General features: G+C 51.6%; 58 protein-coding genes (1 of these 58 running past the window's edge). 34 read left to right on the top strand and 24 right to left on the bottom strand.

Going from position 1 to position 55934, the window contains the following annotated elements; all coding sequences use genetic code 11:
* The 4 genes from sbcC to RNAN_RS14790 form a co-directional block, all read right to left on the bottom strand.
* Positions 1-520, bottom strand: partial view of an exonuclease subunit SbcC gene (sbcC, locus tag RNAN_RS14805; protein ID WP_008223243.1) — the start only. 2471 nt of this gene lie to the left of the window's left edge; the window shows 520 of its 2991 coding nt (coding positions 1-520); the start codon lies at positions 518-520; the stop codon falls past the left edge of the window.
* Positions 517-1734 (bottom strand): exonuclease subunit SbcD, encoded by a 1218-nt coding sequence (gene sbcD / locus RNAN_RS14800; protein ID WP_008223242.1) that lies wholly within the window; start codon positions 1732-1734, stop codon positions 517-519. The genes sbcC and sbcD overlap by 4 nt, the downstream gene beginning before the upstream one ends.
* Positions 1735-1844: 110 nt before the next feature.
* Positions 1845-2384 (bottom strand): BON domain-containing protein, encoded by a 540-nt coding sequence (locus tag RNAN_RS14795; RefSeq protein ID WP_008223240.1) that lies wholly within the window; start codon positions 2382-2384, stop codon positions 1845-1847.
* 102 nt (positions 2385-2486) lie between these two features.
* Positions 2487-2981, bottom strand: coding sequence for a hypothetical protein (locus tag RNAN_RS14790; protein ID WP_008223238.1), 495 nt, complete (start codon positions 2979-2981; stop codon positions 2487-2489).
* Positions 2982-3174: 193 nt separating this feature from the next.
* On the opposite strand from RNAN_RS14790, the gene RNAN_RS14785 reads away from it, so the two are divergent.
* Positions 3175-4515 (top strand): sigma-54 interaction domain-containing protein, encoded by a 1341-nt coding sequence (locus RNAN_RS14785; protein WP_008223237.1) that lies wholly within the window; start codon positions 3175-3177, stop codon positions 4513-4515.
* Between the two features lie 37 nt (positions 4516-4552).
* Here RNAN_RS14785 and hslO read toward each other — a convergent pair whose 3' ends face one another.
* Positions 4553-5401, bottom strand: coding sequence for an Hsp33 family molecular chaperone HslO (gene hslO / locus RNAN_RS14780; RefSeq protein ID WP_008223235.1), 849 nt, complete (start codon positions 5399-5401; stop codon positions 4553-4555).
* A gap of 9 nt (positions 5402-5410) precedes the next feature.
* Complete coding sequence (gene hslR / locus RNAN_RS14775; protein ID WP_040552268.1) at positions 5411-5824, bottom strand: ribosome-associated heat shock protein Hsp15; 414 nt, start codon at positions 5822-5824, stop codon at positions 5411-5413.
* A 167-nt stretch (positions 5825-5991) separates the two neighbouring features.
* Between hslR and gspC the strand changes: the two genes are divergently transcribed.
* From gspC to RNAN_RS14715, 12 genes are read left to right on the top strand one after another with little or no spacing between them, the layout of a single operon-like run.
* Positions 5992-6945: a type II secretion system protein GspC gene (gene gspC, locus RNAN_RS14770; RefSeq protein ID WP_008223231.1), complete on the top strand. Its 954-nt coding sequence runs from the start codon at positions 5992-5994 to the stop codon at positions 6943-6945.
* A 27-nt stretch (positions 6946-6972) separates the two neighbouring features.
* Positions 6973-9093, top strand: coding sequence for a type II secretion system secretin GspD (gspD, locus tag RNAN_RS14765; protein ID WP_008223229.1), 2121 nt, complete (start codon positions 6973-6975; stop codon positions 9091-9093).
* Positions 9093-10601 carry a type II secretion system ATPase GspE gene (gene gspE, locus RNAN_RS14760; protein ID WP_008223227.1) on the top strand — a complete coding sequence of 503 codons (1509 nt, stop codon included), beginning with the start codon at positions 9093-9095 and terminating at the stop codon, positions 10599-10601. Before gspD ends, gspE begins: the two co-directional genes overlap by 1 nt.
* Positions 10601-11824, top strand: a complete 1224-nt coding sequence (gene gspF, locus RNAN_RS14755) for a type II secretion system inner membrane protein GspF (RefSeq protein ID WP_008223225.1) — start codon at positions 10601-10603, stop codon at positions 11822-11824. Before gspE ends, gspF begins: the two co-directional genes overlap by 1 nt.
* A gap of 1 nt (position 11825) precedes the next feature.
* Positions 11826-12278, top strand: a complete 453-nt coding sequence (gspG, locus tag RNAN_RS14750) for a type II secretion system major pseudopilin GspG (RefSeq protein WP_008223223.1) — start codon at positions 11826-11828, stop codon at positions 12276-12278.
* Positions 12278-12871: a type II secretion system minor pseudopilin GspH gene (gene gspH / locus RNAN_RS14745; RefSeq protein WP_008223222.1), complete on the top strand. Its 594-nt coding sequence runs from the start codon at positions 12278-12280 to the stop codon at positions 12869-12871. Before gspG ends, gspH begins: the two co-directional genes overlap by 1 nt.
* Entirely contained in the window at positions 12868-13236 is a 369-nt protein-coding gene (gene gspI / locus RNAN_RS14740; protein WP_008223221.1) for a type II secretion system minor pseudopilin GspI, read from the top strand. The genes gspH and gspI overlap by 4 nt, the downstream gene beginning before the upstream one ends.
* The gene (gspJ, locus tag RNAN_RS14735) at positions 13229-13852 is read left to right on the top strand and encodes a type II secretion system minor pseudopilin GspJ (protein ID WP_008223219.1); all 624 of its coding nucleotides are present in this window, start codon (positions 13229-13231) and stop codon (positions 13850-13852) included. The genes gspI and gspJ overlap by 8 nt, the downstream gene beginning before the upstream one ends.
* The gene (gene gspK, locus RNAN_RS14730; protein ID WP_008223216.1) at positions 13852-14847 is read left to right on the top strand and encodes a type II secretion system minor pseudopilin GspK; all 996 of its coding nucleotides are present in this window, start codon (positions 13852-13854) and stop codon (positions 14845-14847) included. The genes gspJ and gspK overlap by 1 nt, the downstream gene beginning before the upstream one ends.
* The gene (gspL, locus tag RNAN_RS14725) at positions 14844-16031 is read left to right on the top strand and encodes a type II secretion system protein GspL (protein WP_008223213.1); all 1188 of its coding nucleotides are present in this window, start codon (positions 14844-14846) and stop codon (positions 16029-16031) included. Before gspK ends, gspL begins: the two co-directional genes overlap by 4 nt.
* Positions 16028-16498: a type II secretion system protein M gene (locus RNAN_RS14720; protein ID WP_008223211.1), complete on the top strand. Its 471-nt coding sequence runs from the start codon at positions 16028-16030 to the stop codon at positions 16496-16498. Before gspL ends, RNAN_RS14720 begins: the two co-directional genes overlap by 4 nt.
* 9 nt (positions 16499-16507) lie before the next feature.
* A complete protein-coding gene (locus RNAN_RS14715; RefSeq protein WP_008223208.1) occupies positions 16508-17251 on the top strand; it encodes a type II secretion system protein N in 744 nt (247 codons plus the stop codon).
* A 7-nt stretch (positions 17252-17258) separates the two neighbouring features.
* Here RNAN_RS14715 and yrfG read toward each other — a convergent pair whose 3' ends face one another.
* Positions 17259-17933 carry a GMP/IMP nucleotidase gene (gene yrfG / locus RNAN_RS14710; RefSeq protein WP_008223207.1) on the bottom strand — a complete coding sequence of 225 codons (675 nt, stop codon included), beginning with the start codon at positions 17931-17933 and terminating at the stop codon, positions 17259-17261.
* A 58-nt stretch (positions 17934-17991) separates the two neighbouring features.
* Between yrfG and nudE the strand changes: the two genes are divergently transcribed.
* The 8 genes from nudE to RNAN_RS14670 all read left to right on the top strand — a co-directional run bounded on the left by nudE (position 17992) and on the right by RNAN_RS14670 (position 26895).
* Positions 17992-18600 (top strand): ADP compounds hydrolase NudE, encoded by a 609-nt coding sequence (gene nudE, locus RNAN_RS14705; protein ID WP_008223206.1) that lies wholly within the window; start codon positions 17992-17994, stop codon positions 18598-18600.
* Positions 18569-19399: a 3'(2'),5'-bisphosphate nucleotidase CysQ gene (gene cysQ, locus RNAN_RS14700; protein WP_008223205.1), complete on the top strand. Its 831-nt coding sequence runs from the start codon at positions 18569-18571 to the stop codon at positions 19397-19399. The genes nudE and cysQ overlap by 32 nt, the downstream gene beginning before the upstream one ends.
* 253 nt (positions 19400-19652) lie before the next feature.
* On the top strand, positions 19653-21254 hold the full coding sequence (gene pckA, locus RNAN_RS14695; RefSeq protein ID WP_008223203.1) for a phosphoenolpyruvate carboxykinase (ATP): 1602 nt from the start codon (positions 19653-19655) through the stop codon (positions 21252-21254).
* 222 nt (positions 21255-21476) lie between these two features.
* A complete protein-coding gene (locus tag RNAN_RS14690; RefSeq protein ID WP_008223202.1) occupies positions 21477-23096 on the top strand; it encodes a methyl-accepting chemotaxis protein in 1620 nt (539 codons plus the stop codon).
* Positions 23097-23273: 177 nt separating this feature from the next.
* Positions 23274-23777: a hypothetical protein gene (locus RNAN_RS14685; RefSeq protein WP_008223201.1), complete on the top strand. Its 504-nt coding sequence runs from the start codon at positions 23274-23276 to the stop codon at positions 23775-23777.
* The gene (locus RNAN_RS14680; protein WP_008223200.1) at positions 23774-24442 is read left to right on the top strand and encodes a PspA/IM30 family protein; all 669 of its coding nucleotides are present in this window, start codon (positions 23774-23776) and stop codon (positions 24440-24442) included. The genes RNAN_RS14685 and RNAN_RS14680 overlap by 4 nt, the downstream gene beginning before the upstream one ends.
* Complete coding sequence (locus tag RNAN_RS14675; RefSeq protein WP_008223199.1) at positions 24442-25113, top strand: YqiJ family protein; 672 nt, start codon at positions 24442-24444, stop codon at positions 25111-25113. Before RNAN_RS14680 ends, RNAN_RS14675 begins: the two co-directional genes overlap by 1 nt.
* A 42-nt stretch (positions 25114-25155) precedes the next feature.
* Positions 25156-26895, top strand: a complete 1740-nt coding sequence (locus tag RNAN_RS14670) for a flotillin family protein (protein WP_008223198.1) — start codon at positions 25156-25158, stop codon at positions 26893-26895.
* A 52-nt stretch (positions 26896-26947) separates the two neighbouring features.
* On the opposite strand, the gene RNAN_RS14665 is transcribed toward RNAN_RS14670, so the two are convergent.
* The 4 genes from RNAN_RS14665 to RNAN_RS14650 all read right to left on the bottom strand — a co-directional run bounded on the left by RNAN_RS14665 (position 26948) and on the right by RNAN_RS14650 (position 31238).
* Positions 26948-27970, bottom strand: coding sequence for a CNNM domain-containing protein (locus RNAN_RS14665; RefSeq protein WP_008223197.1), 1023 nt, complete (start codon positions 27968-27970; stop codon positions 26948-26950).
* Between the two features lie 98 nt (positions 27971-28068).
* Positions 28069-29910, bottom strand: a complete 1842-nt coding sequence (locus RNAN_RS14660) for a choice-of-anchor I family protein (protein ID WP_008223195.1) — start codon at positions 29908-29910, stop codon at positions 28069-28071.
* Positions 29911-29994: 84 nt separating this feature from the next.
* A complete protein-coding gene (locus tag RNAN_RS14655) occupies positions 29995-30240 on the bottom strand; it encodes a YheU family protein (RefSeq protein ID WP_008223193.1) in 246 nt (81 codons plus the stop codon).
* Positions 30237-31238, bottom strand: coding sequence for a hydrolase (locus RNAN_RS14650; protein WP_008223191.1), 1002 nt, complete (start codon positions 31236-31238; stop codon positions 30237-30239). The genes RNAN_RS14655 and RNAN_RS14650 overlap by 4 nt, the downstream gene beginning before the upstream one ends.
* Positions 31239-31290: 52 nt before the next feature.
* Here RNAN_RS14650 and RNAN_RS14645 point away from each other — a divergent pair, with 52 nt between their 5' ends.
* From RNAN_RS14645 to RNAN_RS14615, 7 genes are all read left to right on the top strand, one after another.
* Positions 31291-31782 carry a hypothetical protein gene (locus RNAN_RS14645; protein ID WP_008223189.1) on the top strand — a complete coding sequence of 164 codons (492 nt, stop codon included), beginning with the start codon at positions 31291-31293 and terminating at the stop codon, positions 31780-31782.
* A gap of 212 nt (positions 31783-31994) precedes the next feature.
* Positions 31995-33542, top strand: coding sequence for a GMC family oxidoreductase (locus RNAN_RS14640; protein ID WP_008223187.1), 1548 nt, complete (start codon positions 31995-31997; stop codon positions 33540-33542).
* A 43-nt stretch (positions 33543-33585) separates the two neighbouring features.
* Entirely contained in the window at positions 33586-34479 is an 894-nt protein-coding gene (locus RNAN_RS14635) for a hypothetical protein (RefSeq protein WP_008223185.1), read from the top strand.
* Positions 34479-35105, top strand: a complete 627-nt coding sequence (locus RNAN_RS14630) for a DUF1240 domain-containing protein (protein ID WP_008223182.1) — start codon at positions 34479-34481, stop codon at positions 35103-35105. Before RNAN_RS14635 ends, RNAN_RS14630 begins: the two co-directional genes overlap by 1 nt.
* A gap of 49 nt (positions 35106-35154) precedes the next feature.
* Positions 35155-35700 carry a DUF1240 domain-containing protein gene (locus RNAN_RS19580; RefSeq protein WP_008223181.1) on the top strand — a complete coding sequence of 182 codons (546 nt, stop codon included), beginning with the start codon at positions 35155-35157 and terminating at the stop codon, positions 35698-35700.
* Between the two features lie 129 nt (positions 35701-35829).
* Positions 35830-36621 carry a metal-binding protein gene (locus RNAN_RS14620; protein WP_202802314.1) on the top strand — a complete coding sequence of 264 codons (792 nt, stop codon included), beginning with the start codon at positions 35830-35832 and terminating at the stop codon, positions 36619-36621.
* Between the two features lie 290 nt (positions 36622-36911).
* Positions 36912-38294, top strand: coding sequence for a sensor domain-containing protein (locus RNAN_RS14615; RefSeq protein ID WP_008223177.1), 1383 nt, complete (start codon positions 36912-36914; stop codon positions 38292-38294).
* 23 nt (positions 38295-38317) lie between these two features.
* Here the strand turns inward: RNAN_RS14615 and RNAN_RS14610 are convergent, their stop codons facing one another.
* Both RNAN_RS14610 and RNAN_RS14605 read right to left on the bottom strand, forming a co-directional pair.
* Positions 38318-39100, bottom strand: a complete 783-nt coding sequence (locus tag RNAN_RS14610; RefSeq protein WP_008223175.1) for a CLCA_X family protein — start codon at positions 39098-39100, stop codon at positions 38318-38320.
* A 16-nt stretch (positions 39101-39116) separates the two neighbouring features.
* The gene (locus RNAN_RS14605) at positions 39117-40742 is read right to left on the bottom strand and encodes an NAD(P)/FAD-dependent oxidoreductase (RefSeq protein WP_008223174.1); all 1626 of its coding nucleotides are present in this window, start codon (positions 40740-40742) and stop codon (positions 39117-39119) included.
* 154 nt (positions 40743-40896) lie between these two features.
* Between RNAN_RS14605 and fdxA the strand changes: the two genes are divergently transcribed.
* Positions 40897-41223: a ferredoxin FdxA gene (gene fdxA, locus RNAN_RS14600; protein WP_008223171.1), complete on the top strand. Its 327-nt coding sequence runs from the start codon at positions 40897-40899 to the stop codon at positions 41221-41223.
* A 91-nt stretch (positions 41224-41314) separates the two neighbouring features.
* On the opposite strand, the gene RNAN_RS18965 is transcribed toward fdxA, so the two are convergent.
* Genes RNAN_RS18965 through RNAN_RS14590 form a run of 3 tightly spaced genes read right to left on the bottom strand, consistent with a single transcriptional unit; the run spans position 41315 to position 43935 of the window.
* Complete coding sequence (locus tag RNAN_RS18965; protein WP_237739932.1) at positions 41315-41503, bottom strand: DUF3149 domain-containing protein; 189 nt, start codon at positions 41501-41503, stop codon at positions 41315-41317.
* A 40-nt stretch (positions 41504-41543) separates the two neighbouring features.
* On the bottom strand, positions 41544-42035 hold the full coding sequence (locus RNAN_RS14595) for a TIGR02444 family protein (RefSeq protein ID WP_008223167.1): 492 nt from the start codon (positions 42033-42035) through the stop codon (positions 41544-41546).
* Positions 42028-43935 carry an ABC transporter ATP-binding protein gene (locus RNAN_RS14590; RefSeq protein ID WP_008223164.1) on the bottom strand — a complete coding sequence of 636 codons (1908 nt, stop codon included), beginning with the start codon at positions 43933-43935 and terminating at the stop codon, positions 42028-42030. The genes RNAN_RS14595 and RNAN_RS14590 overlap by 8 nt, the downstream gene beginning before the upstream one ends.
* A gap of 104 nt (positions 43936-44039) precedes the next feature.
* Here RNAN_RS14590 and RNAN_RS14585 point away from each other — a divergent pair, with 104 nt between their 5' ends.
* Positions 44040-44246, top strand: coding sequence for a YheV family putative zinc ribbon protein (locus RNAN_RS14585; protein WP_040552260.1), 207 nt, complete (start codon positions 44040-44042; stop codon positions 44244-44246).
* Positions 44247-44248: 2 nt separating this feature from the next.
* On the opposite strand, the gene RNAN_RS14580 is transcribed toward RNAN_RS14585, so the two are convergent.
* Positions 44249-44476 (bottom strand): SlyX family protein, encoded by a 228-nt coding sequence (locus RNAN_RS14580; protein WP_008223160.1) that lies wholly within the window; start codon positions 44474-44476, stop codon positions 44249-44251.
* Complete coding sequence (locus RNAN_RS14575; RefSeq protein ID WP_040552258.1) at positions 44463-45443, bottom strand: WD40 repeat domain-containing protein; 981 nt, start codon at positions 45441-45443, stop codon at positions 44463-44465. Before RNAN_RS14575 ends, RNAN_RS14580 begins: the two co-directional genes overlap by 14 nt.
* A gap of 105 nt (positions 45444-45548) precedes the next feature.
* Here RNAN_RS14575 and fkpA point away from each other — a divergent pair, with 105 nt between their 5' ends.
* Positions 45549-46289 carry an FKBP-type peptidyl-prolyl cis-trans isomerase gene (gene fkpA / locus RNAN_RS14570; RefSeq protein WP_008223157.1) on the top strand — a complete coding sequence of 247 codons (741 nt, stop codon included), beginning with the start codon at positions 45549-45551 and terminating at the stop codon, positions 46287-46289.
* A gap of 64 nt (positions 46290-46353) precedes the next feature.
* On the opposite strand, the gene RNAN_RS14565 is transcribed toward fkpA, so the two are convergent.
* Positions 46354-46839, bottom strand: coding sequence for an Rsd/AlgQ family anti-sigma factor (locus RNAN_RS14565; RefSeq protein WP_008223156.1), 486 nt, complete (start codon positions 46837-46839; stop codon positions 46354-46356).
* 145 nt (positions 46840-46984) lie between these two features.
* Between RNAN_RS14565 and nudC the strand changes: the two genes are divergently transcribed.
* Both nudC and hemE read left to right on the top strand, forming a co-directional pair.
* Complete coding sequence (gene nudC, locus RNAN_RS14560) at positions 46985-47779, top strand: NAD(+) diphosphatase (protein WP_008223155.1); 795 nt, start codon at positions 46985-46987, stop codon at positions 47777-47779.
* A 258-nt stretch (positions 47780-48037) separates the two neighbouring features.
* Positions 48038-49117 (top strand): uroporphyrinogen decarboxylase, encoded by a 1080-nt coding sequence (gene hemE, locus RNAN_RS14555; RefSeq protein WP_008223154.1) that lies wholly within the window; start codon positions 48038-48040, stop codon positions 49115-49117.
* Between the two features lie 36 nt (positions 49118-49153).
* Here hemE and RNAN_RS14550 read toward each other — a convergent pair whose 3' ends face one another.
* From RNAN_RS14550 to RNAN_RS14540, 3 genes are all read right to left on the bottom strand, one after another.
* Positions 49154-50518, bottom strand: a complete 1365-nt coding sequence (locus RNAN_RS14550) for a TonB family protein (protein WP_008223153.1) — start codon at positions 50516-50518, stop codon at positions 49154-49156.
* Positions 50519-50640: 122 nt separating this feature from the next.
* Positions 50641-52068: a Si-specific NAD(P)(+) transhydrogenase gene (gene sthA, locus RNAN_RS14545; RefSeq protein ID WP_008223150.1), complete on the bottom strand. Its 1428-nt coding sequence runs from the start codon at positions 52066-52068 to the stop codon at positions 50641-50643.
* Positions 52069-52152: 84 nt separating this feature from the next.
* A complete protein-coding gene (locus tag RNAN_RS14540; protein WP_008223148.1) occupies positions 52153-53271 on the bottom strand; it encodes an acyl-CoA desaturase in 1119 nt (372 codons plus the stop codon).
* 99 nt (positions 53272-53370) lie between these two features.
* Here RNAN_RS14540 and fabR point away from each other — a divergent pair, with 99 nt between their 5' ends.
* On the top strand, positions 53371-53991 hold the full coding sequence (fabR, locus tag RNAN_RS14535) for an HTH-type transcriptional repressor FabR (protein WP_008223146.1): 621 nt from the start codon (positions 53371-53373) through the stop codon (positions 53989-53991).
* Here fabR and trmA read toward each other — a convergent pair.
* Positions 53988-55079, bottom strand: a complete 1092-nt coding sequence (trmA, locus tag RNAN_RS14530) for a tRNA (uridine(54)-C5)-methyltransferase TrmA (RefSeq protein WP_040552256.1) — start codon at positions 55077-55079, stop codon at positions 53988-53990. The two genes, fabR and trmA, sit on opposite strands and share 4 nt — an antisense overlap.
* Positions 55080-55211: 132 nt before the next feature.
* Entirely contained in the window at positions 55212-55700 is a 489-nt protein-coding gene (locus RNAN_RS14525) for an RNA recognition motif domain-containing protein (RefSeq protein ID WP_008223142.1), read from the bottom strand.
* Between the last annotated feature and the right edge of the window lie 234 nt (positions 55701-55934).

The following is a 55934-nucleotide window of genomic DNA, read 5'->3' as shown; positions in this document are numbered from 1 at the left end:
GCTCTTCCAGCAGTTCGGCGCGCTCGTTGGCGTCGGCGTTTAAAAAGGCAGCAAAGCCGCCCTGCGCTAGTAACATTGATTTGGTAAAGCGGCCAAAATCCAGCCCGGTGATCTCGCTGATTAGCTTTAGTTTATCGCTGGTTTTATCGGTCAAAATGGTGCCGTCCAGCCTCGCCAGCTCGGTTTTAGCCGGCTGCAGGTTGCCTTCACTCTGGCCGCGGGCGCGGCGCTGGCTCCAAAAGGCGCGGTATCCCTGGCCTGCCACTTCAAATTCCACCTCAGCCAGGCATTCGCTGCAGTGGCGGGTCATTAACTCATTGCTGGTGGGGGAGGTTTTCAGCCGGGGCGTCTGGTGGTACAACGCCAGGCAAATCGCGTCGAGGATAGTGGTTTTACCGGCACCGGTCGGGCCGGTGATGGCAAACAGATTACTTTGAGTAAAGGGGGGCTGGCGAAAATCAATCTGCCATTCACCGCGCAGCGAGTTCAGGTTTTGCAGCCGCACCGACAATATTTTCACGTGCTTTGCTCCACACTGGCTTGTACCTGCAGGTAAAGCGCTGTCAGCTGCTGAACTTGCTGGTCAGTCAGGGTTTCACTGCTAAGCCTGGCTTGCCACACTTGCTGTGGCGTTAGTTCCGCCAAACTCTGTTGTGTCTCTGTGCCAAGCAGGCTGGCATTGCTACTGCGCTGGCGGCGTAGCCGCAGCAGCTCTACCGGCCAGTCTTGTAATAGCGGCTCAACCCGCTGCTGCAAATCAGTAAGATAGGCGTCGGTTTCCGTGATCACCAGCTCCAGCCAGAGTGTTTGGCCATCAGTCAGGCTGGCGCAGGCTTGCTCCAGCTGCGTGGGCAGCTGCGCCAGTTCGCAGCGGATACTGCACAGCGGCTGAAAGCAGGGGATAGCCAGGCTACTGACGCTTTTGCCCGTAGCGCTGAATTCAAGCAGCCAGGCTTGTTTTTGCTGGCTGGCCTCATCGAAACTGAGCGGCAGTGGTGAGCCGCTATAACGGATGTCGGTGTCGGCTTTAAGTTGTTGGCTTTGATGAATATGACCCAGCGCGATGTAGTCAGCCTTCGGAAAGGCGGCGGCTGAAAAAGCTTCCAGGCTGCCGATATACAAATCGCGCACTGATTCTGATTGGCTGACCCCCAGCGTGGTTAAATGGCCGGTCATAACAACAGGGAGCTGCAGTTGATGTTGTTGGTTGTACTGCTGTGCTAAGTCAAATAACTGCTGGTAATGGGTGGCGATGGCCTGTTGCAGATCGCGCTGCTTGTCGCTGCCGCTCTGGCCGGCCTGGCTTTGCAGCAGATCGCGGGCGCGTAAAAACGGGATAGCACACAGAAGTGCCGCCGGCTGTTTCGCCTTGTTGTGCAGTAGCAGCAATTGCTCACTCAGATCGTCACTGATACTGGCGATGACAGTGGTATTTAAACACTGCAGCAGGTTTTTGCTCTCATTCAGCACGGCAGCGGCATCATGATTGCCGCCCAAGATCACCAGCTGACAGCCACTGCTTTGCAAGTCGACAATAAACTGGTTGTACAGCTCTCGGGCGTAGCTGGGCGGTGTGGCGGTGTCAAAAATGTCGCCGGCGACGATGATGGCATCCAGCGCTTGCTGTTGTGCCTGCTGAACCAGCCAGCGCAAAAAGGCCTGATGCTCATTGGCGCGGCTGCGGCCAATAAAATGCTGGCCTAAATGCCAGTCTGAGGTGTGCAATATACGCATTAAAATAGTGTACCGCTAACGCTGTTGCCGCCAGCATACCGGATCTGCAGCGGCACAGCAAAAGGCCGCAGCGGGCTTACACCGGCTGCGGCCTTGGCTTCGTACGGGCCTTATTGCGCAACTTGCAGTTGATCAATCACCCGGCTGACATCATTGGTGTTTTTGGCGATGGCGACGGCTAAGTCTTTTTCCGCGTCCGACTCGACCTCGCCGCTTAAGGTCACCACACCTTGCTTCGCATCGACATTAATGCTGGTGCCGCTGACTTCTGACTCAAATAACAAGCGGGTTTTTACCACGGTAGCGATTTTGGCGTCTTTCAGCGCACTGCCGCTTTGTTGCTGGTCTGGTTTAGCCTGCGCCACTACCGTCAATTGGTTATCCACACCGGTCACGCCGTCCAGGCTGGCAATCAGCTCTTCAGCCAGCGCTTTGTCGACTTCTGAGTCTACTTTACCGGTCAGGGTGACGGCGCCGTTTTTCACATCGGTGTTAATGTCAAACGAGTTTAAATTCCCGTTTAACAGTAGCGTAGTTTCGGCTTTGCCATCAATCCACGCATCTTTAGCGCTGTCTTTCCACTCATTGGCCAATACCGCTGTGCTGCTAAGGGCCAGGGTCATCATCATAGCTAAAGTCGTACGTTTCATGTTGTCGCTCCTTCTGTAGTGAGACGCTATGACAAATGCCAGCATGATGCCAATTTTTAATTCATTGAGAATATTGGTTTTATTTTTTTTATTCAGGCAATGTTAATTTTTTGTTTGTATTTTTTGCCGGCTAACCGGTAAAACTTGCAACAGTGGCAGCAACTGGTCGCAGGCCACTTGCAGGGCCGCGGTAAAGTGCGCCAGGCCGGCTTGTAGCCGGTGGCTGCTGCAGCGGGTAAGCTGCTTTAACGCGGCCAGTTGCTGCGGCAGTAATATGGCCAGCTCAGCCAGCAGAGCCGGGCTACACTCATGTTGTTGTAACTTATTGTGTTGCTGCAGGTACCAGTATTGCACGGCAGCGAGCTGCGGGCAGAGTTGCCGCAGGGCGGCCGCATCAGCGTGGTCAGGCAGTTGCTGGCTGGCACTGACATGCAAACGAGCCAAGGTGGCAAACTGGTAACGTAAATTACCTGTGCTAACCTGGCTGGCCGCCAACTGAAAAAAGCGGCCGGCACTGGCGCATAAACTGGCCACGGCCCTCAGTAGTGGTATATCGTCTGGGTGGGAGGCACGCATTAAGTCAGCTGGCGCAATCATCGCTTACTCCTGCAGGGTGTTGATTGTTAAAGTTCATATTCAATTCATGTACCAAGGCATAAATTTATGATTTACTTTACTATTTTAAATTTCAGCCATCAGCGCTAACCAATGACAGGTAAGTTTTACCCGGCGGCATTGTTAAATTTACAGTGCTGACAAGGCGTTAAATGCCAATACAGAGAGCCGACCAATGAATAAACCGCGTTTGTTTATGCATGTGCAGGACACGGAGCTGGCGCGCCAGTTAATGCAGTCTGCGGTAGTACGGCAGTTTATGGTAGTCGCCAGCAGCGACGCTGCACCCTGGCCCGAACAGTTATTGCAGCAGAAAGCGGATGTGGTGTTGCTGCAAGCCGATCGCTTCGAAAGCTCAGCGTTAAGCCAACTGATGGACAGCGGTATTTTAGCGGAGCTGGATTTTGTTATTGTCAGTGATGGCAAGCCTGACCCTGTGTTAGATCAGCTGATGCGCTGTGGTGCCGGCTATCATTTTCGTCAGCCGCTGGATCTGGGCTGTCTGCTCGATACGCTGCAGGACTTTTATCAGCAATTATCTTTAGCCCGGCACCGGGTGAGCAGTAACAGTAGCCAGCTTGACCAGTTTGGCTTGTTGGTCGGCTCGTCGCGGGCGATGTTAACGCTGTACCGCACACTGCGCAAAGTCGCGGTAACGCAGGCCAATGTGCTGATTATCGGCGAGAGCGGCGCCGGCAAAGAGCTGGTTGCCAACACGCTGCATCTGGCCAGTTACCGCGCCGAGCAACCCTTTGTTGCGATAAACTGTGGTGCGCTCAGCCCGGAGCTGGTCGACAGTGAGCTGTTTGGTCATGTCAAAGGTGCCTTTACCGGCGCCTTGCGCGACCACCAGGGCGTGTTTGCCCAGGCCTATGGCGGCACCTTATTTTTGGATGAAGTGACCGAAATGCCGCTGGAGCAGCAGGTTAAGCTGTTGCGGGTGCTGGAAAGCGGTGAATATCGCCCGGTAGGCAGTGATAAAAGCTGCCAGACCAATGTGCGCGTAGTGGCCGCCACCAACCGTGATCCGCTGCAGGCGATCGCCGATGGCATCTTGCGTGAAGATGTGTATTTTCGTCTGGCACAGTTTCCGGTGCAGGTACCACCGCTGCGGGAGCGCGGCGAGGACATCAGCGGATTGGCACAGCATTTTCTGGCTTACCGTAACAGCCAGGAGCAACAGCAAAAGCGTTTATCGCCTGCAGCACTGGAGCACATCGCTGCCTACCACTGGCCGGGCAATGTGCGTGAGCTTAAACATGCGATAGAGCGGGCTTATATACTGGCCGACAGCCAGATTTTGCCAGAGCATTTGCTGCTGGAGCAATCCGTGGCAGCCAGCGCAACTGAGCCGGCTGAAGTACCGGCTGGTGTGCCGTTAGAGCAACTGGAAAAGGCGGCCATTTTATCTACCCTGGCCGAGAACAATGGCAATAAAACCGATACGGCTCTGCAGCTGGGGATCAGCGTAAAAACGCTGTATAACAAACTGGAAAAATACCAGCAGTCTGACTGACAGCGGCGCTGTGCCGCTGTCGTTCTACTGAACGTGCTTACAGTTGTTGTAGCAGCGCGTTCAAATCGTCAACGTTAAACAAATAACTCTTGTTGCAGTATTCACAGCTAATGGTCAGCTCGCCCTGAGCGATATGCTCGCTGATCAGATCCCGTCCCAGGCTGACAATGGCAGCGCGGCATTTTTCCCGTGAGCAGCCGCAGACAAAACTGACCGGTTGCGGCGCAAACAACTCGACCTGCTCCTGGTGAAACAGCCGGTACAATAGTTGCTCGGCCGGCAGGTTAAACACTTCATCCTGTGTTAGGGTGTCGCTTAACATGACTAAATCGGCAAAGTCGGCTTTGGCTTTGTCCTGCTCTACCGGCAATACCTGCAGCATAAAACCGGCTGAGCGGCACTTATGCTGCTGAATATCGGTATACAGGTACAAGCGGGTCGGCAGTTGCTCCGACTGGGCAAAGTAGGCTTCCAGAGTGCTGGTCAGGCTGTCGCCGCTCAGTGGAATAATGCCCTGATAACGCTCACCCAGCTTGGGGGTAATGGTGACCAGCAAATAACCCTCGCCAATCAGGTCGCGGAAACTGTCGCCACGGATTTCGGCCTGCATCCGCACCACTCCGCGAAACTGCTGCTGATCGGTGCCATTGACGGCGGCAAAGCGCACCGGGCCATCGCCCTGAATTTGCACCGCAATATCGCCATCCAGCTTTAAGGTGGCGGTCAGTAAGCTGGTGGCGGCAACCAATTCAGCCAGCAACTGTTTGATCGGCAGCGGATAATCATGATGCAACAACATCTGCTCCAGACTGTCGGCTAATTGCACCATCTCGCCACGCACATTGCGTTGCTGGAATAAGAAACGATATAAGCTGTCTGAATTCATGCTGTTCTCTTACTGCTGCGATTTTAACAGAAGCAGCTTACGCCGCTCTTTTTTATCGGGTTTAGTGTCGGGGTGCGGCGCAAACAGGCTGTTGGTTTTTCGCAGTTCAGCCCGTTTCTGTCGCTGTGCTATGCTGTCAGCGGTTTCTTCATATAAGGCCTGCGCTAACGGTGCTGACAGCCGTTTGTCGGAAAGCCCCAACACGATGACAATTTTTTCATCGCTGCCCTGTGCCAGCCTTACGGTAGCACCGGGCTCGACAGTTCTGCTGGCTTTGCAGCGCTGGCCATTATAATGTACTTTACCGCCTTCGATCATCTCTTTTGCCAGGGTGCGGGTTTTATAAAAGCGACAGGCCCACAGCCATTTATCTAACCGTAATGAAGCTGTGTCAGACTGTGCCGGCGTGTTAGATTGCGTCATATCATCGTGTCTGGCTGAACTAAGGTAGCCATTATAGTGCCAAATCAGCGAATTTGGTGCCAGCATGGACAAAAATGCGGTTAATATGTTGTAAAAGTTCGCAGATGACTTGTTGGTGTAAACACAACTGGTTAAGATAAATTTCGTTTTACAGGCAATAGTGTGCAATGAAGCCGTTACCCGATATACAGCAGTTGTTACAACAACTCGATAAACTACCGTTACAGCGGGTACAGCCGTGGCTGAACCTGCTATTGGTTATTCTGCTGGCCTGGTTACTGGCCCGTTTCAGCTGGCAGCTGGTGCCCACGCCGGCAGCAACAGCGCTAACGCCTGCGATATCATCAGCTGGCAGCAAATCAGCAGGCTCAGGTGTGAGTTTGCCGGCATTAACCGGCTTTGCCCTGTTTGGTAAAGCCAGCTCTGAGCCGGTCAAAGCGGTGCAGCCGGTGGTGACCGAAGCGCCGAAAACCCAGCTGAATGTTAAACTGACCGGTGTGGTGGCGCTGCCTGCTGATCCGGCCAAAGGCAGTGCTATTATTGAAAGCCGCGGCAGTGAAGCTACCTACGCGGTAGATGATACTATTGAGGGCACCAATGCGGTGTTAAAGCAGGTGCTGGCCGACAGAGTGTTATTGTTACAGGCTGGCCGCTTTGAAACCCTGATGCTCGACGGTATTGAATACACCAAAATTGCCCAGGCTAACGCCGGCCTGGGCCGCGCTGATGAACTGGTGGCGGTAGAGGATAACGGCGGAGACTTAGCCCCAGTGCCGGAGCCAATGGAAATGCAGCCGCTGGAGCTGTCTGAAGAGCTGGATATCCGCCGCGACGAGCTTATCGCCGAGCCGATGAAGTTTTTTGATTACATCAGGGTGTCACCGCACCGGCCGCAAGGGCAGTTACTGGGCTATCGCTTAATGCCGGGTAAAGATGCCACCTTGTTTACGCAGCTGGGCCTGCAACCGAATGATCTGGCGATAGAAATTAATGGTATTGCATTAACCGACATGCAGCAGGCAATGAACGTGATTAACGAATTGCGTGATGCCAAAGAAGCAGCAATTAAAATAGAACGCGATGGTGAGATCAGAGACATTCTGGTTAGCCTGTCACAATAATTATTAAAACGAATTGGTTGTAGCATAATGAAATCAGGGCAATTGAGTTTTTTCTCCCGTCGCACGCTGGCCAGCTTACTGGTCGCCACCGCGCTGACCACTATTATTCCCGGTGCTGCAGTGGTGGCACAGGAACAGGTGATGTATTCGCCAAACTTTAAAGGCACCGACATCAACGAGTTTATTAATATCGTTGGTATGAACCTGAAAAAAACCATCATTGTTGACCCGCAAGTGCGCGGCCGGGTGAACGTGCGCAGTTATGAAATGCTAAACGAGCAGCAGTACTATCAGTTTTTCTTAAACGTACTGGAAGTGTATGGCTTTGCCGTGGTTGAAATGGACAATGGCGTATTAAAGGTGGTGCGTAACAAAGACGCTAAAACCAGCAATATTCCGGTGGTTAGCGATACCCACCCCGGCCAGGGTGACGAGATGGTGACCCGGGTGGTGCAGGTGCGTAACGTGTCGGTACGTGAGCTGGCGCCGCTGCTGCGTCAGTTTAGTAACCAGGCCGGTGGCGGCCATGTGGTGAACTACGACCCGTCGAATGTCATTATGATGACTGGCCCGGCAGCGGTGGTTAACCGCCTGGTGGACATTATTCAGCGGGTAGACAAAGCCGGCGATCAGGAGCTGGAAATCGTTAAGCTGCAATATGCCTCGGCGCCGGAGATTGTGCGTATTCTGGAAAGTATTTACAAAAGCCAGGGCCGGGCCGAACAGCCGGACTTTTTGGTGCCGCGCATCGTAGCGGACGAGCGCACCAACAGCGTGATTGTCAGCGGCGAATTACAGGCCCGCCAGCGCGTGATTGAACTGGCCAAGCGGCTGGACAGCGAGCTGCAAACCAGCGGCAACACCCGGGTGTTTTATTTAAAATACGCCAAAGCTGAAGAGTTAGTACCGGTATTAAAAGGCGTGAGTGAGTCTATCGTGGCTGAAGTGCAGGGCGGCGCCGCCGGTGCGCAGGGCGGGCGCACAGCCGCAGCTAACCCGGGCCGGGCGATCAGTATAGAGGCGCACGCCGACAGTAACTCGCTGGTGATCACCGCCCAGCCGGATATGATGCGTTCGCTTGAAGAAGTGCTGCGGCAGCTGGATATCCGCCGGGCTCAGGTACTGGTAGAAGCCATTATTGTTGAAGTCTTTGAAGGCGATGGCACCGACTTTGGTGTGCAGTGGTTAAATGCCAATGGTGGCGGTACTAACTTTAATAATGGTAATACTATACCTATTATCAGCGTAGCCGGTGGTGCTGCAGTGGCTTCGCAAATAACACGTGGTAGCGAAACTATAGTTGCTAACCCGGGCGGTGGCTCAACAACCACTAAAACTCCGGACTCTAACCGCGATTACTCGGTGTTGGCACAGGTGCTGAGCGGTTTAAATGGCGCTATGCTGGGCTTTTACGAAGGCGATTGGGCGGCCATTTTGCAGGCCGTGCGTACCAGCACTAACTCTAACGTATTGGCCACGCCGCATATCACCACCATGGATAACCAGGAAGCGTTCTTTCTGGTCGGTCAGGAAGTGCCGGTGATAACCGGCTCTACCACGGGTTCAAACAACACCAACCCGTTCCAGCAGGTCGACCGGCAGGAAGTGGGTATTAAACTTAAAGTGACGCCGCAAATTAACGAAGGTGATGCGGTGCAGCTGACCATAGAGCAGGAAGTGTCCAGCATTGGCGGTGCCACTGCGGTCGATATCACCATTAATAAACGCGAAATTAAAACCACCGTAATGGCGGACGATGGTGCCACTGTGGTATTGGGCGGTTTGATTGATGAAGACGTGCAGGAAAGTGAGTCGAAAGTGCCACTGCTGGGCGACATTCCGATTCTGGGGCATTTGTTTAAATCGACCAGTGTTACCAAGCAAAAACGTAATCTGATGGTGTTTATCAAAGCCACCATAGTGCGCGAAGGCTCGGCCATTTCCGGCATCTCGAAAACCAAGTATAACTATATCCGCGCTGAGCAGTTAAAGCGTGAAGAGGAAGGCATTCGCTTAATGCCGAACACCAGGCAGGTGGTGCTGCCAGAGTGGGATGACTCATTAACGCTGCCGCCGACCTTTGATGAGTATATGAACAAACAAGGCACGCCAGAGCAATCGACTGAGCAGCCAGGGAAGCAGGACTAATGCAGGCGCTACACGAAGAGCAGGTGCAGCCGGCCAGTCGCAGTATCCGGCTACCCTTTGGTTTTGCCAAGCGCCACGGCGTGCTGCTGGCGCGGCAAACACAAGGCTGGCAGCTGTATATTCATGCCGCCACAGCGCCGGATGCGGTATTAGAAGTACGCCGCCTGCTGGCGGAGCCGTTTCAAATTCAGCGTCTGTCGGCGACCGAGTTTGAAGCTATGCTGGAAGCCAGTTATCAGCGTGATTCCTCAGAAGCGCAGCAACTAATGGAAGATATCGGCAACGAGGTAAACTTAGCCTCGCTGGCTGATGATATTCAGGAAAGCGAAGACTTACTGGAAAATGAAGATGATGCGCCTATCATCAAGCTGATTAACGCCATGCTGGGCGAGGCCATTAAGCTTGGCGCCTCAGATATCCATGTTGAAACTTTTGAAAAAGCCTTAATAGTACGGTTTCGGGTAGATGGCATATTACGCGAGGTGCTGCGGCCAAACCGGCGTTTGTCCAGCTTGCTGGTGTCGCGTATTAAGGTAATGGCTAAGCTGGATATTGCCGAAAAACGCGTACCGCAGGATGGCCGTATCAGTTTACGTATCGCCGGTCGGGCGGTGGATGTGCGGGTGTCGACCATGCCATCAAGCCATGGTGAGCGGGTGGTGCTGCGCTTACTGGATAAAAATAACTCGCACCTGAATTTAGCCGATTTGGGTATGACACTGTCAGTGCAGCAGGCGTTTTCAGAGCTTATTTTAAAACCGCACGGTATTATTCTGGTGACTGGCCCCACCGGCTCGGGTAAAAGTACTACCTTGTACGCCGGGCTTACCGAAATCAACACCAAAGATCGTAATATTCTCACCGTTGAAGATCCGATTGAATACGAGCTGGAGGGCATAGGCCAAACCCAGGTGAATACCAAGGTGAATATGACCTTTGCCCGTGGCCTGCGCGCTATTTTGCGCCAGGACCCGGATGTGGTGATGGTGGGTGAAATTCGCGATCTGGAAACGGCGCAAATTGCCGTGCAGGCCAGTTTAACCGGCCACTTAGTGTTATCTACCTTGCACACCAATACCGCAGCAGGTGCCATTACCCGGTTAGAAGATATGGGCGTGGAAGCGTTTTTATTATCGTCCAGTTTGCTTGGCGTTTTGGCGCAGCGTCTGGTGCGTACTCTGTGCCCGCACTGTAAAGCGGCGCACGAGCCGGACAAAGAAGAGCGCAATCTGCTGGGCGTCAGTAAAAAAGACGAGGTTGTGATTTACCGCGCGACCGGCTGCGAGCACTGCAACCAGACCGGTTATCGCGGCCGTACCGGCATTCATGAGTTGTTGCTGGTCGATGAGCATATCCGCGAGCTGATTCACAATGGTAAGGGCGAGCAGGCGATTGAAAAATACGTGCGCCAGCACAGCCCCAGCATCCGTGCCGACGGCTTTAGCAAAGTGTTAAACGGCGAAACCACACTGGAAGAAGTGTTGCGCGTTACCCGTGAGGATCTGTAGTGCCGGCCTTTGAATATCAGGCTCTGGATGCCAGAGGGAAAAGCAGTAAAGGCGTGCTGGAAGCCGATAACGCCCGTCATGCCCGCAGTTTATTGCGTGAACAAAAGCTGACGCCGGTCAGTGTTGGCCTGGCATCGCAGCAAGAGAAACTGCTGGCCTCTGGCAGCCAGTGGTTTAAGCGCAAAATATCGGCGTCAGAGCTGGCATTAATTACCCGCCAGTTAGCTACATTAGTAGAGGCCGCGCTGCCAATTGAAAGCGCACTGTTGGCAGTGGCCGAGCAATGCGATAAACCACGCTTGAAAAATATGATGATGACGGTGCGCTCTAAAGTGGTTGAAGGTTATAGCCTGGCCGAAGGCTTAGCCGAGTTTCCACATGTGTTTGATCATCTGTTTCGCTCTATGGTGGCGGCCGGGGAAAAATCCGGCCATTTGGATCAGGTATTAAACCGGCTGGCCGATTACACCGAGCAGCGCCAGCATATGCGCAGCCAGATTTTACAGGCCTTATTGTACCCCATTATTCTTACCTGTTTTGCCGTGCTGGTGATTTCCATCTTGCTGGCCGCGGTGGTGCCGAAAATCGTTGGCCAGTTTGAACATATGGGCCAAACCCTGCCCGGCAGCACCTTATTTTTAATCGCCGCCAGTGATTTCCTGCGTGCTTATGGCGTTTTTGTGTTAATTGCCCTTATGCTGGCGCTGGTGGCGTTTAAACGGGCGCTATTAAAACCGGCGTTTCGTTACCGTTGGGATGCGCTGGTGCTAAAAAGCCGTGTGCTGGGCAAGGTAACCAAGGGGTTAAATACCGCCCGTTTTGCCCGCACCCTAAGTATTTTAAATGCCTCGGCAGTGCCGCTGCTGGAAGCCATGCGTATCAGTGCTGATGTACTTAGTAATACTTATATGAAGCAGGCAGTGAGTGAGGCAACCGGCCGGGTGCGTGAAGGCACCTCGCTGCGTAATGCACTGGAGCAGACCAAGCTGTTCCCGCCGATGATGCTGCATATGATTGCCAGCGGTGAAAAAAGTGGCCAGCTGGACTCGATGCTGGAACGCGCCGCCAATACGCAGGATCGTGAGTTTGAAACCCTGGTTACGGTGTCGTTAAAAGTGTTTGAGCCGGTGCTGGTCGCCGTTATGGCCGGTATGGTGTTATTTATAGTGATGGCAATTTTGCAGCCAATTTTAGCGTTAAACAATATGGTAGGTGGTGGTTAGTATGCAAAGGCAACAGAACAACAAACAGCAGGGTTTTACCTTGCTGGAAGTGATGGTGGTTATCGTGATCCTGGGCATTATTGCCAGTATGGTGGTGCCCAACCTGATTGGTAACCAGGAACAGGCCGCCCGGCAAAAAGCCGTGGTAGACATTCAGCAGCTGGAAAGTGCGCTGGATATGTACCGGCTGCGTAATGGCTTTTACCCCACGACCGAACAGGGCATGCAGGCGTTAGTGACGGCGCCTACGTCACAGCCGGTGCCACGTTCTTTCCCGGAAGGCGGCTTTATCCGCCGTTTACCTAAAGACCCGTGGGATGAAGACTACATTCTGATAAGCCCAGGCCAGGTTGGCCGGATTGATATTTTCAGTAAAGGGCCAGACCGCACTGCCGGTACCGATGACGATATCGGTAACTGGAACCTGGATGACAACCAGGACAGTAACAACTGATGTTGCGCCAGCCGGTATTGCAGCGCCCGCACGGCTTCACTTTAGTTGAAGTGATGCTGGTCATGCTGCTGATCGGCTTATTAGCTACCACAGTGGTGATGAACTTTAGTGGTGAGTCGCGCGAAGAGCGGCTGGAAAAAGAAACCGAGCGCTTTACGCAGTTGTTTCAGTTTGTTGCTGAAACCGCCATGCTAAAGCAGCAGGAGTGGGGGCTGTACGTAGCGCCTGACCATTATGGCTTTTTGTATTACAGCAGCGCCGACGCCAAATGGTTACCCGCTACTGAGCCGGCCAGTTTAGACCGGCATAAATTGCCTGAGCACCTTAGCCTGCAGCTGGAGTTAGAGGGCTTACCGGGCGAAGAAACCAATTTACTTAGCCAACTGGACTGGCAAACCGAAGACGATGAGCAGCCAGCGCCAGACAGTAAAGTACCGGTGCTGCCGCAGGTGTTTATTTTATCGTCGGGTGAGATCAGCCCGTTTCAGCTGCTATTTACCGAAGCGTCAGATTTAACTCCGCTGTACAGCAGCGTCTCGACCGACTTTAGCATACCGCTTAGCCGCACTGCAGCCTCAGAGGCGCTGCCATGATAAAACGTGGCTTTACCTTGCTGGAGCTGCTGGTGGCGATGGCTATTTTTGCCACCGCCGGTATGGCCATTATGCAAGCCAGCTCGGCGCATATTCGCAGTTTAAGCCAGTTAGACGAGTTAACTATGGCCGGCTACATTGCTAACAACCAAATGCAGCTGGCGCTGTTAGATACCGAGTGGCCAGGAGCAGAAAAACGCCAGGGCGAGCTGGAAATGGCTAACCGCAGCTGGGTGTGGCAACAGCAACTGATCACGGTACCAGATAATGATTTGCGTTTGGTGCAAATACGCGTCAGTCTGGCCGAAGCGCCAGAGCAGGTGTTGTATCAGCTGCAAAGCTATAAAGGTAAGCCCGGTGCGTAAAACTAATAGCGGTTTTACCTTTATCGAGATGCTGTTGGCGGCGGCCATTTTTGCGCTGGTCGGCTTGGCGTCGGTGGCGATTTTAACCAGCGTGACACAAAGTGACGAACTATCGCAGCAGGCCAGTAACCGGCTGATTGAGCTGCAGCGTACCATGCTGATGTTAGAGCGTGATTTTATGCAGATCAGCCTGCGTCACGTGCGGATTGACGGTGAAGCACCGCAAAAGAACCGGTTGATGGGCGAGAAGTTTTTCTTAAATAGCGACGATCACGGTGTGAGTTTTGCCCGCCAGGGCTGGCGCAACCCGGGCATGATTTTGCCGCGCAGCGAAATTCAAACTGTAGCCTACCGGCTGCAGGAAGGCACGCTACAGCGTTTGTACAGCCTGTATCCGGATGCCGTTACCGGCACCGAGCCCAAAGTACAGCCGCTGCAAAGCGGCTTAACCGGCTTTGAGCTGCAATATCTGCAGGGGGAAGAATGGCTGGAGCGCTGGCAGGACGGTAACTTTCCCTCAGCGGTGCGGGTGATCCTGACCGACGAAAGTTTAGGCCGGATTGAGCGCATTTTTATCATGCCCGATGCAGCGGTAAGTAGCGGGAGCCGCGAATAATGACCAAACCGGCGCAGCGCAAACAACAGGGTGTTGCCTTAGTGGCGGTGTTAATGATTATCGCCATCGTGGTGGTGATCGCCGTGAACATGACCGGCCGTTTGCAGCTGCAATTGCAGCGCCAGCAAAACCTGCAGCAACAACAACAGGCCTTTTGGTACGCGATGGGCGCTGAGCAATTTGCCCGGGTGTTGTTATCACGCACCTTAGCCGGCGAGGAAACCGTGCACCTGGGCCAGGACTGGGCACTCAGTGGCGCCAGCTTTCCGGTGGAGGATGGCACTATTGCCGGCGAAATGACAGATTTACGCAGCTGCTTTAATTTAAATGCGCTGCAAAATGTGCAGCCAGCCAGTGGTGGCCGGGTAGAGCAAAGTGCGGCACAAAAAGCGTTTTTACGGCTGTTAGAGTTAAAAGCGGCTGAGTTGTCGATGCCGGCCGAATACCTGGTCGCCCGCCTGGGAGACTGGCTGGACGAAGACAGCCTGCTAAGCAGTGCCGGTAGTGCCGAAGAGGACGACTACGCCGCCCTGCGCTTTCCGTATTACAGCGCCAATACATTGATGGCCAGCGTGTCAGAGCTTAGGGTGATACTGGATCTGACGGTAGCGGATTATCAGTTGCTGGCGCCTTATGTCTGTGTCATACCCGAAGACAGCAGCCTGCAGCTAAACGTGAATACTTTAACCGAAGACACGGCAGTGCTGCTGGCGGCACTTATTCCGGAGTTAGCCGAACAGGCGGCGCTGGACCTGATTGCCAGCCGGCCTGAGCAGGGTTTTGCCACGCTGGATGAAGTGTTTAGCAGTACAGAGTTAGCCGGTATTACCGTTAGCGATGAGACTAAAAGCCTGCTGACACTAAAGTCTGACAGCTTTCAGTTAGTGGCCACCGCGGCCTATCTGGAAAGCGGTTTTGTATTAACGTCGGTATTTAAAATAAATGATAATAATCAGGTCAAAGTATTGGCCCGGCGATTTGGAGGCCAGGGGTGAGTGAACAGTTGGTGATCCGGCTTGGCAGCCGGGCAGAGCACAGCATCAGCTGGCTGGTATGGGCCAGCCATAGCCAGGAAGTGATTGCCAGTGGCGAACTGCCCGCTGCCGATGCCTTGGTTGAGCTGGCCGAGCGGCTGGGTACACGGCCGGTGGTGGCACTGGTGCCGGCATCTGATGTGGTATTAAAGCAAGTGGCGCTGCCGGGCAAACCCAATCGCCAGGTACTGCAGGCGCTGCCGTACATGCTGGAAGAAGAGCAAGCAGAGGACATTGAGCAGCTGTTTTTGGCGCTGGGTAAAGTGGTACAGCACGAAGGCCAATACAGTCAACAGGTGGCCATTTGTCAGCGCGAGCGCTTAGCGCAGTGGCTGGACTGGCTGCAACACGCCGGTTTTAGTGTTAGCCGTATGCTGCCCGATGCGCTGTTACTGCCCGAAAAGCAACTGCCGGCCTGTATTCAGTTGCAGCAACAGTGGTTGTTAAAGCAAAGCAGCTGGCAGGTGTCAGCAATAGAAGCTAACTGGTGGCCGGATTATCTGCAATTGGCGGCGCTGCCTATGCTAACCAGCTACAGCCCCTGGCCTGAAGAGTTGCTGCAAAGTCATCAACTGGCAGAGCCTGAGCTGCCACTGGCGCTGCTGGCCAGTGAGCTGGACAAGCAGGATTTCACCTTATTGCAGGGCGAGTACAAACCTAAGCGGCAGGTAAACCGCCATTGGCAAATCTGGCGCACACCGGCGCTGTTGGCGCTGGGCTGCCTGGCGCTGTATTTGCTACAGTTAGGCGCCACAAGTTATCAATTATCGCGCCAGGCGGCGGTGCTTAGCGAACAAAGCCGGCAGCTGTATTTACAGGCCTTTCCAGGCGAACGCATTTTTGACCTTAACTTACAATTGAAGCAAAAGCTTGCCGCCACTGGCGGGGCGCAGCAGCAAAGTTTTTTAACCCTGCTACAAAGCTTACAGAAACAACTGGCTAAGGTGCCCGATATCAGCCTGGACAATTTACGCTTTGACAGCAAACGGGCCGAGCTGCGTTTTCAGGCTAAGGGAGATGGCTTTCAAAGTTTTGAGCGGTTGAAAACCGCCCTGGAGCAAGCCGGCTTTAGTGTGGAGCAGGGTGCGCTGAGTAACGATGGCGACAAAGTACAGGGCAGTGTTGCTATGCGGGGGGCACAATGAAACAGCAACTGATACAGTGGTGGAGCAGCCTGCAAAGTCGCGAGCAGCGCTTGGTGGCCGGCGCCGGTGTGGTAATGGCCATTGGCTTGTTTTATTGGCTGCTATGGCAACCGCTGCACAATGCCCGCGATACCCAGCAGCAAAAAATCGAGGCTGCCCAGCGCCAGTTAAGCCAGCTGCAGCAGCTGTTACCCCAGCTGCAGGCAGCAGGTGCGGGTACGGTTAGCCGCAGTGGCAGTGTGGCGCAAATTATCAGTAACAGTGCCCGCAGCAGCGGCATCAGGGTTAGCCGGATGCAGCCGCAAAACCAGCAGCTAACGCTGGTGCTAGAAGATGTCAGTTTCGAGCAGTTGCTGGGTTGGTTGCATGCGCTGCAATATCAGCATGGCGTGCAGCTGGTTAGCCTGGATGTGGCGCTGGCCGATAAGCCCGGTATAGTGCGGGTCCGACGGATGGTAGTGGAGTAAGCAGGCAGTATGACAAAGACCAGACTTATCGTTATCGGTGTAATCAGTTATCTGTTGTTTACCCTATTACTCACGCCTGTCAGCTGGTGGCTAAAGCTGGTGCCCTTGCCGCCACAGCTGCAGTTAGGTGCCACCAGCGGTACCTTATGGCAGGGCGAGGTGAGTGCTGCACAGTATCAACAACTGCAGTTTGACCGTATCCGCTGGCAGTTACAGGGTTGGCAACTGCTACGTGGCAAGCTGGCCTTTAGCCTGCAAAGTGGCAGCCTGCAACAAGGCGGTGTGCCTTACTTAAGCGCCGTGGCCAGCTATGGCTTAGGCGGTGCTGCGCTGGATAACAGCCTGATCAGCCTGCCAGTGGCCAGCCTTGTGCCTCTGCTGCCATTGCCGTTGCCGGTCGATGCCAGCGGCGAGCTGGTCTTGGATATTACCCAGTACCACCAGGGCCAGCCCTGGTGTAGCCGCCTGACAGGTAGTGCCAGCTGGCAAAATGCCCGCCTGCAAACACCTACCGGCAGCTGGCTCGATTTACAACAGCTGTTCGGCACGCTCAGTTGCGACAGCGGCACTGTGGCGCTAACCACTGACGGCGCTAACGTATTGGGGCTGGATATTAAAGCGGTGATGAATGCCGAGCAGTTGCTGCTGAATGGCACGCTAAAACCAGAGCCAAGCCTGCCAGAAGAAGTACACCAGGCGATGCAATTTCTTGGCAAGCCGGATGCAGAAGGGCGTTACCGCTTAAGTTTTTGACGCAGGCTTAGCCGGCGCGATAGTTGCGGATATCATCCAGCAGTACGGTGTAATCGGTAATGGCGGGAAACTCGGTGATCTGCCGGCTTAACTGCTGGCTATCCGGGTTAGCTACCGCCAGCAAGTGTTTAATACCAAAATCCTGCGCCGCTTTTAATATGGGCAGGCTATCGTCGATAAACAGCGTGCGCTCGGGGTTAAAGTTCAGCCGCTGTTGCAGTTTCTGCCACAGTGCCCAGTTTTCCTTGGTAATACCAAATTCATGGGTCGAAATTAACGTATCAATATAACTGGCCAGTTCAGTGCGCTCTATTTTAAGCGACAGGCTGTCCGGGTGAGCGTTAGTCACCAGCGCAATCTGGCGGCCACTGTGTTTTAGCGCAGTGAGAAACTCCGGCACATCGGCGCGCATGGCAATTTTGTGCATCACTTCACGTTTTAGCTCGTTGATCGGCAGCTGCAGCCGTTTACCCCAGTAATCCAGACAATACCATTCCAGCTTGCCACTAAGCTCAGCATATTCGGCTTTTAACTGCTGTTCGGCCTGCTGTTGGCTGATACCGCTAATTTCGGCCCAGCGCTTGGGTAAATGCTGTAGCCAGAAAAAATTGTCGTAGTGCAGATCGAGCAGGGTGCCATCCATATCCAGCAGCACGGTATCAATTTGTGCCCAGTTCAGCATAGGTTTTTCCTGTTAATCGTTTTATAGTAACCGCTTGGATTGTACCAGAGGTGGCAGCATGACGCAGCGGCAGGATGATAAGCCCGGTAATAAACAGAAGCCCGACATTTTAGGCACCGAAATAGTGGCGCAAAGCCGTTTGTTTAAAATTGAGCAGTTAGAGCTGAAGTTTAGTAACGGCGAGCGGCGCACCTACGAGCGCATGCGCGGTAGCGGCCGTGGCGCCGTGATGATCATTGCCTGCCCCGACCCTGAAAATTTTTATCTGGTGCGGGAATACTGCGCCGGCACCCACGATTATCAGCTGGGCTTTCCCAAAGGCTTAATCGATCCGGGCGAAGATATTATTGCCGCCGCCAACCGGGAGCTGAAAGAAGAGATTGGCTTTGGCGCCCACCGCTTTGTGCAGCTGAAATCGCTGGCGCTCGCTCCGGGCTATTTTAATGCTACAATGCATATAGTTTTGGCCTTTGATTTATATGCAGAAAGCCTGATTGGTGATGAGCCCGAGCCGCTGGAACTGGTAAGCTGGCCACGTGCCGAGGCCGAGGCGTTGCTGCAACAGGTCGATTTTACTGAAGCCAGAAGTGTCGCTGCGCTGTTACTGGCGCAGCACTATTTGGAAGCGAATCCGGATGTTTTTAAGCAGACTGCTGGAACCTGTTAAAGCTGCGGCCAAAGAAGCCGGGGCAACGCTATGGCAGTTGTACCAAAGTGGTGATTTTCAGCAGCAACAAAAGGCCGATCAGAGCCCGGTGACCAGTGCCGATCTGGCGGCTAACCGTATTATTATCGAGCGTTTATCTGAGCTGACACCCGATATTCCTATTATTTCAGAAGAATCAAAACTGGCGCCGTTAATGCAGCGTCAACACTGGCCTCGCTACTGGTTGATTGACCCAATGGATGGCACCCAGGAGTTTGTTGCCAGAAGCGGTGACTTTGCCGTTAGCATCGCGTTGGTCGAGCGGGATTGGCCGGCATTAGGGGTAATTTACTGGCCCAAAGAAGACATCTTGTACTATGCCAGCCGCGGTAATGGCGCCTTTAAACAGCAACGTAACCTGATTAACCGTATCCGGGTAAACCAACACCACCAGGGCGACACGCTAAAAATTGCTGTTAGCCGCCGTCAGCCGCTGCAGCCTATTATCGATTTGCTCAACAGCGAACATGCGGTGGAATACATTGCCCTTGGCAGCTGCTCACTAAAAAGTTGTCTGGTGGCGGAAGGTAAGGCCGATTGCTACCTGCGGCTTGGGCCCACGGGCGAGTGGGACACCGGCGCTGTACATGTGATAGTAGAAGAAGCCGGCGGCAAAATTCTCGACAGTGAATTTACTCCGCTTAGCTATAACCAGCGCGATACGTTGGCCAATCCTGACTTTATGGTAATGGGCCAGGCCAGCACGCCCTGGCCGGATCTGATTAAAGCCCGTCGCACCGAGCGTGACCTTAGCCTGTAGCGCTGAAAGCTTTCAGCGGCTATTACCAAACCGTTTTCATAACTAGGCAATAAAACTGCATAGTCTGGCAAAACCAGCACTGACGCGGTTTTTAGCCAAATCAGCCGTTTTGCTAACTATCTTTTCTGCAGAAAAAACGCTATTATGCCGCCGGGTTTTTGCACAGAAAAACGTCGAATTGTGATAAAAGCACCAGAAAATTAAGTCCGCCAGAGACTGCACCCTTACCTACAGTACCCTTAGGAGTTACAACATGTCCGATCTGGATCTGCGCCAATACGGCATTACAGATGTCACGGAAATTATTTATAACCCTTCGTATGATCAACTGTTTGCGGAAGAAACCCGCGCTGATTTACAAGGTTATGAACAAGGCAAACTGACCAAACTGGGCGCGGTTTCAGTCGATACTGGTATTTTTACCGGCCGCTCGCCAAAAGATAAATACATCGTGCGCGATGACACTACCCGCGACACCGTTTGGTGGTCGGATCAGGGTAAAAATGACAACAAAGCCATTACGCCGGCAGTATGGGCTGACTTAAAAGCGTTAGTGACTAAGCAGTTGTCTGGTAAGCGCTTATTTGTGGTAGACACCTTTTGTGGTGCCAATGCCGATACCCGTCTGGCGGTGCGTTTTATTACTGAAGTGGCCTGGCAGGCACACTTCGTCAAAAACATGTTTATCCGGCCAACGGATGCTGAGCTGAAAACTTACCAGCCAGATTTCATCGTGATGAACGGTGCCAAGTGCACTAACCCGGATTGGCAGCGCCATGGCCTGAATTCTGAAAACTTTGTCGCCTTTAACCTGACCGAGCGTATTCAGCTGATTGGTGGTACCTGGTATGGTGGTGAAATGAAAAAAGGTATGTTCTCAATGATGAACTACTTTTTACCACTGAAGGGTATAGCGTCTATGCACTGCTCGGCCAACGTCGGCAAAGACGGCGATGTGGCAGTATTCTTTGGTTTGTCAGGCACCGGCAAAACTACGTTGTCGACCGATCCTAAGCGCCAGCTGATTGGTGATGACGAGCACGGCTGGGATGATGATGGCGTGTTCAACTTTGAAGGCGGCTGCTACGCCAAGACCATTAACCTGTCAAAAGAAAACGAGCCGGATATTTACAATGCAATTCGTCGCGATGCGCTGCTGGAAAACGTTACGGTGTTAGCAGACGGCGAGATCGACTTTAACGACGGTTCAAAAACCGAAAACACCCGCGTGTCGTACCCGATTTATCATATCGATAATATCGTTACACCCGTGTCTAAAGCCGGTCATGCGAAAAAGGTTATCTTTTTAACGGCCGATGCCTTCGGTGTGTTACCACCGGTATCTAAGCTGACTAAAGAGCAGGCCAAGTACCACTTCCTGTCGGGCTTTACCGCTAAACTGGCCGGCACCGAGCGCGGTATTACTGAGCCAACGCCAACCTTCTCCAGCTGTTTTGGTGCCGCGTTTTTAAGCTTGCACCCAACCAAATACGCCGAAGTGCTGGGTAAGCGGATGGAGGCCTCTGGTGCTGAAGCTTATCTGGTAAATACCGGCTGGAACGGCACAGGTAAGCGTATTTCTATTAAAGCGACCCGCGCTATTATTGATGCCATTTTAGATGGCAGCATTGAAAACGCCGAGTTTGTGCAACTGCCTTACTTTAACCTGGCGATGCCAACGGGCTTAGCTGGCGTAGAAGATAACGCCATTTTGGACCCGCGTAACACCTATGCCAACGCCGCCGATTGGGACGTAAAAGCGAAAGATTTAGCCAAGCGTTTTGTCGATAACTTTGTTAAGTTTACTGACAATGCCGAAGGTAAAGCCTTAGTGGCTGCCGGCCCACAGCTGTAAGCTGCAGCCTTGTCTGTTAAAAAGCCGCAAATGCGGCTTTTTTTATGCTGCTTTGTTGAGCAGGCGAAAGATAATTTAACCTGGTTACTGGCAACGCCGTCACAATCTGACTAAAGTTAACAACGGCTTGGTCGCTAAATATTGTTTAGTAAGACATTTCTGGCCATTTAGGCTAGGCTAGCCAAAAAAGATCATTTGCCGGTGGCAAAACAGGGGTGATGAATGTTACGCAGCATAAGTATTCAAAAACGATTATTGGCCGCTTTTGGCGCCCTGGCATTGTTATTAACCATAACAGGGGTATTTAGCTTACAAAGCATTTCTCAGGTACGCGAACAAGCCGACTTTGTTGAAACGTCCGTTGTACCGGGTTTGGCTGGTATTGGTTCGCTCGGCACGGTCATTAACCGCAACAGAGCCTTAACACTGCGCTTATTATTGTCGATTGATATTACTCAGGAAGGCGAGGCGTTTGACACGATAAAAGCGCTGCGGGAAGAGATTTTAAACCTGGAGAAGCCTTACGAAGCGTCCATTTTTGATGCTAAAGAGCGAGAGATTTTTGGCCAGTATAAGGTGTCACGGCAAAAATACTTTGACTTGCAGCAACAAGCGTTAGATTTGCTGTTAAAGGAAGAGCTGGGTGCCGCCCAGGATTTACTGGATCAGATTAACCCTGTGGCAGCTGAAATTACCCAGCAGCTGGAACAACTATCCAATATCAATCATAAAGCGGCAGAAGATGCGCGTAACACGGCTATTGACACTTATGACAACGCAAAAATGGCAGTTATTTTGCTGATTATCGTATCTGTGGCTATTGCTGTACTGGTGTCGGTGCTGATCTCCCGTAGTATCAGCCAGCCGCTAACCCAGGCCGTAGAATCTGCCCGTTTTATTGCCGATGGCGATTTAACCCAGCCGTTAACCGTAGATGGCAATGACGAGCTAACCGATTTAGCCCAGGCTTTGAAGCAAATGCAGCAAAAGCTGCGCGACGCCATCAGTCATATTGCCAGCTCTTCCAGTCAGCTGGCTTCAGCCGCTGAAGAGTTAAATGTGGTTACGGATGAGTCTGCTAAAGCGCTGCAACTGCAAAACGATGAAGTGCAGCAGGCCGCCACGGCAATTACTGAGATGAGCTCAGCGGTGGATGAAGTGGCCGGCACAGCCCTTAAAACCTCAGAAGCTTCGTCGCAGTCGGCTAATCTGGCCAAAGACGGTACACAAAAAGTGGTGCAAACCAGCAGCGTGATTGAAAAAATGAACGCCGATGTGCGCCAGAGCACCCAGGTCATTAATACCCTGGCCGACAAAGTGTCATCGATTAACCAGGTGTTGGAAGTGATCCGCAGCGTAGCCGACCAAACCAACCTGTTGGCACTGAACGCCGCTATTGAAGCGGCGCGTGCCGGTGAAGCCGGCCGCGGCTTCGCCGTGGTGGCCGACGAAGTTCGCAGCCTGGCGTATCGCACCCAAACCTCGACCGGTGAAATTGAACAGATGATCCAGCAGGTACAGGCGTCAGCGAAAGAAGCGGTCAATGCGATGCAGCTGATCAGCGGCAATGCCGACAATGCGCAAAGTGTTGCCAAGCTGGCGGCTGATGCGCTGGAGCTGATTTCAGAGAACATTATGGCCATCAGCGATCAAAACCACGTCATTGCTGGCGCAGCAGAAGAGCAGTCGAAAGTGGCGCGCGAGATTGACCGTAATATTGTCACCATCAGTGACTTAGCCGCGCAAACCGCTGCCGGCTCTAACCAGACCACAGCCAGCGCCGGTGAGCTAACCCGCCTGGCGGTACAGCTAAACGAGCTGGTAAGTAAGTTTAAAGTGTAACCACAGCACGGCTATTACCACGGTCTAATGAAAAACCAGAACTTTGCTTCTGGTTTTTTTTGGCTTAATAACATAGGTAGCAAAAATATCAATATAACGAATTTATTTGTTTACTTATGAATTCATTTGAATACAATTAGCTCTAAATGCACACAGACTAGTGGCGAGGAGCGCAACATGAGCACGAAAACGGTGCCTTTCAGCGCCAGGATAAGTGTTGAAGATGCAGAGTTTATTAGTAGCCTGGAATATGATGGCGCTCATACACCATCAGATAAATTACGTGCATTACTGGCCGAAACCAGGCGTCGGCATCAGGGCTTTGCCGATTATGGCCAGAACTTGGCGCAGATGCAGGAATGGTTGGGGCAAATAAAACGCCAACTACTAGTGCGTCAACAGCAGTTAAGTCAGCATAGTGAATTGCTGGTGCGCGTATTGGATGCGCTACCTGATTTATTGGCAACGTTGCAAACCATGGCTTCCAGTTGTGGCAGCCTAAACAGCCGTGAGCTACAACAGACCGAGCAGCAAGTCATGATAAAACTATGCCGTTTAAATGAATTGTTAATGCCTTTGGCATTAACCGCCAGTGCGGATACCGAGCTGGTACAAGGTATGTTTGGTTTAGCAACCCTAATCCATGAACACAAATTGGCAATACAAGGAGCACCGCAATGAGTGAAAGTATAACCCGCCGTGTCGCGCGCTTAGTCAGTGGCAGCGTTAATGCGATAGTAGATGCAGTAGAAAACAGTGCGCCGGAAACGGTAATGGAGCAAGCCATCCGTGAGCTGGATGTTGCCATTGCTGATACCCGTAGCGAACTGGGTCAGCAGGTGGCACAAAAGCACCTGGCCAGTAAAAAACTAATGGAAGAAAACAGCCGCTACGAGGCACTGGCCAGTCAGCTAGAGGTAGCGGTAGCTAATGGCCGCGATGATTTAGCCGAAGCCGGTATTGCAGAGCAAATGGATATTGAAGCGCGTATTCCCGTACTTGAGGCAGCTATTGCTGATGGTGCGGCACGGGAGAAAGAGTTGGAAGGTTTTGTGCAGGCGCTACAAGCGAAAAAGCGCGAAATGCAGGCTGAACTGCGGGCCTTTGTGCAAGCACAGCAAGCGAGTTCGCAAGCCGCTTCAACTGCTGCCCAGCGTGTTGATACTGCTGCAGATAAAGCTGGCCGTGCCAGCGACGCTTTTGGCCGGGTGCTGGAGAAAGCCTCTGGCATTGCCGGGCGCGATACTAACCTTAGTAATGCAGGCAAACTGGCTGAGCTGGAAGATTTGGCCCGCAAGAATCGCGTTGCCGAACGTTTGGCCGCACTTAAAGCAGGCAAAAACTAGTGTTTAGTCTGATGCTGGCCAGTGAAAACATGGCCTTCAGTATCGCACTGGTGCTGATGCTGATGATAGCTGTACTGGAAGGGGTAGCGGCTTTATTTGGTACTGGTGTATCGTCAGCGCTGGACAGTTTGTTGCCGGAGTCAGAACTTAGCCCGCATGCAGAAGTAGGCCAGATTGACAGCGATACAGCCTTAAGCCGTTTTCTCGGCTGGTTGCGCATAGGCGAAGTACCACTGCTGATGCTGCTGGTCATTTTTCTACTGTGTTTTGGCTTACTTGGCTTGCTGTTGCAGGGTGTTTTACACAGTGTTTTGGGGGTGTTGGCGCCGGGTTGGCTGGCGGTGCCAATAGTGCTGTTACTCAGCTTGCCGTTTGTACGGTTCGGTGGCGGTGTGCTGCAAGCCATTATGCCGCGTGATGAAACCAGTGCTGTTACCGAAGACAGCTTGATTGGCCGTATTGCGGTAATTACATTGGGTACAGCGCGGGTAGGTTATCCGGCCGAGGCTAAGGTGCGTGATCAACACGGCTACAGTCATTATGTGCAGTTGGAACCGGATGATGCTGCTGCAGAGTTTATCCAAGGCAATGAAGTGCTGTTGTTGTCGCGTCAGGGCGCGGTATACAAAGCGATGTTGAATCCTAACCCGCATTTGTCAGAGCAGCGCTAATTGCCTGCCACAATGGAAGGTTTTTTAAAAAAGGAGCAGTTAATGTTGGCATTAAATTTAATTGATATTTTGATCATCGCCGGTGCGGTATTGGTCGGTTTGTTGGTACTGGGCATGATCTTGGCGCGGCTATACAAAAGAGCGACCAAGGAAGTGTCCTTTGTTCGTACTGGTTTTCGTGGTGAAAAGGTGATTATGAATGGTGGTGCGTTGGTGCTGCCGGTATTGCATGAAATTATCCCGGTAAATATGAATACGCTGCGTCTGGAAGTGCGTCGCGCTAATGAGCAAGCGTTAATCACACGGGACCGTATGCGCGCCGATGTTACCGCCGAATTTTATGTGCGGGTAAAACCAACCGCTGATGCGATTGCTAACGCGGCGCAAACATTGGGTTTGAAAACCATGAATCCGCAGGAGCTGAAAGAGCTGGTAGAGGGCAAGTTTGTTGATGCACTGCGATCGGTGGCCGCTGAAATGGCGATGGAAGAGCTACATGAGAAGCGAGTTGATTTTGTGCAAAAAGTACAGCATGTGGTGTCGGAAGATTTACTGAAAAACGGACTGGAGTTAGAGTCGGTATCTTTAACCGGTTTAGATCAAACCGCGTTTGAGCATTTTAATCCGCAAAATGCGTTTGACGCCGAAGGTTTAACCAAGTTAACGCAAGCGATTGAATCACGTCGTAAAATACGTAACGATATTGAACAGGAAACCGATCTGGCCATCAAAACCAAGAACCTTGAAGCTGAACGCGCCAAGCTGCAAATCTCCCGTGAAGAAGAGTACGCCCGTTTAGAGCAAGAACGTGAAGTGTCTATCCGCCGAGCCTCACAAATGGCAGAAATCGCTCGCGAGCAGGCGGAGAAGAAACGTGAAGCCGAAGAGGCACAAATTGCCTCACAGCGTGAAATTGATTTAAAACGCATTATGTCTGAGCGCGATATTGATAACGAAACCATCCAAAAAGACCGTGCTGTGCGCGAGATGGAGATTGCTAAACAAAGGGCCGTTGAGCAAGCAGAAATCGAGCGGCAAAAGGCGGTCGAATTAGCTTCTCAGGAGAAGTCCATTGCGGTAGCCGAGAAATCCCGCGCTGAGTCTGAAGCTAAAGCCGAGGCAGATAAAGCCCGAGCTCTAGCAGTAAAACAGGAAGAAGGCGTTATTACTGTGCGGCAAACCGAACAAGCTGAACGGACCAAACAAGTTGAGTTGATCATGGCACGCCAGCAAGCTGAGCGCGAAGCCATCCAGTTGATGGTAACGGCAGAGGCAGAGAAAAAGGCCGCCGAAGATCAGGCTGAAGCACTGCGTTTGGCAGCACAAGGTCAGGCCGATAAAGAGCGTTTAACAGCGAAAGGTCAGGCTGACGCTGAATTGCTTTTGGCCGATGCGAAGGCTCGCAGCTACGCGGTAGAAGCAGAAGGTAAGCAGGCGATTAATACTGCAGCTAACACCTTGTCAGCCGAGCAAATTGCCATGCAAGTACGGTTGGCACTGATTGAGCACTTGCCAAATATTATTGCCCAGAGTGTAAAACCTATGGAACAGATCAGCGACATTAAGATTCTGCAGGTAAATGGTATGGGCACCCAGGGTGGCGGTGCTGAAGGCGTATCCAATGAGGGCGGCAATGGCTCGCTGGCCGATCAGGTAGTAAACAGTGCACTACGCTATCGTGCTCAAGCGCCCATTCTGGATTCTTTGCTGTCAGAAATTGGCTTAAAAGCCGGCGACATTAACGGTATGACCGAAGCGCTAAAAACGCCATTAAAGCAGTAAACTGCTAATTGTAAAACAGGCCGCAATTGCGGCCTGTTTTTTGTGTAGTGACTTAGTCTTCAGACATATTCTTTAGCTTATGTTCCCAGCGGCGTTTCGCAAAACGGCGCATGTTGGGAATGTCATCAGTTTCATCCATAATCGGCTGGCCAATGATGGTTTCTATGACGTCTTCCATGGTAACCAGCCCCAGCCAACTGCCGTATTCGTCGTACACTAAGCACATATGCTGGCGCTCGTGCATCAGCTGAGTCATCAGCTGTTCTGCGCTCATCTTGTCGGAAATGACTTTTACCGGCTTCATAATATCGGCCACGGTTTGCTGATCGGTAATGTCGAGCATGTCATAACGAAAGGCGATACCCAACGGCGCTTCGTCTTTATCCAGTACCGGGTAGCGGGAAAACTGCCCCACTTTTACCCGCTCGGCAAAGGCATCCAGGCTTTCATCCGGGCTGGCAGTTTCGCAGACGGTGCGCGGCGTCATAATGTCGCGCACTTTAATATCATGCAGATCGAGAATATTCGCAATAACGCGCTGCTCGTCTTCATCCAGCTTGTTTAGCTCGCGGCCTAATACGGTTAGGGCTTTAATTTCCTGACGTAAATCATGCTCGTGATGGCCGCCACCAAATAACTTCATTATTTGGTCGGATAACCAGATAAACGGCTTTAGTAGCGTAATCATGCTGTTTAGTAAAAACGGCAGCACGGGGGCCAGCTGTGGCCAGTAACGCGCACCTATGGTTTTCGGCATAATTTCCGACAACACCAGAATAAGCACTGTCATCACCGCTGAGGCAATACCCAGATAACCATCACCAAACACTACTGTCACCTGAGCGCCGACACCGGTTGCACCCACGGTATGCGCCACTGTGTTTAATGTAAGAATGGCCGCCAGCGGCTGATCAATCTTGTCTTTTAGCACTTTAAGCTGTTCGTACAGCTTGGGCCGGGACAGTTTTTGCTGGGCAATATAACTTGGGGTAATCGACAGCAGGGCTGCTTCGAGGATAGAACAGATAAAGGATACCGCAATTGACAAAACCGCAAATGCAATTAAAAGGCTCATACAGGTTGGTTACAACACTCCGTTTTACTTAGACGGCAGCAGTATACTAACAGTGTAGGGGGAATGCGAGCCGGTTTGCTGCCGGCCCGCATAAGATATTATTGCTCGGTTACCTGATATACGGTAACAGTACCGCTAACTTCGTTGCCAATTAGCAGTAACGGATTGCCATTCGGGCTGTCACTGGCAGCGACAAACTTAATACTCTCCGGGCCTAAATCGCCTGCTAAAGGCACTTCAGTACAATCCATACCTTCGGCTGTATCACAAGGCTCCGCTAAGTCGTCATCTAACTCAAAGCTAACGTCAAAATTGCGGTTGATGTAGTGGCTGACAAAGCTGGCGTGAAACGGATTAGTCACGTCGTAAATAAACAAATCGCCGCTACGCTCCTGCGCAATAAAGGCATAGGTGCGGCCTTCAATAGTGCCCACTTCGATGGCTTCCGGCTCGCCGCCTTTATCGTCTGAGCGGTTATCACCCTTGTTCTCGGTATGGGCGCTGTTAAAGTTATTGCCTAAAATAGCGGCGGAAATACGGCCAAAATCATCGCCTGAGTCATATACCTGGTTCAGGTTTTGATCCCAAATAGAGAACGAGCGTGCTCCATAAGCGTACAGCTTGTCGACTATGCCGTCATTATCGGGGTCGACCAGGGCTGCGGTTACTTTTAGCCGGCCCAAGCCATCATCACCACCGGTGGCGTCATACAGCGCCTGTAATTCAGTGTTAAAGGTTTTGTTCAGCTTGTCAGGGTCGATAATATCGGCAGCGCGGATATCTTCTGAGTAAGCGTTCCAATCGCGTGAGTCGCCCTCGTTGGCTGAGACAATAAAGGTTGCGCCATTCCATTGATAAGAGGCAATCGAATCGGGCTGGTACAGGCCATACACGTTTGGCAGTTTGCGAAAAGAGGCTACTTTATCTTCGTTGGTGTAATCAATCAGGTATTGACCCCAGTCTTTTAACCCGAGCGCTTTTACTTCTATGCTCATTGCGTCCAGGTCAATAATGCCAATGGCATTGGCTTCCTGTAGCGACACCCAGGCTTTTTTGCTGTCTGCTGCCACGGTGATGTACTCTGGCTCTAGATCCTGCGCCACTGTGGTACCTGCCGGGCCGGCAAATTTTACCCCGGCGGCTTGCAGTAAGGCTCGGCGTTTCGCATCGGTATCGTAATCACTGGCTGAGAGCAAATCAGAGCTAAAGACCATATCTGATGTAAGGTTAATGGTTTGGGCAACATCAGCCGGCACACCAGCAGTTAAGCTGATTACTGAGATGCTGCCTTCCGGGTCGGCGTTGTAATCGGTATCCGGCTCGCCTTCATTGGCCACCAGCACTTTAGTGCCGTCCGGTGTAAAGGTCAGCATATCGGGCAGGGCGCCTACCGCCACGGCTTTAATAAAGCTGCCGGTGCCAGTGGCACTGAGGTTATAAAACAACACGGCGCCGTTATCGGTTTTCAGCGGTGCGGCCACGGCAATCGCCAGCATGTCGCCATAAATGGCAATTGAATTGGCTTCGCCCAAGGTTACTGTGACATCATTATCTTGTGCATCTTTAACGCTCACACTATCAGCAAAAGTGAAAGGTACTGAGCTTAGGCTATCATCGGTAATACCATTTCCCACTGCTGCGATGGGCAGGTTAGCCAGCGCAATCACTTCAATACGGTTTTCGGCGGCGTTAATGGCAAAAGCAGAGTTGGACGCTTTGTGAAATTGCACAATCTCGGCTGCTGACTTACCGTAAATACCGGTAGTAAAACGGCCGACCACCTCAATGTTAAGCTCGCGTGGCAAGTCTTTACCCGGCTGGCCGGCTTGGCCCGATTCACCGGCCGGGCCAGTGGCGCCCGCTGCACCATCATCGCCGTCCAATGAACAGCCAGATAAAATTGACACTAGGCTAAGTGCCAGCAAAGAACGTTTTAACATGCTGAAGTTCCTGAGTTTATTATGAAATTAATAAACCAGTGTCAGTCGCCGTGATGACAATTTAATGTAAAGCTGGTGATATTTTTATGACGCGCTTTGCTGTTCATCCTGCTGCTGCAAAAACAGCTGCTTTGGCATCAGGTTTACCGTTTCATGTAGCTCGGAATACACTAGCACCACCTCGCCGTTTTTTAGCTGGCGTTTCACGGCGGCCACTTTTTCCATCAGTGTCACTTCCTGTTCGCCGTAATCAGTGCCTTCGCGCAGCACATAGTATTCAATCAGGTTGTTTAGTGTGTCATCAGCAAGGTCGGCGTAGGGAATAATCATAGTGTTAACTGCTCAATAATAAACTGTGGAATACGCTGATTTAGCCAGAACTGCGGTTTAAGCACGCTGCCATACACAAAGCCGACATGGCCGCCACCGTGGGTTAGTTCATAGTGAATATGTGGGCTGAGGTCATCTGCTGCTGGGATCACCTCGTCGCTTAAAAACGGGTCGTCTTTGGCATGGATAATCAGCGTAGGTATGCGGATATGGCGTAAAAACGCTTTGCCACTGGCTTTTTGGTAGTAATCCTGTGCGTTTAAAAAGCCGTGAATAGGCGCCGTGTAGTGCTGGTCAAACTGCTCTATGCTGCTAAAACCCTGTACCTGCCCCGGTGTAAGCGGTAGCGGAAAGTGCTGAAATTGCGCAAGTTTTGCCAGGGTGCTGCGTTTTAGCCGGCCAAGCAAATAGCGCTGATACAGCTTGCTGGCGCCGCTATTGATGCGTTTGGCGCAGGCGGCCAGTGATAATGGCGGGCAGACGGCGACAGCGGCACTTAGCGGGTTGGCTGCACCCTGCTCGCCACAGTATTTCAGTAATACATTGCCGCCCAGCGAGTAACCCACCGCTACCAGCGGTCGCTTCGGGTAACGCCGTTGTGCTTCTGCTATTACCTGTGCTGCATCGGCAGTGTCGCCACTGTGATAAGCGCGCGGCAGTTTATTAGGCTTGCCGTTGCAGCCACGAAAGTGCATTAGCACTGCCGGCCAGTTAAGCTTGTGGCACTGGGCCAGCATCGCCTGTATATAATGGCTGTTAATATCGCCGGCTAAACCATGCAGTAAAATCAGCAAAGGCGCCTTATCGTCAGTGGCGGTCTGCTCGAGCCAATTTAGCTGAATTTCGTCGCCATCGGGCAAACTGAACAGTTCGGCCTCTGTGGTCAGGTGCTGTTTCGGGCTTAAATATTTGGCAAAAATGGTCTGCAAATGGGCATGTTTAAGCCACCAGGCGGGCTGGAAAGGGGCGGGCTTTATTGGTCTGATTTGAGTTTGCAAATTAGCGTGTCCTGATAAACAATGGGTTAACTTTTACACAAGGTAATACGTTATGGATCGGCGGCAGTTTATCTTCTCTGGCATTGCCCTGGCCGCCAGTGCCTCGTTAGGCATTAGCCTGTGGCAGCACAGCCTGCAGCCCGACACGGATAACCGGCATTGGGTGTTAGCCGCGCTGTTACCTGCGCTATTGTACGGTGTTTTACCCCAAGATCCGACCCTGGCGCAGCAACAAATTGCCCGCACCCAGCAAGCCGTTAGCGATTTTATGCCTTACCTGCCACTGCGTCAGCAGCAGGAGCTGCATCAGTTGTTTAATTTATTGGCCAACCGGCTGAGCCAACTGGGGTTAACCGGCCAGATCAGCGATTTACCCGAGCTGAGCGTTATGCAACGTCTTGAGTTATTACAACGGTGGCGCGACAGCTATCTTAGCCTGCTGCAGCAGGCTTATCATGGCCTGCGCGAGTTGTTATATGGTGCTTATTATGGCCAAAGCGAGCACTGGCAGGCGCTGGCTTATACTGCGCCACGGTTTAGATAGGCTTGTCAGATGCGCCGACAAGTTGTGACAAGGTGTTCTTACGTAGCAGCGGCAGGGATGCCGCCCAGGCTGAGACAGCACAGGGACGTGCTGTTGAAGGCGGCGAAGTGAGAATTTCCTTGTCGCAACTACAACAACACCCTGAATACACTTCGTGCGGACACCTTGTACCGTCGCTTCAGCCCCTTTCAGCAGATTAATGAGATAGACGCATGACAACTAACCACCTGGATGCCAGCCAGTTTACGCAACATCAGCAATTTGACACCGATATCGTTATTATCGGCTCTGGTGCCGGTGGTGGCATCGCCGCCGAACAGCTGGCGCAGGCTGGCGTTAAGGTGTTGCTGTTAGAAGAAGGTGCTTACTACAGCCGTGATGATTTTGTCATGCAAGAGCGCTGGGCCTACCCGAATTTATATCAGGAGGGCGCGGCACGTAAAACCCGCGATCAGGCCATCGGCATTTTGCAGGGCCGCACCGTTGGCGGCTCGACCACGGTAAACTGGACCACTTCCATTCGCACACCACAGCCGACACTGAACTACTGGCATAGCGAATTTGGCCTCAATTTTACTGGCGATAATGATTTAACACCTTACTTTGCCAAGGCCGAACAGCGGCTGAATATTCACCCCTGGCCGATACCGCCCAATGCCAATAACGCCAAACTACAGCAAGGCTGTGAACAACTGGGCTGGCAGTACAGCGTAATTAACCGCAACGTCAATGGCTGTGCCAATTTGGGCTATTGCGGCATGGGCTGCCCGATTAATGCCAAGCAGTCGATGCTGGTTAGCACCATTCCGGCGGCGCTGGCGCTGGGCGCGACGCTGATCTCACGTATTTCGGTGCGGCAACTACACTGGCAGGGCAACAGTATCACCAGCCTGACGGCTGTGCCGGTTGATCAGTATTTTCAGCCGCGTACCGACATTAAAATCAGCATCCGGGCTAAGCATTATATCGTCGCGGCCGGCGCTATCGGCTCACCAGCCTTGCTGCTACGCTCAAACCTGCCTGACCCGTCTGGCCGGCTAGGCAAGCATACCTATTTGCACCCGACGGTGATCTCCGGCGCGGTGTTCGACGAGGCAATTAATGGCCATAGCGGTGCACCGCAGTCGATTTATTCCGATCAGTTTGTCTGGCCAGATAACAGCGAGCAGGCGGGTTTTAAACTGGAAGTGCCGCCGCTGCACCCGGTACTTATGGCTACCAAGCTTATCGGCCATGGCGAGGCGCACGCCGCCTTAATGCAGCAATTTAACCATTTACAGGTCACTATCGCGCTGCTGCGCGATGGCTTTCATCCACAAAGCCAGGGCGGCACTGTGCAGTTAGACGATGCGCAGCAGCCGGTGCTGGATTACCCGATTAGCGACTATTTGTGGCAGGGCATGCGCCAGGCGCTGCTGGCCATGGCCGAGCTACAATTTGCCGCTGGCGCTAAGCAGGTATTGCCAATCCACCACGATGCCAAACTTTATCGCAGTTGGGCAGAGGCCAAAACGGCAATACAAAGCTTACCGATGCAAAAGCTTAAGCAAACCGTGGTATCGGCCCATGTGATGGGCGGCTGTAACATGAGCGCAGATCCCGCCAAGGGCGTGGTCGATCAAAACGGCCGTCATCATCAACTACAAAACCTGTCGGTATTTGATGGCTCAATATTACCTACCAGCTTAGGCGCCAACCCGCAGTTAACCATCTATGCGTTGGTGTGGCGCAATTGCCAACAGCTTATTTCAATGCTTTAATAACGTCCTGTTAATATATTTTATACTTCAGGGACGATGTCTGATGTCAAATACGCAAATGCAACGTGACGCATTAGATGCGGCATTTAAAAAGCACCAACACGATATTTATGTGTTAAATGCTGATGAGCTAATTCAAGTTTGGGTTGCCGAGCAAAAAAGCGCTGGCAAAAACATGCAGCAAATTCAGGCGCATTTTTTAGCATTAACAGAAACCCCGCTGGTAAAGCATTTGGACCACTATGGCCGTGAGTTTGGTGGAACAGCGATCGCTGCCGGCTCTGATGCCAAAATGTTGTCTGCCTTGGCAATAGATATGCGGCGCTCGGGCAGCATGTTAGGGCGGTATTACGTGCAGACGCAGGGTGGTAAACAGTACATCGTTTTCAAAGGTCGTGCAGGCTTTCGGCAAGTACTGACCGGCACCCGCTACTTGGCAAATAATACCAAAGTAATGAGCATGGGCGTGGGTGGTCAGGCACTTAAAGCGTCCGCGAAAGGCGGCTTATTAATTTCAGTCATATTCTCGGTTTCTATCAACTCGTTAACCTGGCTATTTAACGATGAGTTCCGCTGGACCGATTGGCTGGCTACAGTCACAACAGATGTTGTTAAAGGTGTGGTAGCAGGGACAGCTGCCTATTTAACAGGCGCAGCGATAGCTGGCAAAGCAGTTGCCGGGACAGTTGCTATTTTGCCTATTGCAGCAGGATTATTTGTCGCTGTTACTGTTGCTGTTGGTCTTTATCTAATTGACCAACATTTTGGCATTACTGCAGCCCTTATTCAGCACCTTGAGCGCAAAGAAGAAAGTGTTAAACAAGATTTGTCCGCAGGCATTTACTATGTAATGTCATCAACAGGCCAAGCAGTAAAACGGCAATTTATTCGATCTGTAAAAGCCTATCTGGCATCACTATTGCGGCATGCCTTCTAATGGCGTTTGTTAAGTTTTCGCATTTGAAATCAGCCAGCAGCCAACTGCTGGTTAGCGTGTTTATGCTAGCTCTCAGTGTTGCAACTGTCTTTATGTTTGTGTCGGAGTGGCAGGACCATACCGTCAGTGTTCAAAGTGATCGGCAGCTGATTGTGCTTAGCTCAATGCATGGCTTGTTGCCGGGCGCCTTCTTGGGTCTTATCACTTGTTCCTTGCTGGTTTTGCTATATGTCTTCTTTGGTAACAATGCGACACTTAAGAGCCGATTGTTTAGGCTGGTTGAAAAGGTGCTTGGTATCTGTGTTTTGTTTGCTATTGCGTTACTGTTTGTAGGCAGTATCGGGGTGTCGCAGTACTGGCAAAATAAAGCTAAGACCTACGGCTACTTGCCTTGCCCCGATACAGCGTTGTTGTCAAATAGGATAACTATGAGTGTTTGGGTAAAAATAGAAGCGCTTTGCTATGACCAGGATATCCGTCTAATCGTTAAACGTGGCACCGTTGATGAAATGCAGCAGGTAGAGCAATATCTTACAGCCCGGCAAAAGCAGCAAGAAGCGCGACTACGTTTTTTACAGCAGGAAGAAGAACTGAAACAGCGTCGTCGCAGTAACAGTAGTGAATAAAAACTCTCTATTAAAATTATCCTTAATATCGTTATGCGCCAGCTGTTTGATGTTGGCTTTGGCGTTAGTTGGCTTGTTAATTTTTTTCCATGAATGGAACCAGCACACTGTCATGTTGGCTGACCGGCTACCGCTAGTCGTAATTAGTACCATGCACGGTTACGGGCCGGGAGTCATGCTTGGTGGTGTCACTGGCTGCTTACTATTTTTGCTGTACTTTTTTTACCGCTGTGTGTTGAAAAAGGAAACAAGCTTTTTCAAAAAAGCTGAGAAAGCACTGGCAATGTTAATGTTGGCCAGTTTGCTGGTGTTGTTTGGTGGCAATTTTTTAATTGCATCACACCGGCGTAGCCAAGCTGATCAGGCGGGTTACGTGTCGTGCCCAATGACTACGTTATTAAGTAATCGCATCACAATGGAAGTGTGGGTACACAACGAAAGCCTGTGTTATGACAATGATATTCGCCATTTAGTGCAACGTGGCACGATTGAGGAGGTGCAGCAGGTGCAACAGCATTTAGTTGCCAGACAAAAGCAGCAGGATGCCAGGCAGCGTTTTTTGCAGCAGGAGCAACTTAGTAGAAATGATGGCTGAACAAGTTACTGCCGGTCGGAATGTTTAACTTTCCGATGCTTTATGTGATTAAATCGGCCTTAGTTGGTAAGTAACTCAAGGGCAGCCTAAACTTTGGGCAATTTCAGCGACAGAATATCTAAGAGGTGTGTGTATAGCTCCAAAAATGGCACAGGGTTTTGTGTCATATGTGGTAATTTTGGTGATTTGAGTTTTGATCATGTGCCTCCACAAGGTTCTGTAGTCATTACTAAAACAGAGCAGAGGCTTATCACCGAATCGACAATTGACACATTCAAAGAGATTAAAGGTGCAGTGTCAAGAAACGGCAGTAAATTCAGAACTATCTGCAAGAAATGCAATGGACTTCTGAGTTTCGGCGACAATGAAATAGCACGCATCTATCAGAGTCTGACACCCGTAATTAAGCAATACTTCGAATCTCCGTTTGAGCCATATAGTTTTAAAAAAATTAAAATAGACGCCAAAAAATATATCCGCTCTATGATTGGCCATATCCTGTCGGCGACATCAGAAGCGGAGTGCAAAACAGAACAGATCGAGACTCCTTACTTTGGCCCGCTGCGGAGATTTGTATTAGGAGATGACAAAGCTATTTCTGAAACACATCAAATCTACTACTGGTTTTATCCGCTCAAGCAACACATCAGTGCGAAAATGATCAGTATTGGTAGCAGGACAAACTTTTGTTCAATGAGTTTATTGTCATTCTTTCCCATAGCATTTTTAGTTGTAGAAAAAAATAATTGTATAGTACCTTCTTTCGCTCAACGCATTGATATTAATGACGAATACTTGGTTATAAATCTTTCCTTGCAAAGTTTTGAATATGTGACATTTCCTTTTGTAGAGTATAAAGACAATTTATTCTCTTTATACAAAGATGAGTTATGCATAGTCAGCTATCCCGTGGGGCGATAGAGTTTCGATAGATTAGTGATTAGATGTTTTTCTCAAAGTTTAAGATTCGCTGTAGGTGAAGTCGCTCAATGCATTGTGAGAGAAAACCACCCAGATTTTGCTGTTCTTGATTTAAATCGTAAGTTGGATGCACTGGGGTCAAATTTATCAGAGATGCTAATCCAAAAACTTCAGGAGAATCATTCAAAAATTAACGGCGGTTGTAACAAGTAAATTTGCAAAGATAGCCTGCTATCCCGCCTTCGCCGTGCTAAGGTTTAAGCAATTTTATACCCGCGTTAGTCTGTTCAATGAATACAGAAAGTTATAAAGCGCTGAGTAACTATATCGACCTGCTGCTGGATGCCATATGCGTGGTGGATAAATTCGGCCGTTTTGAATTTGTCAGCGCTGGTGCCGAGCGTATTTTTGGTTACACGCCGGCGGAAATGTTGGGCCGGCCGATGATAGAGCTGGTGCACCCGGATGACAGAGAGCGCACTTTAAAAGCGGCAGCAGAGATTAACGCCGGCGCGGTAAAAATTGACTTTGAAAACCGCTATATCCGCAAAGATGGCCAGGTAGTGCATTTACTTTGGTCGGCGCGCTGGTCGGCCAGTGATAAGCGCCGGGTGGCGGTAGCGCGTGATATAACCCGCAGTAAAACTATTGAAGCGCGCCAGAAGGCACTGTATGCCATTTCTGAAGCCGCCTTTGCCTGTGATGATTTAACGGCGCTGTACCAGAGCATTCAGCAGATTATTGCTGAGCTGGTGCCGATGCAGCGCTTTGCTATTCTGCTGGCGGCAAAAGACAGTGCCCAGCTGGAGTTTGTCCACGATGCCCGCTTAAGCGCTGCGCCAGAGGATGATAACAGCGATAACCTGATGCTGCTGTGTCATCAGGTGATGCAGCGCTGTGAAACCATTAACCTGCAGCCGGATGAGCCACAAGACCTGCCGGCGCTGCTGCGCCAGCAAATATCAGTATTGCCGGTAAATTGGCTGGGGTTGCCGCTAAAATCGCAAACTGCGGTAATTGGTGTGTTAATGGTACACAATGCGCCGACGGCTGCGGCCTACACGCACAGTGAAATAGAGCTGCTGGAGTTTGTCTCGGTACAGGTAGCGGTGGCGATAGAGCGCAAACAAATGCTGCAGCGCTTGCAGCGCAATGCGTTGTACGATCAGTTGACCGGCTTGCCGAACCGCGAGCTGTTTGACGACCGCGTGCGCTCGGCCATGGCCCGGGCGCAGCGCGAGCAGGGCCAGTTTGCGCTGCTGTATCTGGATTTGGATAAGTTTAAGCAAGTGAACGACAGCCACGGCCATCAGGTAGGCGATGAACTGCTGCAGCACACCGCTAAGCGTATTGTCGCCAGTTTACGCCACAGCGATACCGTGGCACGCTTTGGCGGTGACGAATTTGTTATCTTACTGGAGCAGGTGGACAGTGCCGATAGCGCTATGGCACTGGCAGAAAAGGTGCGCAGTGCACTGGAAACCCCGTTTGCGCTGGCCGGCCACCTGCTGCAGGTACTACCCAGCATGGGCGTGGCGCTGTATCCCGGCCACAGCCAGGACATTAAAGCGCTGCTATTACTGGCCGACAATGCGATGTATCAGGCTAAAAGCAGTGGCGGTAACCGGGTGCAGCTTCACCAAGCTGTGGCGCCAAAACGCAGTAGCGCCTAAGCCGGTAAACTCTGTTTTAACAGCTAACCGCGCTGTAACGCCTGCCCCAAAGTACTAAAATAACCCAGCCAAAGCTGGCTTAACGTGTCAGTTAATGCCGGCTCTGGGTATGCGCCCAGTTTGGCCAGCGGGCTTTGCAAGGTGCCGGCGACTAAAAAGCTGTTTTTCAGGCTTTGGCGCTGCAGCATATGCTCAAACGCTCTGGCGGCCATTTCCTCTGGCAAAGCCAGATACAGCTGGCTAAAGCGCTCGTCCAGCGCCCGGCAGCGGCGAAAATAGTCACTCTCGCTCTGGCCGTCAGCACTGACAAACAAACTTTGAAAGGCGTGCGCCAATTGCTGGTTGAGTGGGTGAGGCTGCAGCGCATCGTCGTTTAGCCAGCAGCGCGAGGCAAATAGCCCGGCTTTGGGCGCCGGCTGAAACATTTTCGCTGCCACATAATGATCAAACGCATGAAACCACTCATGTGCCAGACTGCCGCCACCGGCATTTTTCGCCAGCGCCAGAATGCGCCCTTGCGGCTGATAATGGGCACACACGCCAGGGCGGCCACCAATGCCGTAGGTCAGTGCCAGGCTGCCATTTAGTGAGATAACCTGCGCCGGCACCTGCAACAGCTGCTGTAAATCACACAGGGCATCAAAAAACAGATTGGCGGCGCGCTGCTGCTCGTCAGCGGTTACCCAGCGGCCAATATGAATGCTGTTAAAGCCAAAAATTTTTACCAGATCGGCAAAGCTGACATCGGCACCGGCCCGGTGTGGCGGGCCGTTACGATAGTATTGTCGTGCTGTTGTGTCGTTCATGCTAAGACGCTGATACTTATACGGCTGTGCCCGCCCGCGTCTCTGCCAATATCGCCAGTGCTACCGCTTCGGCGACCTTAATGCCGTCGATTCCGGCCGATAAAATACCGCCGGCATAACCCGCACCTTCACCGGCCGGATACAAACCGCGGGTATTGATGCTTTGATAGTCGCTGCCGCGTTTAATATTAACGGGCGATGAGGTACGGGTTTCCACGCCGGTCAATAACCCATCGGCTTTGGCGAAGCCTTTTATTTGCTTATCAAACGCCGGTATCGCCTCACGAATGGCGGCGATGGCGAAATCAGGCAATGCCAGCGCTAAATCGGTCAGGGTAATATTGGGGGTGTAGGATGGTTTCACCTCACCCAGCTCAGTAGAAGGCTTGCCAGCGAGAAAATCGCCAATCAGCTGCGCCGGCGCATGGTAGTTCTCACCGCCCAGTTTAAACGCAAGTTGCTCCAGCTTGCGCTGCAGCTCAATGCCGGCCAGTGGGTGACCCGGGTAGTCACGCTCGGGGTCGATGCCCACGACGATAGCGCTGTTGGCGTTGCGTTCATGGCGCGAATACTGGCTCATGCCATTGGTGACCACGCCGCCGGGCTCAGAAGCTGCTGCCACCACAGTACCGCCCGGGCACATACAAAAGCTGTACACGCTTCTGCCGTTGCTGCAGTGATGCACCAGTTTATAATCGGCCGCACCTAAAATCGGGTTGCCGGCGTTAGGGCCGTAGCGGCACTCGTCAATCATCGATTGTTCATGCTCGATGCGAAAACCAATCGAAAACGGCTTGGCCTCGACATAGACGCCTTTGTCGTACAGCATCTGGAAAGTATCACGGGCACTGTGGCCCACTGCCAGCACCACATGCTTGCTGTGCAGTTGCTCGCCGCTGGACAGCGTCACGCCAGTGATCTGGCCGTTAGTAATATGTAAGTCATCCACCCGGCTGCTAAAGCGGATTTCGCCACCCAGGGCAATAATGTTGGCGCGCATTTTTTCTACCATCGCCACCAGTTTAAAGGTGCCGATATGCGGCTTGCTGACATACATAATTTCGGCAGGTGCTCCGGCCTGAACAAACTCGCTCATGACTTTACGGCCGTAATGTTTCGGGTCTTTTACCTGGCTGTATAACTTACCGTCTGAAAAGGTACCGGCGCCGCCCTCGCCATACTGCACGTTAGACTCGGGGTTAAGCGCCTTACCACGCCAAAAGCCAAAGGTGTCTTTGGTGCGCTCACGCACTTCTTTACCGCGCTCGAGAATAATCGGCTTAAAGCCCATTTGCGCCAACAATAAGCCGGCAAATAAACCGCAGGGGCCCAGGCCAATCACAATAGGCCGCTCTGTTAAGTTGGCAGGCGCCCGGGCGACAAACTTATAGCGGGTATCCGGCGCAGGTTTCACATGTGGATCTTTAGCAAAGCTTTTTAGCAGCTGCGCCTCGTTATCCACCTCGATATCCAGGGTGTAAATCAGCTGAATATCGGTTTTTTTCCGTGCGTCTATACCGCGTTTAAACACCTTTACGCTGTGTAATTGCTCGGCTTTGATAGCTAACTTGGCCAGAATGGCCGCATTAATGGCGCTTTGTTCATGGTTTAACGGCAGTTTTATTTCGGTAAGACGCAGCATAAAGGTTCCGTATCGGTGTCATTGCGGCATAGCAATAGGCCTGCCACTCACAAGATAGCGCTATTTTACGCCAAGCAGGACGCATTGTCCGTGTTTGTTTTTGCATTGCTCTGCAGTATGATCGCCAGCCTGAAACAACAGGAGCACAAGCGCCATGGCCTTTGTGGTATTAGATAACTGCATTAAATGTAAATACACCGATTGCGTAGCGGTATGCCCGGTCGATGCGTTTTTTGAGGGGCCGAACTTTCTGGCGATAAGCCCGACTATTTGTATTGATTGCGGTTTGTGTGAGCCAGAGTGTCCGGCCAATGCCATCGTGCAGGAAGATAAGGTGCCGCCAGAGCAGCATGGCTTTATTGCGCTAAATGCCGAATTAGCTGAGCTTTGGCCCAATATCCGTGAGCTAAAACCGGCACCGGCTGATGCCGACGCCTGGAATGGGGTGCCCAACAAGCTGCAGTACCTGCAGCTTGATTAGCAGTAAAAGGCAGCTGCAGTACCTGCAGCTTGATTAGGAATAAAAAGCAGCTGCAGTACCTGCAGCTTGATTAGCACTGCGCCAGCGCGGGCTACTTAGTGTCTGGTTGGTCGTGCTCTACTTTGTACATAAAGTAGATAGCATAAAAAATGCACAGGCCTATCACGATCGCCAAGCCGGTAAAAGAGATAAAAATTACCGGATCGTTAATAAATTCTTGCCACAGGTTCATCATCATACCCTCTTGCTGTGTTGTGACAGCAAGTGTAGGTATAGCCATGTCACTGTTAGCTGATACAGATCAAATCTAAAGCACGCTGTCAGGTTAACTGCAGCAGTTTTTGACGCAGATCAACTAAATGCCCGGCTTCGGCCTTGCTGTCGGCTCCCAGCAGCTGCAAATAGTGCTGCAGCAAAGGGCCAGGGCTTGCCGTCAGCTGAGGGCAGTGTTGCAGCAGTAGCTGCTGCTCTAAGCGCTCCAACTCCAGCTCTGCGCTGAGTAAATGCTGCTTGAGTTGCTGTTGCTGTGCTGGCAGAAGCGGGCTTTGGCTGGCGCTACGCCGCAGTTGACGCAGCGGCTGGGTAAACTGGTTGCTAAAGTGCTCCAGCAGCGCGCTTAGCTGCGCTAATGCGCTGGCAGAAAAGCTTAGCTGTTGCTGCTCCAGATAACACAGCAGCAGTAACAGATTCACATTGGCGCCCAGCCGGTCCTGCCAGTCTATACACAGCGGTTTAATGGCCGGGTACAGCTTAAGGCTAAACTGCCACAGCTGCTCTGCACTGGGTGCTGCAGGCGGTTGGCTGTCAGGCATTGGCTTGCCAAAACTGGCTGGTTTTTTGCTCCAGCTCGTCCTGTGTCATAAACCAGTCTTCTTCAATACTGGCCAGGCTCTGGCTGGTGCTGGCCTGCTTGGCCAGCAGCTCAGTCAGCTCGGCTTTGCGTTTGGCATCATAAATATCCGGATCGGCCATTTGGGTTTCAATGGCGGCCAGCTCTTGCGTCAGCTTTTCCTGTTGCTGCTCCAGCTTATCTATTTTTTGTTTAAGCGGGCGCAGTATATTGCGCAGTTCGGCTTCCAACCGTTTCTGATCTTTACGCACCACATTGCTGCTGGCGGGTGTATCTGCCTGAGCGGCACTGGCACTTTGGCGCGCGTCTTGTTGCAGCCACTGGTAATAATCTGCCAGGTCGCCGTCAAACGGGGCTACCTTACCCTGCGCCACTAAATAGAATTCGTCGGTGCAGCTGCTAAGCAAATGCCGGTCGTGCGATACGATCACAATAGCACCTTCAAATTCCTGCAGCGCCATTACTATGGCTTCGCGCATATCCAGATCCAGGTGGTTGGTCGGCTCATCCAGCAGCAACAGGTTAGGGCGCTGATAGACAATCAACGCCAGCACTAAGCGGGCCTTTTCACCGCCGGAAAACGGCGCACAGGGCTCTAATGCTTTATCGCCATGAAAGCCAAAACCGCCTAAAAAGTCGCGCAGTTTCTGCTCGGGCACCTGTGGGTCTAGCCGCACTAAGTGCTGCAGCGGCGAGTCTTGCGGCCGCAGAGTTTCCAATTGATGCTGGGCGAAATAACCTAAACTCACCCCATTGGCGAACCAGACTTCACCGCTTTGTGGCGCCATACTGCCGGACAGCAATTTGATCAGCGTCGATTTACCGGCACCGTTACGGCCCAGTAAGCCAATGCGGCTACCGGGTAATAGCTGAAATTTAATCTGGCTTAAAATGACTTTATCGCCATAGCCGGCCTGCACGTTATCCATTTTTAACAGTGGGTTGGGCAGGGCTTTAGGCTCGCGAAAGCTAAAACTAAATGGCGAGTCGACATGCGCTGGCGCCAGCAGCGTCATGCGCTCCAGTGCTTTAATGCGGCTTTGTGCCTGGCGCGCTTTGGTAGCCTGCGCTTTAAAGCGGTCGATAAATTTTTGCAGGTGTGCGACCTGGCGTTGCTGCTTGTCAAAATTAGCCTGCTGCTGCGATAACTGCTCGGCGCGCTGGCGCTCAAACTGACTGTAGTTGCCTTTGTACAGCGTCAGTGTCTGCCGTTCAATATGCACAATGTTGTCGGTCACGGCATCAAGAAAATCGCGGTCGTGGCTTATCAGCAGTAAAGTACCCTGATAATTGGCCAGGTATTTTTCCAGCCACAGCACGGCATCTAAATCCAGGTGGTTGGTCGGTTCGTCCAGCAGCAATAACTCAGCACGCTGCATCAGGGCGCGTGCCAGGTTAAGCCGCATACGCCAGCCACCCGAGAAAGATTTTACTGCTTGCTGCTGGGCGTCGCCGCTAAAGCCCAGGCCATCAAGCAGCACGCCGGCCTTGGCTTCTGCGCGGTAGCCATCCAGTGCCTCGATTTGCAGGTGTATGGCGGCTAAGTCGCTTTCACTACAACCGCTGCGCACTTTTAACAACAGCGGAAACAGCTGCTCGTCGCCTTGCAATACATAATCCATTGCGCTGCAGTCCAGTGCCGGGGTTTCCTGCGCTACGGTAGCAATATGCCAGCTGCCGGGTATGCTAACGCTGCCGGCGTCTGCCTGCAGCTTATGCTGCAGCAGGGCAAACAAACTGGATTTGCCGCAGCCGTTGGCACCAACAATTCCCACCTTTTGGCCCGGAAATACGGTAAGATCGGCGTCTTTAAATAAGCACTGAATGCCTCGGCGCAGTTCCACCTGTTGCAGCTGGATCATGTTTTTTCCTGTGTAACTGAATTGGGCTGCTAATTTAACCGTATAAGGCCGACAAACCAAGGCTTGGCGACGAAAATAGCCGCCAGCGCCAACCGGGAAGCAAGATGACAAGCCGAAAAAAGAAACGTTTTATTGCTGGTGCCAGCTGCCCGAAATGCAAGGCGGTAGACACTATGATGTTGTTTATTGAAAACAACGTGGAAAAAGTGGAATGCGTAGAATGCGGCCACCAGATGGTGCAGCCCGAAGCGCAAATAGCCAAAGCCAGCCGCGCTGCTGAGCAGGTAATAGGTGTGTTTAAACCGGAATAATATTAATAATGCGGCGGAGGCGGCTCTTCCTCTGGCCGTAATATGCCCTGGTCATCCGGCAGGTTGCGCAGTTTTTCTGCCAGTAGCATGACCTGCTGCTGCAGGCGATCAATTTTCTTTTGATGCTCCAGCAGTTCATTGCTCAGGCTGTTTACCGTGTCTTCCTGAAATGCCAGTTTGCTCTCCAGCTCGACAATATGTAGCTGCAGGTCACGCTCATTTGCGCTCATAGTTAATCTCCCATACTTCGGCTATGCCACTGGAGCTTTCGCTGATTAATTGATTGTCGCCCAAAAATGCCACGGCATGTACCACGGCACTGGGTGGCCGGCTGTCGGGTTTTACCCCCACTTGCCATTGCTGTAACTCGGCACCACTTTGTACATCCCACAGTGCCAGTTTGCGGGTGGGGGCGCCGGTGGCCAGATACTTGCCATCGCGGCTAAAGCGCACGGTGCTAAATACCTGCTGGCGGGCCATAAATTGCAATTTGCTCACCAGCTGGCCGGTTTGGATATCCCATATTTGCGCTAAATCCTTGCTGTCGGCGGTAAAGGCATAACGGCCCTTCGGGTCAAGCGCCACTTTGGTTACCCGGCTGGGGTGGCTAAAGCTGTAAATAATCTGTGCGCTTTGCGTATCCCACAAATGCGCTTTGTAATCGTTGCCGCCGGTTAAGGCATAGCGGCCATTGGGTGACATCGCCACACTATTGATACGCTCGGTATGGCCTAAAAATTCCAGCCGCCGGCCCGATGACAGCGTAATATGCTGCACACCGCCATCACTTTTACCAATCAGTAAGTGGGCGCCATTATCCGACACGGCGACATCACGCACAGTAGCGGTATCCAGCTTCCAGTAGCCCTGGTTTTCGCCACTGGCAATATGCCACAGGGCATAGGTTTGCTGATCGGCGCTCAGCACATGGCTGTTGTTATGGCTAATGGCCAGGCTAAACACCAGATTGTCGCTGCTGTCCTGGTGTTTCCATTGGTACTTCAGCGCATTGTCGGCTAAGTCCCACAGTGCCACACCGTCCTGAATGGATGATACCGCTGCAAAGCGGCCGTCGTCTGAAATGGCCGCCGCATAGCTGCCTTGTGCTACATGGGGAAACTGTTGTACCGGGGCTACCGTGGTCAGTTTTTCGCAGCCTGATAGCAGTAATAGCAGAAAAAACACAGGATATTTCATGTCGGGTGTTAACCTCATCCGCACAAACCGTTAGTATAGGTCAGTTCATTGGACACTATTAAAACATACTTTTGCAGCCTGGCTGCGTAAATCTTGGAGAACCGAATGCGCTTAGTTACCAAAATGTCACTGGTCGCAGTGGCTGTTATCACCCTTGCCGCCTGTCAGAAAGAAGCAGCACAACAACCTGCTGTGCTGGACACCGATGAAGCCAAACAGTCTTACAGCTTAGGTGTTTCTGTTGGCCGTTACCTGGACAGTACGCTGGACGAGTACAGCAAAATGGGCCTGAGCCTTGACAGCGCACTGATTTTACGTGGTGTGCAAGACGCTATTGCAGATAAAACCGCCCTGAATGAAGAAGAAGTGCAAACGATGATGACCGCACTGGAAGAGCAGTTCCGTGAAAAGCAAGCGGCTATTGCCGAAGCTGAAGCTGCTCAGGCCATCGCAGCAGGTAAGACTTATCTGGAAGAAAACGCGAAAAAAGAAGGCGTTACCGTAACTGAGTCAGGCTTACAATATGAAGTGCTGCAAGCGGCTGACGGCGCTAAGCCAGCCGCCACTGACACGGTAAAAGTACATTACACCGGCACCCTGACGGATGGCACCAAGTTTGACAGCTCGCTGGACCGTGGCGAACCGGCTCAGTTCCCGTTAAACCGCGTCATCCCAGGCTGGACTGAGGGTGTGCAGCTGATGAATGTCGGCTCTAAATTTAAGTTCACTATTCCATCAGAGCTGGCCTATGGCGAGCGCGATATGGGCGTGATTAAGCCAAACAGCGTACTGGTATTTGAAGTAGAACTGCTGGATATCGTTAAAGCTGAAACGGCAGAAAAATAAGCTCTGCTAAGGCATAAAAAGCGGCTGCGGCCGCTTTTTTCATAATGGCTATTTTGTACGGTGGTTAAGCAGACACACTAGTATCGGTGTGCTTCTCGTACAACGTATTAATCAGCTGATCCTCATATTCGAAGCGCTCTTCCAGTGCCTGGCCTAATGCGGACAGCTCGCGATCAAAGGCGCCACTGTGACGGGTGCTAAGATGTTCAGCATACAAATCATTGAAGTTCAGCGCTAAGTCCGTTGATACGGCAATTTTCGGATACAGGCTGTCAGCCAGCTTACGACTGTCAGTACCATTAACGGCGCATTCTGAAACGATACGTTCATAGACTTCAAAGTGACCGGCAGACAAATAATCAACCAGCACCTGACAAAACTCCTGCACAGCAGCTTGAGAGGGCAAGGTGGTGCGCTTGCTATCGAACGGTGGTAGGGCCGCCAGTTTACAATAGCTGACAATAAGTTGCTGCCGCTCTTCCAGCCAGTTATCGATGGCAGTAAGTGAGCCACCCCATTTTTTTTGCGCGGTCTGCACCCGGGTGTACATTGCCTTCTCCTTAAGTGCAGCGGTTGTGCTGCAGTAACGTCTAATTAAAAGAATTTTGCGCTAAAGATCAACCGTTTTTTTATTGGTCAGCCCAGTAAAGCGCATTATGATGACGCCATCAGCCGGTAAGTAGCGAGGACAGCAGATGATTAAGCACAGTGTTCATGTGAAGCCAGAGCAGCAGGGCCTGTGGTTTATTGTCAACCGCGGCCGCCTCTGGCTAAACGGGCAGCAACAGCTGCCGCAGGGGCCTTATGCCAGTTTGTCGTTATCCGCAGCCCCGGAGCAGATTTGCCAGCTGGGCGAGCTTGAAGGCGTGCCGGCGTATTTACTGATTAATAACGACCAAATTGCCGATGAGCACCACTGGGTCAGTGCCAGGGCCATACTGCCAGCCGGTGAGCGGCTGTTTGAGTTAGCGGCGCGGGCGGTGCAGGTAGCGTTGTTTTTACAAACACACCGCTTTTGTGGCCAGTGTGGCAGTGCAATGAGCCTGGTCAATTGGGAGCTGGCAACGCTGTGTCATAAGTGTGGCCACCGCTGTTACCCGCGTATTGCACCCTGCGTGCTGGTCGGCATTGCTCATCAGGGCAAAATTTTACTGGCGCGCTCCAGCCGGCATAAAGCGGGCTTTTTTTCCATTCTGGCCGGTTTTGTCGAATCTGCTGAAACATTAGAGCAAGCCGCGGTGCGGGAAGTCAAAGAAGAGGTGGGTATCGATATTTGTAACCTGCGCTATGTTGGCAGCCAGCCGTGGCCCTTTCCGCATTCGCTGATGGCGGGCTTTATTGCTGATTATGCCGGCGGTGCTATTCGCTGTCAGCCGCATGAAATTGAAGAGGCCGCCTGGTTTAGTGTCACTGAGTTACCCGAGGTGCCGCCGCTTGAAACCTTGTCGGGGCAAATTATCGCGCGGTTAGCGCAAATGACAGTTGAATAGGCTGCTGGCGAAGACAGTTAGCACGGCTCAGAAAATAAAAAAGCCACTTAACGTGGCTTAACTAAGGTTTGCGTGGTCCCGTTTAAACGAGCTTCTTACTTGTTATTCTTCACTAGCGCAGCAATGTTATAGCAGAATGATTTTATGATGACAAGCAATAACCAGAAAAAAGCTGAACACAGCATTTACCGGTTAAACATAGGCGCGGCGGCGCCGGGGTGGTAAAATAACCTCATTTCGCGGACTGACGGATAACTTATGCAATTAAAAAATGATCGCTACCTCAGGGCTTTGTTAAAGCAGCCGGTAGACAGAACGCCGGTATGGATGATGCGCCAGGCCGGTCGCTATTTACCAGAGTACCGCGCAACCCGGGCTCAGGCCGGTGATTTTATGTCGCTGTGTAAAAACCCTGAGCTGGCCTGTGAGGTGACGTTACAGCCACTACGGCGCTATGCGTTGGATGCGGCTATTTTGTTTAGCGATATTTTAACCATTCCCGATGCGATGGGGCTGGGCTTGTACTTCGGCGAGGGCGAGGGGCCGAAATTCCAGCGGCCGCTGCGCGACTTCATCGATATTGCTAATTTACCCATACCTGATCCGGAGCAGGAGCTGCGTTATGTGATGGATGCGGTGCGCACCATCCGCCGTGAGCTTGCCGGCAGTGTGCCGCTAATTGGTTTTTCTGGCAGCCCCTGGACCCTAGCGACTTATATGGTCGAAGGCGGTAGCAGCAAAACCTTTGGCACTATTAAAAAAATGATGTTTTCTGAGCCGGAGGCGCTGCATCTGCTGCTGGATAAGTTGGCGAAAAGTGTCACCTTATACCTGAACGCGCAAATTGCTGCCGGGGCGCAGTCGGTAATGATTTTTGACACCTGGGGTGGGGTGTTAACACCACGCGATTATCAGGAGTTCTCGCTGGGCTATATGCAGCAAATTGTCAATGGTTTAACCCGCGAGGCAGATGGCCGCAAGGTGCCGGTGACCTTGTTTACCAAAAATGGTGGTTTATGGCTGGAGTCTATCGCGAACACCGGTTGTGATGCGTTGGGGCTGGACTGGACGATTAATATCAGTGATGCCAAAGCCAGGGTGGGGCATAAAGTTGCCCTGCAGGGCAATATGGACCCGGCTATACTGCTGGGCTCGCCAGAGCGCATTCGTCAGGAAGTGCAAATGATTCTGGACGGTTTTGGCCAGGGCTCGGGCCATGTGTTTAATCTGGGGCATGGTATAACACCGGATGTCGATCCTGAGCGGGTGTCGGTGTTTATCGATGCTGTGCACTCGTTTAGCCGCACTTATCATATGAGTAGCGACATTCGCGAGTAATAAGAAAAACCCCGGCCAAAGTGCCGGGGTTTGTTTTTAGTTGCTATCGGTGGCTGCCATTTGGTAGTCCGCCAGCAAATCTTCATAGTTTTGAATGGTCCAGCGCCGTTTTCTGGCTTCATCTATCGCCTGCCGTAACATCGACTCACCCCGGCCTTGCTGGCCTAATTCAATAAAGGCTACACCCAGGGTAGAGAGTAAATTAGGGTGGTTGGCATCTATAGCGCGGCCCTGCTCTGCCAGGCGAATGGCTTTTTGTGGGTCACGCAGCGTTGGGTCATCCGACATGGCCAACAGCGATGCGTATTCGGTAATAGCCGGCATATATTCCTGTAGCGCGGCAACTTCGAGATAACCAGCGGCCTTGCGTGGGTCGTAGTTAACGTTATTACTGTCTAACAGCTCTTGCGCCAGTAAATACGCCGCCTTGGCATCACCGCCATCGGCTGAGATGGCCAGCCAGTTCACCGCTTTGTTTTGGTCGCGGTCACAGCCGTTACCTGTTACCAAACACTGTGCCAGCCGGTATTGCGCCTTGGGAAAACCATTAATGGCAGCCTGCAGGTACCAGGGCATAGCATCTACGCCACTCACAATACGGTTTTCTGCCAGTAATGCATATAAGTACTGGTAGCGGCCAGACTCTGCTTCAGCTGCGGCGCGAATTGCATCCAGATACTCGGCATTTTCCCGTTCAAATTTTCGCGCTTTAGCACTTAGCGGTGCTTTGATCTGAAAGGTGTGTGATTGCATTTCTAAGCGTATAGCATCACCGTATAGATCTTTGGGTGGCTCATATTTCCAGCTTTGTACTGCTGCCAGCACATATTCGCTTAAGGCATCCACCGGAAAAGACGCCACCACAGTGGCATTTTCGGTATTACCGTCTTCATTAACATCATAATGCACTATAGCCCAGGCAGAAACGCCGGCACGTTCAAAATAGTTGGGATAAGACGGCTCTGGAGTGCTGATGGCTTTTAATCTTGGGTTGGTGGCGACATAACGGTTAGCAGAGGGGTAGAGATTGCCATGCAAGGCATTTTTACCAAATTGATTATTCAGGCTGGTAAACACCTCTTTGGCTTCTAATCGTGAACTAACTTTAGTGCGCAACTGCCGGTATTGCTTGTCTGCCTCTGGATGCTCTCTTTCGCGGGCAATCAGTGTCCAGGCATATGCCAGGTTCATATCGGGGTCAACGCCCAGACCTTCAGCATACATGCGGGAAAGTAAAAACTGTGCTTCGAGGTGACCAAGCTCCGCTAAAGTCTCTAGTTGCGGTTTGGCCAGGTCGTATTCCTGCTTTTCGAACAAGGCTTTGGCGGTGGGAAAATCTGCCGCTGCCTGCCATGACATGACTAACCATGCCAGTGCCAAACCATACCGAAGCTGCACCATAAAACACTCCAACACACTATTGTTTAATTATTATGTAATCGAGTTTACAACGATTTATCAGCCAAAACAAAATTTAATATCTGGCCTTGCTGTTGTTAAATTATTTGTTTTAATTCAGTAGCTTAATCTTTGAATAGCCGGTTCAGTCCATTCAGTGCAGCGACCCGGTAGGCTTCTGCCATCGTCGGGTAATTGAAGGTAGTATGCACAAAGTACTCGACAGTATTACCGCCGTTCTTCTGCATCATAATGGCCTGGCCGATGTGAATGATCTCGGCTGCCCGCTCGCCAAAACAATGAATGCCGAGAATTTCCAGCGTTTCGCGGTGGAACAACAGCTTTAAACTGCCGGCATTGGTATTGGCTATCTGTGCTCTGGCCAGATGTTTAAACTGAGCGCGGCCCACTTCGTACGGAATGCGCGCAGCGGTCAGTTCCTGCTCGGTTTTGCCCACCGAGCTGATTTCAGGAATGGTATAGATGCCAGCGGGAATATCGGCGATTAAGTGGCCATCCAGGTTGCCTTTTACAATAGCCTCGCCGGCTAAACGGCCCTGATCATAAGCGGCACTGGCCAGGCTGGGGTAACCAATCACATCACCTACTGCATAGATATTGTCGATGCTGGTCTGGTATTGCTGGTTTACCTTCAGTAAACCGCGGCCGTCTGCTGCCAAACCAATAGTGTCAAGATTAAGGCTGTCTGTATTGCCGGTACGGCCATTGGCAAACAGAAAGCAATCGGCTTTCATTTTTTTACCGGATTTTAAATGCAGTACCACACCGTCATTTTTACCTTCAATGCGGTCAAACTCTTCACCGTGGCGTATTGTCATGCCAGAGTTCCAAAAATGGTAACTCAGGGCGTCCGACATTTCCGCATCCATAAAAGATAACAGCCGATCGCGGGTATTCACCAGGTCGACCCTGACACCCAAACCACGAAAAATCGACGCATACTCACAGCCGATGACGCCGGCACCATAAATAATAATGTGCTTAGGATCGTGCTGTAACGACAGTATGGTGTCTGAGTCGTAGATACGGCTGTGGTTAAAATCCACTTCAGCCGGGCGGTACGGCCGCGAGCCACAGGCAATGACAATGGTTTGGGCACTCAGTTCAAAACAGCTGCCATCATCACTGGTGACACTCAGCCGGTGCTTATCGACAAAGCGGGCTTCACCCTGGATAATTTTCACCTGATTGCGATCATAAAAGCCGCTGCGTAAGCGCACTTGCTTACGGATCACGCCGGCAGCATGTTTTAAAATTTGCGAAAAGGTCAGCTTAGTGTGCTGCTCATCTAAGTGAAACAGTGGGTTTTCGTTAAACTCAATTAAGCGGCTAACCGAGTGTCGCAGCGCCTTCGACGGTATGGTGCCCCAATGGGTACAGCCGCCACCGACAGATTGATAGCGCTCTATCGCCGCAACTTTTAAACCGCTTTTGGCTAAATACATCGCGGCGCCTTCGCCGCCGGGGCCGGTGCCTATGACAATGGCATCGTAATCGAAACTGGGTTTGCTGCTGTGCTTTTTCTGACCCACAATTCAATCTCACTGATTAGCTTACACTTATTTGAGCATATCAGGTCTCGGGCACAAAAAAAGAGACCTAAGTCTCTTTTTCTGTTAGCTAAAGGCGCCGATCAAGCGTTGCCAATGCTGCTGTTGTTGTTGCAGATGCTGCTTAAACTCGCGATAGCTTTGTTTAAAATCTACCGCCTGATACTGTGCCACCAATTGCTGCCGGCGCTGCTGTAGCAGCTGTTTTTTTACCTGATAATAATCCTGCATCCGCGCCAGTAGCAGTTCATACTCCTGCTCCAGTAAACGCAATAACTGTTCGGCGTTTGGCCGCTGCTTTACCTTTGCCATTGCGCGCTGTAACTGCATTTTGGCCCTGGCCTGGGCGATACGCTCTTCGGGTACAGTGCGCAGGTTGCGGGTTAAGCCAACCCAGGATGCGGTTTTAATCAGCCATTTGGTCGGATCAAACTGATACCACTTAATGCCGTTGCGATAATCAGACTCGAAAATATGATGAAAATTATGATAGCCCTCGCCATAGGTCAGCAGTGCTAGTACGCCGTTATCCCGCGCTGAATTCTGCTCAGTGTAGGGCTGGCTACCCCAGATATGAGCCAGCGAGTTAATAAAGAAGGTAAAATGATGGCTAAGTACCAGCCTCAGAACGCCGGCCAGCAGCAACATACCGAGGATATTGCCGCTGATAAGGCCTAGCAGTAATGGAATGCCAAAGTTAGTGGCAATGGCCAGGCACAGATAATTGCGGTGCTGCCACATCACAATGCGGTTTTTCTGTAAGTCACGGCAATTGTTGTAATCGGGCTTTTCTACGCCGGGGTAGTCGCGCAGCATCCAGCCGATGTGGCTGTACCAAAAACCACGGCCGGCAGAGTATGGATCTTTGTCATTGTTATCGACATGTTTGTGGTGCACCCTGTGGTCGGCAGACCAGTGCAGTGCGCTGTTTTGCAGCGCAAAAGCGCCGCCGATAGCGAAGAGCCATTGCAATAGCGGGTGAGCATCATAGGTTTTGTGTGCCCACAAACGGTGGTAGCCGGCGGTAATAGACATACCGCAGTAGCCCAGACACAAAATGGTTGCGCTAATCTCAAACCAGCCGAAGCCAACCGTTAACGCATACCAGGGCACCCCGATAACCGCGACCAGCGTCGTGATGGAAAACAGCAGGACATTGGTCCAGATAAGAGGGGCTTGCTGCATAAAAACACCGTTTAGCTTACAACTGTTCGCTCATTCTACTGGTCACAACCGCCTGGTCAAGGTATAAAATAGCGCTTTTCGGTGAACAGAGAAATTTCCGTGTCCAGAGCAGAACAAAAAGAGCGTACCCGCCGTGCCATCATCAACGCCGCTTTTTCACAGCTTAGCGCAGATAAAAGCTTTGCCAGCTTAAGCTTGCGTGAAGTGGCGCGCGAAGCCGGTATAGCGCCAACCTCGTTCTACCGTCACTTTGCTGATATGGATGAGCTGGGTTTAACGCTGGTAGATGAGGCCGGCCTGATGCTGCGCCAGCTAATGCGTCAGGCGCGGCAACGGATTGAAAAAAACGGCAGTGTGATCCGTACCTCAGTAGAAACCTTTATGGAATTTGTTATCGGTAACAGTAATGTGTTCCGCTTATTGTTGCGCGAGCGCTCTGGCACTTCAGCCGCCTTCAGAAGTGCAGTAGCGCGTGAAATTCAACACTTTGTTGCCGAATTGGCGGAATATTTGCGTAAAGAAACCACTTGCCCGGATGAGCTGGCCAGAGCACAGGCAGAAGCTATGGTTACCCTGGTGTTCCATACCGGTGCTGATGCGCTGGATGCGCCTTCATCACAGTATGCTTATTTGACCAGCCGCACTATTACACAACTGCGCTGGCTGGCACATGGTGCCGCCAGCTATGGTCGTAAACCCAAAGAGCAAGGCACGCTTTAACCGCGTTTGCGCAGCCAGACTCCGGTTTCAATGTGATGGGTATAAGGAAACTGGTCAAACACTGCCAGCTGCGCAATGTAATGACTATGACTCAGCTGTTTTAAGTTTTCTGCCAGAGTCATTGGGTTACAAGAAATATAAATAATGTCATTAAACCGGCTGACGAGCTGCTCTGTGTCGTTATCCAAACCTGCACGGGGTGGGTCCACCAGCACGGTATCAAGCTGCATGCCGGTTAAATCAATATGCTTTAGTGCGTTACCTTGTGCTAAAGCGGCAGATACATCTTCAGCAGACATCTGCAGAACCTGCAAATTAGCTACGTTATTAAGTGCAATATTGTATTGGGCTGATTTAATGGAAGTGCGGGATATTTCCGTTGCCACCACCTGATCAAAACACGCTGCCAAGGCTATCGAAAAATTACCATTGCCACAATACAGTTCAAGTAGGTCACCATTTAGGTTTTTGGCTAGCGCTTTTGCCCAGCCCAACATATGCCGGTTTACTTCGCCATTGGGCTGAGTAAAGCTACCTTCTACCTGCTGATACTGCAAGGTACGGCCGTCCAGTTCAAACTGCTCGGTAACATAATCATCCGTTACCATCAGCTTTTGTTTGCGCGAGCGGCCAATAAATTTAACTTTATATTGTCCCGCCAGAGTTTCGGTTAGTATGCGAGCCTGCTCTAACCAGCTATTAGTCAGGGGCCGTTTATAGATAAGCGATACCAGTAACTCGCCAGATAAAGTCGCCAGATAATCTACCTGATACAGCTTGTAACGCAGCTCGTGGTTAAACTGAATATGCTTAAGCAGCACCGGCATAAAATCAGCGATGGTGCGACAGGCCACCGGGAAGTAATCTATCCGCACCTTATCGCGGCTTTTCGGGTCGAACATCGCATGATATATATCATCGCCGTTGTGCCAGATGCGAAACTCAGCGCGCAAGCGATAATGTGCCGGGCTGGAGCTAAACACGTGCGGCTTTGGTGGGTTAAACGCTGCCAGCAGCTGTTGCACCTGACTAACTTTGCTCTCTAGCTGCTCTGTATACTGTTCGGGAAAAACCTGACCTACGCTCATTTAATACTCGGTATCGGCAAAACGGCTATTTTAAGACAGACTGCCTTTGCCGCCAACCCGAAACCGTTTTGTTGCGGCAAAAACAACACAGGGAGACCGAAGTCTCCCTGTGTTGGCTTAACGACTATTTCACTACTCTTCGCTATCGTCACTATCCTGCCGCTCTTTGGCTTCGCGCACTTTTAACGTGCGTTCCTGAAAATTAAAGTCATTTAATTTCTGGATCATCTTGTTACTGTCTTTGGCGGCAACTTCGACAAAACCAAAACCACGGCGGCGGCCGGTTTGGCGATCTTTCATCAGGCGCACGTTAACGACGGCGCCAAAGCGTTGGAACAGCTCTTTCACGGCATCTTCATTAGCACGATAAGGTAGATTACCAACATACAAGGTGACGGTTTCACCTTTATATGCATCTGAGGTTGAGCTAACCGCAGCTGATTCAACAGCACTGCCTTTCACATCTATTAATACCGGTACCAAAATACCTGAGAGCAGCACACCAATAACAACGAACACTTGCTGAGTAAAGCCCAACACGGGCAGAAAGGTAAACGCAAGATAAGCCAACACGGCCAACGCCAGTGTGTACGGCAAAGAAGCACGTAAAGTGGGTAACATAATAATATCCTAAGCACTTATTCTATTTATCGGACTGCTTTATAAAGCTAAAGCAGCCTTATCTTAGCGGTTAGGCAGTAAAGAGCAACTACTAAGCACAGAGTATTTCGGCTGTTATTGTTGCTAAATTGCACGAAAAGTTGAATTAGTAAGCAAACGCACTGCTAAAGGCTATTTTTCTCACTTTACCGCTTGCAGGCTAATTAAAACACCCTATAATGCGCGCCATGCCAC

The organism is Rheinheimera nanhaiensis E407-8, from assembly GCF_000296695.1.
Lineage (GTDB): Bacteria > Pseudomonadota > Gammaproteobacteria > Enterobacterales > Alteromonadaceae > Alishewanella > Alishewanella nanhaiensis.
This window is presented reverse-complemented; position numbering and strand designations above follow the sequence as displayed.

Excerpts from the sequence above, each read along its gene's own strand:
- hemE (WP_008223154.1), top strand. The coding sequence starts at position 48,038 with ATGCAATTAAAAAATGATCGCTACCTCAGGGCTTTGTTAAAGCAGCCG.
- RNAN_RS14635 (WP_008223185.1), top strand. The coding sequence starts at position 33,586 with ATGTCAAATACGCAAATGCAACGTGACGCATTAGATGCGGCATTTAAA.
- RNAN_RS14785 (WP_008223237.1), top strand. The coding sequence starts at position 3,175 with ATGAATAAACCGCGTTTGTTTATGCATGTGCAGGACACGGAGCTGGCG.
- gspG (WP_008223223.1), top strand. The coding sequence starts at position 11,826 with ATGCAAAGGCAACAGAACAACAAACAGCAGGGTTTTACCTTGCTGGAA.
- RNAN_RS14550 (WP_008223153.1), bottom strand. The coding sequence starts at position 50,518 with ATGGTGCAGCTTCGGTATGGTTTGGCACTGGCATGGTTAGTCATGTCA.
- nudC (WP_008223155.1), top strand. The coding sequence starts at position 46,985 with ATGATTAAGCACAGTGTTCATGTGAAGCCAGAGCAGCAGGGCCTGTGG.
- RNAN_RS14655 (WP_008223193.1), bottom strand. The coding sequence starts at position 30,240 with ATGATTATTCCCTACGCCGACCTTGCTGATGACACACTAAACAACCTG.
- hslO (WP_008223235.1), bottom strand. The coding sequence starts at position 5,401 with ATGAATTCAGACAGCTTATATCGTTTCTTATTCCAGCAACGCAATGTG.
- RNAN_RS14575 (WP_040552258.1), bottom strand. The coding sequence starts at position 45,443 with ATGAAATATCCTGTGTTTTTTCTGCTATTACTGCTATCAGGCTGCGAA.
- fdxA (WP_008223171.1), top strand. The coding sequence starts at position 40,897 with ATGGCCTTTGTGGTATTAGATAACTGCATTAAATGTAAATACACCGAT.
- RNAN_RS14645 (WP_008223189.1), top strand. The coding sequence starts at position 31,291 with ATGGATCGGCGGCAGTTTATCTTCTCTGGCATTGCCCTGGCCGCCAGT.
- RNAN_RS14640 (WP_008223187.1), top strand. The coding sequence starts at position 31,995 with ATGACAACTAACCACCTGGATGCCAGCCAGTTTACGCAACATCAGCAA.
- gspD (WP_008223229.1), top strand. The coding sequence starts at position 6,973 with ATGAAATCAGGGCAATTGAGTTTTTTCTCCCGTCGCACGCTGGCCAGC.
- RNAN_RS14665 (WP_008223197.1), bottom strand. The coding sequence starts at position 27,970 with ATGAGCCTTTTAATTGCATTTGCGGTTTTGTCAATTGCGGTATCCTTT.
- RNAN_RS14615 (WP_008223177.1), top strand. The coding sequence starts at position 36,912 with ATGAATACAGAAAGTTATAAAGCGCTGAGTAACTATATCGACCTGCTG.
- yrfG (WP_008223207.1), bottom strand. The coding sequence starts at position 17,933 with ATGCTGAACTGGGCACAAATTGATACCGTGCTGCTGGATATGGATGGC.
- RNAN_RS14610 (WP_008223175.1), bottom strand. The coding sequence starts at position 39,100 with ATGAACGACACAACAGCACGACAATACTATCGTAACGGCCCGCCACAC.
- sbcD (WP_008223242.1), bottom strand. The coding sequence starts at position 1,734 with ATGCGTATATTGCACACCTCAGACTGGCATTTAGGCCAGCATTTTATT.
- RNAN_RS14630 (WP_008223182.1), top strand. The coding sequence starts at position 34,479 with ATGGCGTTTGTTAAGTTTTCGCATTTGAAATCAGCCAGCAGCCAACTG.
- gspI (WP_008223221.1), top strand. The coding sequence starts at position 12,868 with ATGATAAAACGTGGCTTTACCTTGCTGGAGCTGCTGGTGGCGATGGCT.
- fkpA (WP_008223157.1), top strand. The coding sequence starts at position 45,549 with ATGCGCTTAGTTACCAAAATGTCACTGGTCGCAGTGGCTGTTATCACC.
- RNAN_RS14685 (WP_008223201.1), top strand. The coding sequence starts at position 23,274 with ATGAGCACGAAAACGGTGCCTTTCAGCGCCAGGATAAGTGTTGAAGAT.
- RNAN_RS14590 (WP_008223164.1), bottom strand. The coding sequence starts at position 43,935 with ATGATCCAGCTGCAACAGGTGGAACTGCGCCGAGGCATTCAGTGCTTA.
- gspK (WP_008223216.1), top strand. The coding sequence starts at position 13,852 with ATGACCAAACCGGCGCAGCGCAAACAACAGGGTGTTGCCTTAGTGGCG.
- RNAN_RS14795 (WP_008223240.1), bottom strand. The coding sequence starts at position 2,384 with ATGAAACGTACGACTTTAGCTATGATGATGACCCTGGCCCTTAGCAGC.
- RNAN_RS14565 (WP_008223156.1), bottom strand. The coding sequence starts at position 46,839 with ATGTACACCCGGGTGCAGACCGCGCAAAAAAAATGGGGTGGCTCACTT.
- pckA (WP_008223203.1), top strand. The coding sequence starts at position 19,653 with ATGTCCGATCTGGATCTGCGCCAATACGGCATTACAGATGTCACGGAA.
- gspH (WP_008223222.1), top strand. The coding sequence starts at position 12,278 with ATGTTGCGCCAGCCGGTATTGCAGCGCCCGCACGGCTTCACTTTAGTT.
- hslR (WP_040552268.1), bottom strand. The coding sequence starts at position 5,824 with ATGACGCAATCTAACACGCCGGCACAGTCTGACACAGCTTCATTACGG.
- RNAN_RS14580 (WP_008223160.1), bottom strand. The coding sequence starts at position 44,476 with ATGAGCGCAAATGAGCGTGACCTGCAGCTACATATTGTCGAGCTGGAG.
- cysQ (WP_008223205.1), top strand. The coding sequence starts at position 18,569 with ATGTTTTTAAGCAGACTGCTGGAACCTGTTAAAGCTGCGGCCAAAGAA.
- RNAN_RS19580 (WP_008223181.1), top strand. The coding sequence starts at position 35,155 with ATGTTGGCTTTGGCGTTAGTTGGCTTGTTAATTTTTTTCCATGAATGG.
- RNAN_RS14690 (WP_008223202.1), top strand. The coding sequence starts at position 21,477 with ATGTTACGCAGCATAAGTATTCAAAAACGATTATTGGCCGCTTTTGGC.
- RNAN_RS14680 (WP_008223200.1), top strand. The coding sequence starts at position 23,774 with ATGAGTGAAAGTATAACCCGCCGTGTCGCGCGCTTAGTCAGTGGCAGC.
- RNAN_RS14605 (WP_008223174.1), bottom strand. The coding sequence starts at position 40,742 with ATGCTGCGTCTTACCGAAATAAAACTGCCGTTAAACCATGAACAAAGC.
- RNAN_RS14670 (WP_008223198.1), top strand. The coding sequence starts at position 25,156 with ATGTTGGCATTAAATTTAATTGATATTTTGATCATCGCCGGTGCGGTA.
- RNAN_RS14525 (WP_008223142.1), bottom strand. The coding sequence starts at position 55,700 with ATGTTACCCACTTTACGTGCTTCTTTGCCGTACACACTGGCGTTGGCC.
- RNAN_RS14540 (WP_008223148.1), bottom strand. The coding sequence starts at position 53,271 with ATGCAGCAAGCCCCTCTTATCTGGACCAATGTCCTGCTGTTTTCCATC.
- RNAN_RS14720 (WP_008223211.1), top strand. The coding sequence starts at position 16,028 with ATGAAACAGCAACTGATACAGTGGTGGAGCAGCCTGCAAAGTCGCGAG.
- RNAN_RS14790 (WP_008223238.1), bottom strand. The coding sequence starts at position 2,981 with ATGATTGCGCCAGCTGACTTAATGCGTGCCTCCCACCCAGACGATATA.
- gspC (WP_008223231.1), top strand. The coding sequence starts at position 5,992 with ATGAAGCCGTTACCCGATATACAGCAGTTGTTACAACAACTCGATAAA.
- nudE (WP_008223206.1), top strand. The coding sequence starts at position 17,992 with ATGACGCAGCGGCAGGATGATAAGCCCGGTAATAAACAGAAGCCCGAC.
- RNAN_RS14660 (WP_008223195.1), bottom strand. The coding sequence starts at position 29,910 with ATGTTAAAACGTTCTTTGCTGGCACTTAGCCTAGTGTCAATTTTATCT.
- RNAN_RS14585 (WP_040552260.1), top strand. The coding sequence starts at position 44,040 with ATGACAAGCCGAAAAAAGAAACGTTTTATTGCTGGTGCCAGCTGCCCG.
- RNAN_RS14715 (WP_008223208.1), top strand. The coding sequence starts at position 16,508 with ATGACAAAGACCAGACTTATCGTTATCGGTGTAATCAGTTATCTGTTG.
- trmA (WP_040552256.1), bottom strand. The coding sequence starts at position 55,079 with ATGAGCGTAGGTCAGGTTTTTCCCGAACAGTATACAGAGCAGCTAGAG.
- gspE (WP_008223227.1), top strand. The coding sequence starts at position 9,093 with ATGCAGGCGCTACACGAAGAGCAGGTGCAGCCGGCCAGTCGCAGTATC.
- RNAN_RS18965 (WP_237739932.1), bottom strand. The coding sequence starts at position 41,503 with ATGGCTATACCTACACTTGCTGTCACAACACAGCAAGAGGGTATGATG.
- RNAN_RS14595 (WP_008223167.1), bottom strand. The coding sequence starts at position 42,035 with ATGCCTGACAGCCAACCGCCTGCAGCACCCAGTGCAGAGCAGCTGTGG.